52 protein-coding genes and 3 tRNA genes (2 of these 55 only partly in view) are annotated in these 55,920 nt (G+C 68.3%); 49 read left to right on the forward strand and 6 right to left on the reverse strand.

Annotated elements, in window-relative coordinates:
• From ACTWJ5_RS08655 to ACTWJ5_RS08705, 11 genes are all read left to right on the forward strand, one after another.
• A protein-coding gene (locus ACTWJ5_RS08655) for a phosphoribosylanthranilate isomerase (protein ID WP_116425752.1) crosses the window boundary here: on the forward strand, positions 1–240 show its final stretch. 390 nt of this gene lie to the left of the window's left edge; only the last 240 of its 630 coding nucleotides appear in the window; its start codon lies off the left edge, out of view; its stop codon occupies positions 238–240.
• Positions 241–465: 225 nt separating this feature from the next.
• Positions 466–1,341: an acetyl-CoA carboxylase, carboxyltransferase subunit beta gene (gene accD / locus ACTWJ5_RS08660; protein WP_009621059.1), complete on the forward strand. Its 876-nt coding sequence runs from the start codon at positions 466–468 to the stop codon at positions 1,339–1,341.
• Positions 1,338–2,618 carry a bifunctional tetrahydrofolate synthase/dihydrofolate synthase gene (gene folC / locus ACTWJ5_RS08665; protein WP_249919189.1) on the forward strand — a complete coding sequence of 427 codons (1,281 nt, stop codon included), beginning with the start codon at positions 1,338–1,340 and terminating at the stop codon, positions 2,616–2,618. The genes accD and folC overlap by 4 nt, the downstream gene beginning before the upstream one ends.
• A 28-nt stretch (positions 2,619–2,646) precedes the next feature.
• Positions 2,647–3,312, forward strand: a complete 666-nt coding sequence (locus tag ACTWJ5_RS08670) for an SPOR domain-containing protein (RefSeq protein ID WP_009621064.1) — start codon at positions 2,647–2,649, stop codon at positions 3,310–3,312.
• Positions 3,313–3,403: 91 nt separating this feature from the next.
• Entirely contained in the window at positions 3,404–3,946 is a 543-nt protein-coding gene (locus ACTWJ5_RS08675) for a CvpA family protein (protein ID WP_099049040.1), read from the forward strand.
• A gap of 101 nt (positions 3,947–4,047) precedes the next feature.
• Positions 4,048–5,553 (forward strand): amidophosphoribosyltransferase, encoded by a 1,506-nt coding sequence (gene purF, locus ACTWJ5_RS08680; RefSeq protein ID WP_074984778.1) that lies wholly within the window; start codon positions 4,048–4,050, stop codon positions 5,551–5,553.
• A 13-nt stretch (positions 5,554–5,566) separates the two neighbouring features.
• The gene (locus ACTWJ5_RS08685; protein ID WP_074984775.1) at positions 5,567–6,778 is read left to right on the forward strand and encodes an O-succinylhomoserine sulfhydrylase; all 1,212 of its coding nucleotides are present in this window, start codon (positions 5,567–5,569) and stop codon (positions 6,776–6,778) included.
• Between the two features lie 5 nt (positions 6,779–6,783).
• Entirely contained in the window at positions 6,784–7,545 is a 762-nt protein-coding gene (locus ACTWJ5_RS08690) for an SDR family oxidoreductase (protein ID WP_134163509.1), read from the forward strand.
• A gap of 390 nt (positions 7,546–7,935) precedes the next feature.
• A tRNA-Val gene (locus tag ACTWJ5_RS08695) sits at positions 7,936–8,011 on the forward strand.
• 15 nt (positions 8,012–8,026) lie between these two features.
• Positions 8,027–8,103 (forward strand) — tRNA-Asp (locus tag ACTWJ5_RS08700).
• A gap of 115 nt (positions 8,104–8,218) precedes the next feature.
• A tRNA-Asp gene (locus tag ACTWJ5_RS08705) sits at positions 8,219–8,295 on the forward strand.
• A 218-nt stretch (positions 8,296–8,513) separates the two neighbouring features.
• Here the strand turns inward: ACTWJ5_RS08705 and ACTWJ5_RS08710 are convergent.
• Positions 8,514–9,551 carry an AraC family transcriptional regulator gene (locus tag ACTWJ5_RS08710; RefSeq protein WP_444438183.1) on the reverse strand — a complete coding sequence of 346 codons (1,038 nt, stop codon included), beginning with the start codon at positions 9,549–9,551 and terminating at the stop codon, positions 8,514–8,516.
• A gap of 2 nt (positions 9,552–9,553) precedes the next feature.
• Positions 9,554–10,672 carry a carbon-nitrogen hydrolase family protein gene (locus ACTWJ5_RS08715; protein WP_256514694.1) on the reverse strand — a complete coding sequence of 373 codons (1,119 nt, stop codon included), beginning with the start codon at positions 10,670–10,672 and terminating at the stop codon, positions 9,554–9,556.
• Between the two features lie 185 nt (positions 10,673–10,857).
• Between ACTWJ5_RS08715 and ACTWJ5_RS08720 the strand changes: the two genes are divergently transcribed.
• The 3 genes from ACTWJ5_RS08720 to ACTWJ5_RS08730 all read left to right on the forward strand — a co-directional run bounded on the left by ACTWJ5_RS08720 (position 10,858) and on the right by ACTWJ5_RS08730 (position 15,449).
• Positions 10,858–12,894 carry an oxidoreductase gene (locus tag ACTWJ5_RS08720; RefSeq protein WP_444438186.1) on the forward strand — a complete coding sequence of 679 codons (2,037 nt, stop codon included), beginning with the start codon at positions 10,858–10,860 and terminating at the stop codon, positions 12,892–12,894.
• A 233-nt stretch (positions 12,895–13,127) separates the two neighbouring features.
• Positions 13,128–14,507 carry a chromosome partitioning protein ParA gene (locus ACTWJ5_RS08725; protein WP_074984763.1) on the forward strand — a complete coding sequence of 460 codons (1,380 nt, stop codon included), beginning with the start codon at positions 13,128–13,130 and terminating at the stop codon, positions 14,505–14,507.
• 42 nt (positions 14,508–14,549) lie between these two features.
• Positions 14,550–15,449, forward strand: coding sequence for a 1-aminocyclopropane-1-carboxylate deaminase/D-cysteine desulfhydrase (locus tag ACTWJ5_RS08730; RefSeq protein ID WP_083426850.1), 900 nt, complete (start codon positions 14,550–14,552; stop codon positions 15,447–15,449).
• Between the two features lie 287 nt (positions 15,450–15,736).
• Here the strand turns inward: ACTWJ5_RS08730 and ACTWJ5_RS08735 are convergent, their stop codons facing one another.
• Positions 15,737–16,681: a DUF1853 family protein gene (locus ACTWJ5_RS08735; RefSeq protein ID WP_074984761.1), complete on the reverse strand. Its 945-nt coding sequence runs from the start codon at positions 16,679–16,681 to the stop codon at positions 15,737–15,739.
• A 108-nt stretch (positions 16,682–16,789) separates the two neighbouring features.
• Here ACTWJ5_RS08735 and ACTWJ5_RS08740 point away from each other — a divergent pair, with 108 nt between their 5' ends.
• The 23 genes from ACTWJ5_RS08740 to ACTWJ5_RS08850 all read left to right on the forward strand — a co-directional run bounded on the left by ACTWJ5_RS08740 (position 16,790) and on the right by ACTWJ5_RS08850 (position 43,396).
• Positions 16,790–17,677 (forward strand): NAD(+) kinase, encoded by an 888-nt coding sequence (locus tag ACTWJ5_RS08740; protein ID WP_074984758.1) that lies wholly within the window; start codon positions 16,790–16,792, stop codon positions 17,675–17,677.
• Entirely contained in the window at positions 17,674–18,657 is a 984-nt protein-coding gene (locus ACTWJ5_RS08745) for a metallophosphoesterase (RefSeq protein WP_009621082.1), read from the forward strand. Before ACTWJ5_RS08740 ends, ACTWJ5_RS08745 begins: the two co-directional genes overlap by 4 nt.
• Before the next feature lie 14 nt (positions 18,658–18,671).
• A complete protein-coding gene (locus tag ACTWJ5_RS08750) occupies positions 18,672–19,520 on the forward strand; it encodes a rhomboid family intramembrane serine protease (protein ID WP_444439562.1) in 849 nt (282 codons plus the stop codon).
• Positions 19,521–19,772: 252 nt separating this feature from the next.
• Positions 19,773–20,033, forward strand: a complete 261-nt coding sequence (locus ACTWJ5_RS08755) for a YeaC family protein (protein ID WP_116425720.1) — start codon at positions 19,773–19,775, stop codon at positions 20,031–20,033.
• A 13-nt stretch (positions 20,034–20,046) separates the two neighbouring features.
• Positions 20,047–20,892, forward strand: a complete 846-nt coding sequence (locus tag ACTWJ5_RS08760) for a DUF2797 domain-containing protein (RefSeq protein ID WP_249919198.1) — start codon at positions 20,047–20,049, stop codon at positions 20,890–20,892.
• Between the two features lie 60 nt (positions 20,893–20,952).
• Positions 20,953–23,610: an aminopeptidase N gene (pepN, locus tag ACTWJ5_RS08765; protein WP_444438190.1), complete on the forward strand. Its 2,658-nt coding sequence runs from the start codon at positions 20,953–20,955 to the stop codon at positions 23,608–23,610.
• Between the two features lie 778 nt (positions 23,611–24,388).
• Entirely contained in the window at positions 24,389–25,489 is a 1,101-nt protein-coding gene (locus ACTWJ5_RS08770) for a WD40/YVTN/BNR-like repeat-containing protein (RefSeq protein WP_116425723.1), read from the forward strand.
• 14 nt (positions 25,490–25,503) lie between these two features.
• Positions 25,504–27,885, forward strand: a complete 2,382-nt coding sequence (locus ACTWJ5_RS08775) for an efflux RND transporter permease subunit (protein ID WP_249919201.1) — start codon at positions 25,504–25,506, stop codon at positions 27,883–27,885.
• 513 nt (positions 27,886–28,398) lie between these two features.
• Entirely contained in the window at positions 28,399–30,522 is a 2,124-nt protein-coding gene (flhA, locus tag ACTWJ5_RS08780; protein WP_009621090.1) for a flagellar biosynthesis protein FlhA, read from the forward strand.
• An 11-nt stretch (positions 30,523–30,533) separates the two neighbouring features.
• Complete coding sequence (gene flhF, locus ACTWJ5_RS08785; protein WP_253391233.1) at positions 30,534–31,838, forward strand: flagellar biosynthesis protein FlhF; 1,305 nt, start codon at positions 30,534–30,536, stop codon at positions 31,836–31,838.
• 127 nt (positions 31,839–31,965) lie between these two features.
• Positions 31,966–32,817, forward strand: coding sequence for a flagellar synthesis regulator FleN (gene fleN / locus ACTWJ5_RS08790; protein WP_370311049.1), 852 nt, complete (start codon positions 31,966–31,968; stop codon positions 32,815–32,817).
• Positions 32,814–33,557, forward strand: coding sequence for an RNA polymerase sigma factor FliA (fliA, locus tag ACTWJ5_RS08795; RefSeq protein ID WP_116425725.1), 744 nt, complete (start codon positions 32,814–32,816; stop codon positions 33,555–33,557). Before fleN ends, fliA begins: the two co-directional genes overlap by 4 nt.
• 225 nt (positions 33,558–33,782) lie before the next feature.
• Positions 33,783–34,157: a chemotaxis response regulator CheY gene (locus ACTWJ5_RS08800; RefSeq protein ID WP_009621098.1), complete on the forward strand. Its 375-nt coding sequence runs from the start codon at positions 33,783–33,785 to the stop codon at positions 34,155–34,157.
• Between the two features lie 19 nt (positions 34,158–34,176).
• Entirely contained in the window at positions 34,177–34,965 is a 789-nt protein-coding gene (locus ACTWJ5_RS08805; RefSeq protein WP_009621100.1) for a protein phosphatase CheZ, read from the forward strand.
• Positions 34,966–34,995: 30 nt separating this feature from the next.
• Positions 34,996–37,245 carry a chemotaxis protein CheA gene (locus ACTWJ5_RS08810; protein ID WP_444438194.1) on the forward strand — a complete coding sequence of 750 codons (2,250 nt, stop codon included), beginning with the start codon at positions 34,996–34,998 and terminating at the stop codon, positions 37,243–37,245.
• A 50-nt stretch (positions 37,246–37,295) separates the two neighbouring features.
• Entirely contained in the window at positions 37,296–38,390 is a 1,095-nt protein-coding gene (locus tag ACTWJ5_RS08815; RefSeq protein WP_116425727.1) for a protein-glutamate methylesterase/protein-glutamine glutaminase, read from the forward strand.
• Complete coding sequence (locus ACTWJ5_RS08820; protein ID WP_074984733.1) at positions 38,390–39,130, forward strand: flagellar motor protein; 741 nt, start codon at positions 38,390–38,392, stop codon at positions 39,128–39,130. The genes ACTWJ5_RS08815 and ACTWJ5_RS08820 overlap by 1 nt, the downstream gene beginning before the upstream one ends.
• Positions 39,131–39,143: 13 nt before the next feature.
• Positions 39,144–40,028: a flagellar motor protein MotD gene (gene motD, locus ACTWJ5_RS08825; protein ID WP_069863804.1), complete on the forward strand. Its 885-nt coding sequence runs from the start codon at positions 39,144–39,146 to the stop codon at positions 40,026–40,028.
• 46 nt (positions 40,029–40,074) lie between these two features.
• Positions 40,075–40,863, forward strand: coding sequence for a ParA family protein (locus ACTWJ5_RS08830; protein WP_074984731.1), 789 nt, complete (start codon positions 40,075–40,077; stop codon positions 40,861–40,863).
• Positions 40,864–40,946: 83 nt separating this feature from the next.
• A complete protein-coding gene (locus tag ACTWJ5_RS08835) occupies positions 40,947–41,822 on the forward strand; it encodes a CheW domain-containing protein (RefSeq protein ID WP_074984729.1) in 876 nt (291 codons plus the stop codon).
• 74 nt (positions 41,823–41,896) lie between these two features.
• Entirely contained in the window at positions 41,897–42,376 is a 480-nt protein-coding gene (locus ACTWJ5_RS08840; RefSeq protein WP_009621111.1) for a chemotaxis protein CheW, read from the forward strand.
• A 1-nt stretch (position 42,377) separates the two neighbouring features.
• Positions 42,378–42,788, forward strand: coding sequence for a DUF2802 domain-containing protein (locus ACTWJ5_RS08845; protein ID WP_444438197.1), 411 nt, complete (start codon positions 42,378–42,380; stop codon positions 42,786–42,788).
• Between the two features lie 77 nt (positions 42,789–42,865).
• Positions 42,866–43,396: a hypothetical protein gene (locus ACTWJ5_RS08850; RefSeq protein WP_145923864.1), complete on the forward strand. Its 531-nt coding sequence runs from the start codon at positions 42,866–42,868 to the stop codon at positions 43,394–43,396.
• Between the two features lie 69 nt (positions 43,397–43,465).
• Here the strand turns inward: ACTWJ5_RS08850 and ACTWJ5_RS08855 are convergent, their stop codons facing one another.
• A complete protein-coding gene (locus ACTWJ5_RS08855) occupies positions 43,466–43,780 on the reverse strand; it encodes an EscU/YscU/HrcU family type III secretion system export apparatus switch protein (protein ID WP_249919204.1) in 315 nt (104 codons plus the stop codon).
• Positions 43,777–45,357, reverse strand: coding sequence for a flagellar hook-length control protein FliK (gene fliK, locus ACTWJ5_RS08860; RefSeq protein WP_444438199.1), 1,581 nt, complete (start codon positions 45,355–45,357; stop codon positions 43,777–43,779). Before fliK ends, ACTWJ5_RS08855 begins: the two co-directional genes overlap by 4 nt.
• Positions 45,358–45,533: 176 nt before the next feature.
• On the opposite strand from fliK, the gene ccmA reads away from it, so the two are divergent.
• From ccmA to ACTWJ5_RS08910, 10 genes are all read left to right on the forward strand, one after another.
• Complete coding sequence (gene ccmA, locus ACTWJ5_RS08865) at positions 45,534–46,205, forward strand: cytochrome c biogenesis heme-transporting ATPase CcmA (RefSeq protein WP_116425730.1); 672 nt, start codon at positions 45,534–45,536, stop codon at positions 46,203–46,205.
• Positions 46,202–46,873, forward strand: coding sequence for a heme exporter protein CcmB (ccmB, locus tag ACTWJ5_RS08870; RefSeq protein WP_116425731.1), 672 nt, complete (start codon positions 46,202–46,204; stop codon positions 46,871–46,873). The genes ccmA and ccmB overlap by 4 nt, the downstream gene beginning before the upstream one ends.
• A gap of 64 nt (positions 46,874–46,937) precedes the next feature.
• Positions 46,938–47,684, forward strand: a complete 747-nt coding sequence (locus ACTWJ5_RS08875) for a heme ABC transporter permease (protein WP_099049042.1) — start codon at positions 46,938–46,940, stop codon at positions 47,682–47,684.
• On the forward strand, positions 47,681–47,857 hold the full coding sequence (gene ccmD, locus ACTWJ5_RS08880) for a heme exporter protein CcmD (RefSeq protein WP_009621127.1): 177 nt from the start codon (positions 47,681–47,683) through the stop codon (positions 47,855–47,857). The genes ACTWJ5_RS08875 and ccmD overlap by 4 nt, the downstream gene beginning before the upstream one ends.
• A complete protein-coding gene (ccmE, locus tag ACTWJ5_RS08885; protein ID WP_043313581.1) occupies positions 47,854–48,336 on the forward strand; it encodes a cytochrome c maturation protein CcmE in 483 nt (160 codons plus the stop codon). The genes ccmD and ccmE overlap by 4 nt, the downstream gene beginning before the upstream one ends.
• A 2-nt stretch (positions 48,337–48,338) precedes the next feature.
• Positions 48,339–50,315, forward strand: coding sequence for a heme lyase CcmF/NrfE family subunit (locus ACTWJ5_RS08890; RefSeq protein WP_444438202.1), 1,977 nt, complete (start codon positions 48,339–48,341; stop codon positions 50,313–50,315).
• Between the two features lie 2 nt (positions 50,316–50,317).
• On the forward strand, positions 50,318–50,860 hold the full coding sequence (gene dsbE, locus ACTWJ5_RS08895) for a thiol:disulfide interchange protein DsbE (protein WP_009621133.1): 543 nt from the start codon (positions 50,318–50,320) through the stop codon (positions 50,858–50,860).
• The gene (locus tag ACTWJ5_RS08900; protein WP_058490761.1) at positions 50,857–51,327 is read left to right on the forward strand and encodes a cytochrome c-type biogenesis protein; all 471 of its coding nucleotides are present in this window, start codon (positions 50,857–50,859) and stop codon (positions 51,325–51,327) included. The genes dsbE and ACTWJ5_RS08900 overlap by 4 nt, the downstream gene beginning before the upstream one ends.
• Positions 51,324–52,532, forward strand: a complete 1,209-nt coding sequence (gene ccmI / locus ACTWJ5_RS08905; protein ID WP_043313583.1) for a c-type cytochrome biogenesis protein CcmI — start codon at positions 51,324–51,326, stop codon at positions 52,530–52,532. The genes ACTWJ5_RS08900 and ccmI overlap by 4 nt, the downstream gene beginning before the upstream one ends.
• Positions 52,533–52,557: 25 nt before the next feature.
• Positions 52,558–52,980 carry a hypothetical protein gene (locus tag ACTWJ5_RS08910; RefSeq protein WP_116425734.1) on the forward strand — a complete coding sequence of 141 codons (423 nt, stop codon included), beginning with the start codon at positions 52,558–52,560 and terminating at the stop codon, positions 52,978–52,980.
• 567 nt (positions 52,981–53,547) lie between these two features.
• On the opposite strand, the gene ACTWJ5_RS08915 is transcribed toward ACTWJ5_RS08910, so the two are convergent.
• A complete protein-coding gene (locus tag ACTWJ5_RS08915; protein WP_116425735.1) occupies positions 53,548–54,747 on the reverse strand; it encodes a GGDEF domain-containing protein in 1,200 nt (399 codons plus the stop codon).
• Between the two features lie 163 nt (positions 54,748–54,910).
• Between ACTWJ5_RS08915 and ACTWJ5_RS08920 the strand changes: the two genes are divergently transcribed.
• Positions 54,911–55,624, forward strand: coding sequence for a lipoate--protein ligase family protein (locus ACTWJ5_RS08920; protein ID WP_116425736.1), 714 nt, complete (start codon positions 54,911–54,913; stop codon positions 55,622–55,624).
• Positions 55,625–55,692: 68 nt separating this feature from the next.
• On the forward strand, positions 55,693–55,920 hold the 5' portion of the coding sequence (locus tag ACTWJ5_RS08925) for a monovalent cation:proton antiporter-2 (CPA2) family protein (RefSeq protein ID WP_074984706.1). 1,587 nt of this gene lie beyond the right edge of the window; only the first 228 of its 1,815 coding nucleotides appear in the window; its start codon is at positions 55,693–55,695; its stop codon lies beyond the right edge, outside the window.

Genomic DNA, 55,920 nt, shown 5'->3' on the forward strand with positions numbered 1-55,920 from the left:
GTCGAGGGCGTTCCCGGTGGAACCGGCGCGGCCTTCGACTGGTCCCTGATTCCCGAAACCCTGCCGCGCCCGCTGGTGCTGGCCGGCGGCCTCAACGCCGACAACGTCGCCGCGGCGATCCGCCAGGTGCGCCCCTATGCCGTGGACGTCAGCGGCGGGGTGGAGGCGAGCAAGGGGATCAAGGACGCCGAGAAGATCCGCGCCTTCATCCGCCGCTGCCGCGAGGCGGATTCCCGGTGAGATGCATGTGACGGCAGGCGGTCTGCCACCGTCATTAGGAGCTGTTGACGTTTTGTCATGCGAGCGCCGACCCCGTGTCGGCCTGGCGAAGGCGCCGCCCAGGGCGCGCCGCGATTTCGAGGGGCCGTGGCCGAGCCACGGCGCCGATGGTGATTTTTTCTGCTCACGGGCAGGCGCAAGGCTTCGGGCCGCTGAGCGCACTGTCCCCGCATTGGAGAACAGAGCATGAGCAACTGGCTGGTAGACAAGCTGATCCCTTCCATCATGCGTTCCGAGGCGAAGAAGAGCTCGGTACCGGAAGGCCTGTGGCACAAGTGCCCGTCCTGCGACGCCGTGCTGTATCGGCCGGAGCTGGAAAAGACCCTGGACGTCTGCCCCAAGTGCGACCACCACATGCGCATTGGCGCGCGCACCCGTCTGGACATCTTCCTCGACGAGGAAGGCCGCGAGGAGCTGGGCGCCGAGCTGGAGCCGGTGGATCGCCTGAAGTTCCGCGACACCAAGAAGTACAAGGACCGCCTGGCCGCCGCGCAGAAGGACACCGGCGAGAAGGACGCGCTGATCGCCATGAGCGGCAAGCTGCAGGGCCTGCCCGTCGTGGCCGCGGCCTTCGAGTTCTCGTTCATGGGCGGCTCCATGGGCTCCATCGTCGGTGAGCGCTTCGTGCGTGCCGCCAACTACGCCCTGGAGCACCGCTGCCCGATGATCTGCTTCTCCGCCTCCGGCGGCGCGCGCATGCAGGAAGCGCTGATCTCGCTGATGCAGATGGCCAAGACTTCCGCCGCCCTGGCGCGCCTGCGCGAGGAAGGCATCCCGTTCATCTCCGTGCTGACCGACCCGGTCTACGGCGGCGTTTCCGCCAGCCTGGCCATGCTCGGCGACGTGATCGTCGGCGAGCCCAAGGCCCTGGTCGGCTTCGCCGGCCCGCGGGTGATCGAGCAGACCGTGCGCGAGAAGCTGCCCGAAGGCTTCCAGCGCAGCGAGTTCCTCCTCGAACACGGCGCCATCGACATGATCGTGCACCGCGCGGAAATGCGCGACCGCCTGGCCAAGCTGCTGGCCAAGTTCACCAATACCCCCAGCACCGCCCTCGCAGGATGAGCCAGCGTTCCCTGGCCGACTGGCTCGGCTACCTCGAACAGCTGCATCCCTCGGCCATCGACATGGGCCTGGAGCGCTCCCGCGAGGTGGCCGTCCGCCTCGGCCTGGGGCGCCCCGCGCCGCGCGTGGTGACCGTCACCGGCACCAACGGCAAGGGCTCCACCTGCGCCTTCCTCGCCGAGCTGCTCGGCGAGCAGGGCCTGAAGGTCGGCGTGTACGCCTCGCCGCACCTGCTGCGCTACAACGAGCGCGTGCTCATTCAGGGCCGCGAGGCCAGCGATGAAGCGCTCTGCGAGGCCTTCGCCGCGGTCGAGGCGGCGCGCGGCGAAATCTCCCTGACCTATTTCGAGATGGGCACCCTGGCGGCCTTCTGGCTGTTCGAGCGCGCCGGTCTCGATGCGGTTGTGCTGGAAGTCGGCCTCGGTGGCCGGCTCGACGCGGTCAATCTGGTGGACGCCGACGTCGCCGTGGTCACCAGCATCGGTCTCGACCATGCCGAATGGCTGGGCGACAACCGCGACAGCGTGGCCTTCGAGAAGGCCGGCATCTTCCGCGCCGGCAAGCCGGCCGTGTGCGGCGACCTGGAACCGCCGCAGCCGCTGCTGGACCAGGCCCGCGCCCTGGGCGCGCCGCTGCTGCTGCGCGGCCGCGACTTCGACCTGGCCATCGGCGAGCACGACTGGCACTGGCACGGCCGTGGCGCCGACGGCACCCCGCTGCGCCTGCACCACCTGAGCCTGCTCGACCTGCCCATGGAGAATGCCGCCCTGGCGCTGCAGGTCTATGCGCTGCTGGGCCTGCCTTGGCAGCCCGAGCGCCTGCTCGCGGCCCTGCTGCGGACCCGCGTGAGCGGCCGCCTGGACCGCCGCGTGGCGACCTGGCAGGGGCAGCCGCGCCACCTGCTGCTGGACGTCGGGCACAACCCCCATGCCGCCGACTACCTGGCCCGCCGCCTCGCCGCGCGGCCGCCGAAGGGCCGGCGCCTGGCGGTTTTCGGCCTGCTTTCGGACAAGGATCTGGACGGGGTGCTGGAACCCTTGCTCGGCTTGGTGCAGGATTGGGCGGTCGCCCCCTTGCCCACGCCGCGCTCGCGCCCGGCCGGCGAGCTGGCGGCAGCCTTGCTTGCGCGTGGCGCGCAGGCCAGCGTGCATGACGACATCGCCGCGGCGCTCGAAGCACAGTGCGCGCAGGCGACGGCGGACGACGAGATCCTGGTGTTTGGCTCCTTCTACAGCGTGGCGGATGCCCTGAGCTGGCTGGACGGCAACCAGGACTGACAAGCGGTCAAGAAACGGGGGAGTGGCAATGGCTTTGCTGGATAAGGGGCTCAAGCAGCGGATCGTCGGTGCGCTGGTGTTGCTGGCGCTGGCGGTGATCTTCCTGCCGATGCTGTTCAGCCGCCAGGACGAGGTGCGCCAGGTGACGGTCGACGCCCCGGCGATGCCGAAGACGCCGGCCATGCCTGCGGTGGAAGTGCAGCCGACGCCGGTGCCCGAACCCCAGGCCCCGGTGGCCGAAGCGCCACAGGCCCCCGACGCTCAGCCCCAGGTCCAGGCGCCGGTGCCCAGTCCCGCGCCGACCACTGCGCCTTCGACGCCCATCGCCAGCCTGCCGCAAACGCCGGCCCAGCAGCCCGCCGCCCCGGCGCCGCGCCCTGCCCAGCAACCGGCCACGCCGCCGGCCCAGGCCAGCGCGCCCGCCGCTCCGGCCCAGCGCCTGGATGCCGACAAGCTGGCGGTGAGCTGGTCGGTGCAACTGGCCAGCCTGTCCAACCGCGCCCGCGCCGAGGAACTGCAGAAGAGCCTCCGCAGCCAGGGCTACAACGCCTACGTGCGCAGCTTCGACGGCATGAACCGGGTGTTCGTCGGGCCGGTGATCGAGCGCGCCGAGGCCGACCGCCTGAAGGAGCAGCTGAGCAAGCAGCAGAAGCTCAACGGCTTCGTGGTGCGCTTCCAGCCCGAACGCGGCTGACACCGATGAGCGGCTCCCGATGCATCGGGGGCTCCGCTAAACCCCGGGGCTCTGCTAAAATGCGGGGCCTTTTTCGTTTCTGGGCCGCAACGTGGCATTTACCTGGGTCGATTGGACGATGATCGGCATCATCGTCATTTCCAGCCTGATCAGTCTGAGCCGCGGCTTCGTCAAGGAAGCCCTGTCCCTGCTCACCTGGATTGTCGCGGGTGCGGTCGCCTGGATGTTCGGCGGCGCGCTGGCCGAACGTCTCGCGCCATACATCCAACTGCCGTCCGGCCGCGTCATCGCCGCCTGCGCGCTGCTTTTCGTGGTCACCCTGCTGCTGGGGGCGCTGGTCAATTTCCTCATCAGCGAACTGGTCCGGGTGACCGGCATGTCCGGCACCGACCGCGTGCTCGGCATGGCCTTCGGCGGCGCCCGCGGCGTGCTGCTGGTGGTTTTGCTGGTCGGCTTGCTGAGCCTGGCGCCGGTGCAACAGGACCCGTGGTGGCAGCAGTCGGTGCTGCTGCCGCACTTCCTGCTGGTCGCCGACTGGTCTAAGAACATCGTCCTCAACCTGGCCGGGCACTGGTTCGCCAGTGGCCAACTGGCACCGCCGGTCGGGATGGGGAGTATGCTGCCCAGCCAGTGACGGCTGGGCCAGGGTGGCGCAGTGCGCCGCCCGATGCCGGCCCGGGTGGGGCGGCGGGAACGGAATTTTTTAGCCTGTAAACCAACTAGGGGTTGCGTCGCATGTGTGGCATCGTCGGTATCGTGGGCAAGTCGAACGTCAATCAGGCGTTGTATGACGCGCTCACCGTTCTCCAGCATCGCGGCCAGGACGCTGCCGGCATCGTCACCTGTCAGGACGACAGGCTCTACCTGCGCAAGGACAACGGCCTGGTCCGTGACGTCTTCCAGCAGCGCCACATGCAGCGCCTGGTGGGCAAGGCCGGCATCGGCCACGTGCGCTATCCGACCGCCGGCAGCTCCAGCTCCGCCGAGGCCCAGCCGTTCTACGTCAACTCGCCCTACGGCATCACCCTGGCGCACAACGGCAACCTGACCAACGTCGAGCAGTTGGCCAAGGAGATCTACGAATCCGACCTGCGCCACGTCAACACCAACTCCGACTCGGAAGTGCTGCTCAACGTCTTCGCCCATGAGCTGGCGGTGCGCAACAAGCTGCAGCCCACCGAGGAAGACGTCTTCGCCGCGGTGGCCGGCGTGCACGCCCGCTGCGTCGGCGGCTACGCCGTGGTGGCGATGATCACCGGCTACGGCATCGTCGGCTTCCGCGACCCCAACGCGATCCGCCCGATCGTCTTCGGCCAGCGCCACACCGAGAACGGCGTGGAATACATGATCGCCTCGGAAAGCGTGGCCCTGGACGTCCTCGGCTTCACCCTGATCCGCGACCTGGCGCCGGGCGAAGCGGTGTACATCACCGAGGAAGGCAAGCTGTTCACCCGCCAGTGCGCGGCCAACCCGAAATACTCGCCGTGCATCTTCGAGCACGTCTACCTGGCCCGTCCGGACTCGCTGATGGACGGCATCTCGGTGTACAAGGCGCGCCTGCGCATGGGCGAGAAGCTGGCCGAGAAGATCCTCCGCGAGCGCCCGGAACACGACATCGACGTGGTCATCCCGATCCCCGACACCAGCCGCACCTCCGCCCTGGAGCTGGCCAACCGCCTGGGCGTGAAGTTCCGCGAAGGCTTCGTGAAGAACCGCTACATCGGCCGCACCTTCATCATGCCCGGCCAGGCCGCGCGCAAGAAGTCGGTGCGCCAGAAGCTCAATGCCATCGAGCTGGAATTCCGCGGCAAGAACGTGATGCTGGTGGACGACTCCATCGTCCGCGGCACCACCAGCAAGCAGATCATCCAGATGGCCCGCGAGGCCGGGGCGAAGAAGGTCTACTTCTGCTCCGCGGCGCCGGCCGTGCGCTACCCCAACGTCTACGGCATCGACATGCCGAGCGCCCACGAACTGATCGCCCATGACCGCAGCACCGAGCAAGTGGGCGAGCTGCTCGGCGCCGACTGGCTGGTCTACCAGGACCTGCCGGACCTGATCGACGCGGTCGGCGGCGGCAAGATCAAGATCGAGCACTTCGACTGCGCGGTCTTCGACGGCCAGTACGTGACCGGCGACGTCAACGAAGCCTATCTGAACCGGATCGAGCAGGCGCGCAACGACGCGACCAAGGCCAAGGCCAACGCGGTCAGCGCCATCATCGATCTGTACAACGACTGAAGGAGAGCAGGGGATGGCACAGGAATGGGAAGCCGGTCGCCTGGACAGTGACCTGGAAGGCGCCGCCTTCGACACCCTGGCGGTACGCGCCGGGCAGCAACGCACCCCGGAGGCGGAGCACGGCGAAGCGCTGTTCCCCACCTCCAGCTACGTGTTCCGCAGCGCCGCCGACGCCGCCGCGCGCTTCGCCGGCGAGGTGCCGGGCAACGTCTACTCGCGCTACACCAACCCGACGGTGCGCACCTTCGAGGAGCGCATCGCCGCCCTGGAAGGCGCCGAGCAGGCGGTGGCCACCTCCACCGGCATGTCGGCCATCCTCTCGCTGGTGATGACCCACTGCAGCGCCGGCGACCACGTGCTGGTCTCGCGCAGCGTGTTCGGCTCGACCATCAGCCTGTTCGAGAAGTACTTCAAGCGCTTCGGCGTGCAGGTGGACTACCCGCCGCTGAGCGACCTCAAGGCCTGGGAAGCGGCGATCAAGCCGAACACCAGGCTGCTGTTCGTCGAGTCGCCGTCCAACCCCCTGGCCGAGCTGGTGGACATCGCGGCCCTGGCCGAGATCGCCCACGCCCATGGCGCGCTGCTGGCGGTGGACAACTGCTTCTGCACCCCGGCGCTGCAGCAGCCGCTGAAGCTCGGCGCCGACGTGGTGATCCACTCGGCGACCAAGTACATCGACGGCCAGGGCCGCAGCATGGGCGGCGTGGTCGCCGGCAGCCGCAAGCTGATGGAAGGCGTGGTCGGTTTCCTGCGCACCGCCGGCCCGACCCTCAGCCCGTTCAACGCCTGGATCTTCCTCAAGGGCCTGGAAACCCTGCGCGTGCGCATGCAGGCGCATTGCGCCGCGGCCCAGGACGTGGCCGAGTGGCTGGAACAGCAGCCGGGCATCGAGCGCGTCTACTACGCCGGCCTGGCCAGCCACCCGCAGCACGAGCTGGCCAAGCAGCAGCAGAAGGGCTTCGGCGCGGTGGTCAGCTTCGAGGTGAGGGGCGACAAGGCCGCGGCCTGGCGCTTCATCGACGCCACCCGGATGATCTCCATCACCACCAATCTGGGTGACACCAAGACCACCATCGCCCACCCGGCGACCACCTCCCACGGCCGCCTGTCGCCGCAGGAACGCGAGAACGCCGGCATCCGCGACAACCTGATCCGCGTCGCGGTGGGCCTGGAAGACGTCGACGACATCAAGAAGGACCTGGCACGAGGCCTGGCGGCACTGTGAGCGACCTGGCAGCGATCATCGGCAACGGCAAGGTCGCGCTGGTCACCGGCGCGGCGCGGGGCATCGGTCTGGGGATCAGCGCCTGGCTGATCGCCGAGGGCTGGCAGGTGGTGCTGGTCGACCAGGACCGCGAGCGCGGCGCCAAGGTCGCCGAGGCGCTGGGCGACAAGGCCTGGTTCATCGCCCTGGACGTGTCCCAGGAGAGCCAGGTGGCGCAGACCGTGGCCGAGGTGCTCGGGCAGTTCGGCCGCCTCGACGCCCTGGTGTGCAACGCGGCCATCGCCCGCCCGGGCGTCACGTCGCTGGAGAGCCTGACGCTCAACGAGTGGAACCGCACCCTGGCGGTGAACCTCAGCGGCCCGATGCTGCTGGCCAAGCACTGCGCGCCCTACCTGCGGGCGCACCAGGGCAGCATCGTCAACATCGCCTCGACCCGCGCGCACCAGTCCGAGCGCAGCTCCGAAGCCTACGCGGCGAGCAAGGGCGGCATCCTCGCCCTGACCCACGCGCTGGCCATGAGCCTGGGCCCGGAAATCCGCGTCAACGCGGTCAGCCCCGGCTGGATCGACGCCCGTGACCTCCACGAGCGCCAGGCGGCGCCGCTCACCGAGCTGGACCACGACCAGCACCCGGTCGGCCGCGTCGGCACGGTGGAAGATGTCGCTGCGCTGGTGGCCTGGCTGCTGGGCGACAACGCTGGCTTCGTCACTGGCCAGGAGTTCGTCGTCGACGGCGGCATGACGCGCAAGATGATCTATCTCGACTGAGGTCGGGAGGGTGATGGAGGAGGGCGGCCCAGGGGCCGCCCTTTTTCGTATTTCTCAGGAGCCCCCTGGGCGTCCGGCGTGGCCGGTGAATCCAATCGCGGACAAAGTCCGCTCCTACGCCCGTGCTTCCCTGAACCGTAGGAGCTACACCGAGGTGCTTTCGTAGGATGGGTATCGCTTCGCTCAACACAATCCTACGGGGTTTGAACCCACCTGTAGGAGCGGACTCTGTCCGCGATTCGGCGGATGCTCGGAGCGGCGCGCTACACCCAACCCCAAAGGCAGCTGGCTTCCCGCGTTCCCCCCAAAACGCGAAATTTCAAAAAAAATCCAACCAGGGCATTGACTTAGGAAATGCCGCCGGTAGAATGCGCCCCACTTCGAGACGAAGGGTGATTAGCTCAGCTGGGAGAGCATCTGCCTTACAAGCAGAGGGTCGGCGGTTCGATCCCGTCATCACCCACCATCTCGCAAGTTACGCGCAGCGGTAGTTCAGTCGGTTAGAATACCGGCCTGTCACGCCGGGGGTCGCGGGTTCGAGTCCCGTCCGCTGCGCCATCTTCCCCCTCCTGGAGTTCACCACCCCGAACTCACCGCCACGTAGAGTCAAGGCTCCGTAGCGACAGGCAGGATGGAAGGCCGTAACACCCTTGGATGCAAGTCCAGCCGACGCGCAGCGGTAGTTCAGTCGGTTAGAATACCGGCCTGTCACGCCGGGGGTCGCGGGTTCGAGTCCCGTCCGCTGCGCCATCTTCCAAGCCCTCAGGCAGCCATGCCTGGGGGCTTTTTCATTGCGCCGGGAAAAGTCCTCGGTCATGTGCGCTTCATCCGCGCCGGCTAGGCTGCATCCATGACCTTGTCGAACGCGATGGGAGGCAGCCATGGACGACTACCAGGAAGAACTGCTCGAAGAACACCGTACCGAATGCGATCCGCCGGAGCCGGCGGACGACGCCACCGAGATGTGATCAGCCGGCCTGCCGCTGCGCGCGGCGGTATTCCCCCGGCGGCTGGCCGCTCCAGCGCTTGAAGGCGCGCTGGAAGGCCTCGGCCGAGGCGAAGCCGAGCAGGTAGGCGATCTCGCCGAAGGCCAGGTCGGTGTCGCGGATGTAGATCATCGCCAGGTCGCGGCGCGTCTCGTTGAGGATGCTGCGGAACTGGGTGCCTTCCTCGGCCAGCTTGCGGCGCAGCGTCCAGGTCGGCAGCTTGAGGCGCGCGGCGACCTCTTCCAGGTCCGGCTCGCGGCCGTTGAGCAGTGGCCCCAGTAGTTGCACCACGCGCTCGCGCAGGGTGCGCGTGCGGGTGCGCTGCTCCAGTTCCTTCTCGCAGATTTCCTGCATCTGCCGCCAGGTGCTGGGGCAGTGCTCGCGGTTGCCCAGGGCCAGGCTGGCCTGGTCCAGGCGCAGGCGGTTGGCGCCGGCGGCGAATTCCACCGGGCAGCCGAAGAATTCCTCGTAGCGGGCCGCATAGTCCGGCGCCGGGTACTCGATCTCCACCCGGAGCGGGCGCACCGGCTGCCCGGCGATGCGCGTGAGGTAGCTGAGCCAGCCGGCCAGCACCGAATCCACCACGAAGCGGTTGTAGGCGTTGTACGGGCTGATGGAATAGAAGCTCAGCCAGGCGCCGCCGGCGTCCTCGGTCAGGCTGGAGCGGCCGCGGTAGTTCTGCGCGTAGAGCGGTTCGAAGCGGATCAGCGCGCGGCTGGCGGCGCGCAGGTCGGGGGCCAGGGCGGCGCTGACGCCGGGCAGGCCAAGTTGCTGGATGCGGCTGAACTGGCCCATGCGCAGGCCCAGGGCGGGGTCGCCGCTGAGCTGGATGGCCGCGTGGCCCAGGCGCATGTAGCGCGGGATCGACAGGCGCCCGCCGGGCTCGGCGAGGCGCGCCGCGTCCAGGCCGTACTGCAGCAGCAGCGGCTGCGCCGGCACGCCGCGGTCTTCCAGGGCGTCGGCCAGGCCGTGGACGAAGCCTATGGAGAGGTCGCCCAGCCGCATGCCCGGTTGCTTCATGGTCACAGCCAGAGGTTGATCAGGCGCGCGCCGGGGCCGTCCTCGGCGAGCTGCTGGCCGCCACGGTCGACCACCAGGCCGGGGCCGGAGCTGCCCAGGTCCCACAGCTGCCCGCGGAGGAACACCGCGATGCCGGCCTGGGCGCCGCTGGCGGCCAGGCGCCCGCCGAGGGCCAACTGCTGCCAGGCCTGGCCTTCGCTCAGCTCGCCGGGTTTGAGCTGCACGTCGGAAGGCGTGCGCGCGCCGTTGTAGCCGCGCCAGGGCTGCTGCCACTGGTCGTTGCCGCTGAGGAAGGCGGGCACCGCCAGCAGCTCGACCTTTTCCGAGGCCAGCACCGCGTAGTTGATCGGGTACCAGCTGTCGGCGCAGATCAGCACGCCCAGGCGCCCGGCCGGCGTGTCCAGCACCTGCAGGTTGTCGCTGTGGCCGGCGCGGATGAAGGGCTTCTCGTCGTCGATGGGGAAGACCTTGCGCTGCGGCTGGCCCAGCGGCCTGCCGTCGCTGCCGAACACCAGGCTGGCGTTGTACAGGCTGCCGTTGCCGGTGACCAGTACGCCGTCCTCCACCTTGGGGTTGGGCAGGACGATGGAGCCGGCCACCAGGGTGACGCCGAACTGCCGGGCCAGGCCGCCGAACAGCGTCTGGTAGTCGTGGGCCATGTCCACCGCCTTCATGCGGAACAGGGCGTCGGTGAAACGGTCGCGGCCCTTGGCGATGAGCCAGCCGCGGGCCAGCTTCACCGGGTTGCTGACGGCCATCCACTGCATGGCCTCGGCCAGGTGCTGGGCCTGGTAGACCTCGGGCTTCTCGCCGGCGGCCACCAGCCAGGTGCCGATGTGCTCGGGGAACACCACCACCGTGCGCGGGCCGAGCAGGCCCTCGCTGCGGGCCTTCTCCAGGTAGGCCGCAAGCTTCAGGCGCAGGCGCTCGACGTTCTGGTAGTCGGCGGCATAGAGCTCGGGCTGCACGCCCAGCAGGTTGCCGCGTTCGGAAGGCGCGCCCTGGTTGAGCACCACCTGGCTGCGCAGGTCGGACAGGTAGTGGCCCACCGGGCGGCGCTCGGCCCAGCCGGCGTAGGCGGCGAAGAGGGTGACCAGGATGAGGAATGTCAGCTTGCGCATGCGGGGCTCCGGGACTGGCCGTCAGGGTAGGGGAGCGGCGCCGGCTTGCCAAGCGGTGCTGTCATCTTCGATCAGTAAGTTGTCATTTCCGGTCATTGAGCGCGCCCGGGGCGCTGCTTAGAGTCTGCCCCATACCGACCGTGGCCCGTCCGAGGCCCCGGCACCATGCCCGATGTGGAGGAATCATGACCGCCGCCCGCTACCCGCACCTGCTCGCGCCCCTGGACCTGGGCTTCACCACCCTGCGCAACCGCACCCTGATGGGCTCGATGCACACCGGCCTGGAAGAGAAGCCCAACGGCTTCGAACGCATGGCCGCCTATTTCGCCGAGCGCGCCCGCGGCGGCGTCGGCCTGATGGTCACCGGCGGCATCGGCCCGAACGAGGAAGGCGGCGTGTACGCCGGCGCGGCCAAGCTGACCACCGCCGAGGAAGCCGAGAAACACAAGGTCGTCACCCAGGCGGTGCACGAGGCCGGCGGCAAGATCTGCATGCAGATCCTCCACGCCGGGCGCTACGCCTACAGCCCGAAATCCGTGGCGCCCAGCGCCATCCAGGCGCCGATCAACCCGTTCAAGCCGCGCGAGCTGGACGAGGAGGGCATCGAGAAGCAGATCACCGACTTCGTCAACTGCTCCAGCCTGGCCCAGCAGGCCGGCTACGACGGCGTCGAGATCATGGGATCGGAAGGCTACTTCATCAACCAGTTCCTGGTCGCCCACACCAACCAGCGCACCGACCGCTGGGGCGGCAGCTACGAGAACCGCATGCGCCTGCCGGTGGAGATCGTCCGCCGCGTGCGCGAGGCGGTGGGGCCGAACTTCATCATCATCTACCGCCTGTCGATGCTCGACCTGGTGGAAGGCGGCAGCACCTGGGACGAGATCGTCCTGCTGGCCAAGGCCATCGAGCAGGCCGGCGCCACCCTGATCAACACCGGCATCGGCTGGCACGAGGCGCGCATCCCGACCATCGCCACCAAGGTGCCGCGCGCGGCCTTCACCAAGGTCACCGCCAAGCTGCGCGGCGAGGTGGGCATCCCGCTGGTCACCACCAACCGCATCAACACCCCGGAAGTGGCCGAGCAGGTGCTGGCCGAGGGCGACGCCGACATGGTCTCCATGGCCCGGCCGTTCCTCGCCGACCCGGACTTCGTCAACAAGGCCGCCGAAGGCCGCGCGGACGAGATCAACACCTGCATCGGCTGCAACCAGGCCTGCCTGGACCACACCTTCGGCGGCAAGCTGACCAGTTGCCTGGTCAACCCGCGCGCCTGCCACGAGACCGAGCTGAACTACATCCCCACCACCCACGTGAAGAAGGTCGCCGTGGTGGGCGCCGGCCCGGCCGGCCTGGCCGCCGCCACCGTGGCCGCCGAGCGTGGCCACCAGGTGACTCTGTTCGACGCCGGCGGCGAGATCGGCGGGCAGTTCAACGTGGCCAAGCGCGTGCCGGGCAAGGAAGAGTTCTACGAGACCCTGCGCTACTTCAAGCGCAAGCTGGAGACCACCGGCGTCGACCTGCGCCTGAACACCCGCGTGTCGGTCGGCGACCTAGCCAAGGGCGGCTTCGACGAGATCCTCCTGGCCACCGGCATCGTCCCGCGCACCCCGGCCATCCCCGGCATCGACAGCCCGAAGGTGATCAGCTACCTGGACGCCATCCTCGAGCGCAAGCCGGTGGGGCAGAAAGTGGCGGTGATCGGCGCCGGCGGCATCGGCTTCGACGTCTCCGAGTACGTCACCCACGACGGCGAATCCACCAGCCTCGATCGCCACGCCTTCTGGAAGGAGTGGGGCATCGACGAGAACCTGGAGGCCCGCGGCGGCGTCGCCGGCATCCAGCCGCACCCGCATGCCGCGGCGCGCCAGGTGTTCCTGCTGCAGCGCAAGAAGTCCAAGGTCGGCGACGGCCTGGGCAAGACCACCGGCTGGATCCACCGTACCGGGCTGAAGAACAAGCGGGTGCAGATGCTCAACAGCGTGGAGTACCTCAAGGTCGACGACGCCGGCCTGCATATCCGCATCGCCGAGGGCGAGCCGCAGGTGCTGCCGGTGGACACCGTGATCGTCTGCGCCGGCCAGGAGCCGCTGCGCGAGCTGCACGACGGCCTGGTCGCCGCCGGGCAGAATGTGCACCTGATCGGCGGCGCCGACGTGGCCGCCGAGCTGGACGCCAAGCGCGCCATCAACCAGGGCTCGCGCCTGGCCGCCGAACTCTGATCCCTTGCCTTTGCCGCCCGGATGCGCTGTCCGGGCGGCAAAGGGCGGAGCCCGTCACAGTTTTCCGTCTGTCGTACGTCGTTTTCTTACGAACGGCCGAGCGACTGCCAACCCAGTCACATTGCCTGCGACATCATTTCCCCTAGACTTGCCCCGGCACCGGTGCGCTCGAGGCCCGGCCGCCGGCCCCTGTGCGGGCCCAACCCTGTTCGCGACAGTCCAGAGGTCCCGTCATGAGCCTGCAGAAGAAGCCTCAGATGGTCGAGGCCGTGGCCTTCTTCGATGAGCGAGGCATCTGCAAGCAGATGCTCTATCCCGAATTCGAGGCCCTGCTCGACAACGTCGTGCAGATGCACGAGTTCGCCGACCGGCAGATGTGCCTGGCCTATGTGCTGATCAACGCGCGCCTGCAGGTCAAGGCCGCGGTGTTCTTCTACCTGGATTTCGACGAGAACGGCGAGGCCGACCGCGGCTGGAACCTGCCGCTGCGCCAGCTCGCCGACCGCGCCGGGCGCGGCCCGGACATGGGCGCCGGGCCCATCCGCCTGGCCTGCCGCAGCCAGTGCCCGGTGTCCTGGCACCAGATGCACCTGTGGGACCCGAGCCTGGTGACGGGCAACAACCACCTGGTGATGCTGCGCGACGCGATCCGGCGCAACCACCTCGGCCTGCTGGTCGAGGAGGAGCCCGTCGCCGTCGAGCCGCAGCGCCTGAAGGTCGCCGCCGAGCACCAGTGGTACGCGACGCCGGCGCAGGACCCGCAGGAGCAGGCCGAGAAGCTGGCCCAGGCGATGCTGGAAGAACACCGGCAGAAGACCGCCGAGCTGCTCGGCCAGCAGGCCTCGCGCCTGTCCACCCTGAGCCAGCAGCACGAGCAGGAGCTGCAGCGCCTGCGCCTGGGCGCCGAGGAACAGGTCAAGGTGCTGCAGGCCGAGCTGGCCGCGCTGCGCGAAGGGCTCAAGCGCGAGGAAGAGATCAATGCCGGCCTGCGCCGCGAGCTGGATGAGCGGGTGGACGGCTTCCAGCGCGGCCGTGAGGAACTGACCGCGCAACTGCGCAGCATCGAGCAGCAGGGGCGCGCGGAGCTGGAGGAACTGCGCACGCAGTTCGAGGGCGAGGCCGATGCGAAGGTCGCGGTGGTGATCGCCCAGTACAAGGAACAGCTGGCGCTGCGCGATGCCGAACTGAGCTACCGCAACGAACTGGACCGCCAGCTGCAGCAGGACAACGAGGCCCTGCGCCGCGAACTGGCCGCCCAGGCGGCGCGGGCGGAGAGCGATGCGCTGCTGGAGAAGTTGACCTCGCTCGGGGTGATCTTCGTGGTCTATCATCCCGGCGCCGGGCACCTGACCATTCCGCTGCAGGACATCCCGCGCTACCAGGAAAACCCCATGGCCTACGCCGCCGCCAAATGCTTCGTCTCCGAAGCCCAGTACTGCCAGTGGCTGGCCCATTACCAGCAGCCAACCTGCGACGGCCGCCTGTCCAACGGCGAACGCTGCGCGCTGCCGGTCGACCGCGTGGACACCCCGGGCCGCTTCGTCGACGGCGACAGCAACTGCTGTGCCCGGCACAAGACCAGCGGCGGCCTGCGTGGCGTGACCGCGGGCTAGGTGGCTGCCCTGCGATTCCCCGACTGGTGCCCGCTACCCCCTTTGCAACAGCTGCGCCTCGATTGGCTGGAACAAGCTGGCGTCGAGCTGGCGCTGTTGCGCCTGGACCTGGTCGATGAGCGGGTGTCCGGCAACAAGTGGTTCAAGCTGGCGCCCTACCTGCGCCAGGCCGCCGAACAGGGCCTGGAAGGCCTGATCAGCCTGGGCGGCGCCCATTCCAACCACCTGCACGCCCTGGCCGCCGCCGGCCAGCGCTTCGGCTTCGCCACCGTTGGCCTGCTGCGCGGAAACGAGCAGGACACGCCCACGGTGCGCGACCTGCGCGCCTGGGGCATGCAACTACACTGGCTCGGCTACGCCGGCTACCGCGAGCGCCATGCCGAAGGTTTCTGGGCTCCCTGGCGCGAACGCTACCCGCGCCTGCTGGCGGTGGACGAGGGCGGCGGCGGTTTGCACGGCGCGCTGGGTTGCGCGCCGTTGGTGGAACAGTTGGGTGTGCAATTGCTGGGCATTGGCTGGAACGGTTACGACCAGCTCTGGGCTGCCTGTGGCACTGGCACCACCCTGGCCGGGCTGGTGCTGGGCGAGCAGGGCGCGCACCCGCTGATCGGCGCCCTGGCGGTACCTCCCGGCCATGGCGTGGAAGCCATGCTGCCGCGGCTGCTGGCCGAGGCGGGGCGTGAAGACGCCGGTTATCGCCTACTGGACGCCAGCCGCGGCGGTTTCGGCAAGGTGGATGCCGAGCTGGTGCGGTTCATGGCCGATTTCGAGGCGGCGACCGGTGTACCGCTGGAGCCGCTGTACACCGGCAAGCTGCTGCTGGTCCTGCATGATGAGGTAAGCGCCAGGCGGGTGCCCCGCGGCAGCCGCCTGGTTGCCGTGCACAGCGGCGGCCTGCAGGGTAGGCGGGCGATGGAAGAGCGCTTGGGGCGATTGCCGTAGGGCATTCGTTCGTGCCGGACGGATATATCGGCGCGGATCGCGGATGAGATCCGCTCCTACGACCCACCCACGTCATTCGCGCGCCCTGCGCGCGGAATCGCGGGCAGGGCCCGCTCCTACAGGTGTAGGCCGTACTCCACGGCGAACACGTAGGGCACGGATATAGGCGCGACTGTCTTGCCGACCGCGCCGCGGTGCTCTTCGTAGGAGCGAGCTTGCTCGCGAACAGATTCCCCAGCGGGGCTCATTCGCGAGCAAGCTCGCTCCTACGAGAAGCCATGCTCCTCTCAATGGGAATACCCGTTATGCACCCTTGGCCACTGGTCACCGACCAGGAACAGCCGTTCGGCCTCGTACCATTCCCCCTGCTGTTCCTCCAGACGCACCAGCAACTGCGGGAAAGCATCCGCCGGCAGTTGCGCCAACCAGGCATCGAAGCGTTCCGGCGTCCAGCTCTGCTCCGCGGCCTTGCGCGCCGGAGCCAGCCATTCGCTGCGCGGCAGCGGCTGCCAGCGCCCCGTGCCCTGGGCGCGGTACAGGGGCCAGTGGCGGCGGTGCAGCCAGGAGCCGCTCAGGTGCTCGGGGTTGGCGCCCTCCGGCGCCGCGCACTCGCCGGGCCAGGGGTAGAACAGGTAGCCGCCCAGCCAGAGCGCGGCTTGCACCGGGGCGCTGCTGAAACCGGCGATCAGGGCGCGGCCGCGTGGGGTGGAGGAGAGCGGCAACTGGTGCTCGCGCAGGTGGCGCAGCTTGTTCGCCAGGCGGTCCTCGGCGCCGGGGCCGAGCCAGTCGTCCGGGCCTTCGCGGCTGGGGCCCAGGTAGAGCTTGATGGCCAGTTCCAGGTGATGCAGGCCGTCGTCGTCCTCCAGCAGCAGGTCCAGCTCGCCCAGGGTGTGGCCGTTGTCGCGCACCGCCAGGTTGGCGCCGAGCAGGCGCAGGTCGGGGGCCTGCTGCAGGGCGAACTGCCAGAGGCGTTCGTAGTAGCGGCCCAGGCGTTGTTGCGGCGAACTCTGCAACCAGGCCTGCAACGCTTCGCTGTGCCTTTCCTGTTCGCGCAGCCAGTCGCCCAGAAGCCGCGGTTCGGCCAGCCAGCGGCTCGCCGCCAGCGGATGGCGCAGGGGCAGGGCGCCGGCATCCAGCAGGGGTTCGCCGAGCAGGGTCCAGGCGAGGTCGCGTACCGCGGGTTGGCGCAGTTCGGCTAGCAGCTCATCGAGCAGGTAGGCGGTCGACTTCATCCGTGCAGCCTAGCCGAACGCCCGCGCTGGTGCGCGGGTTTGCCGCTGTTCGGGGGTTTCCCCCATAATTCCGGGCACTACCCGCTCGCACCCGCCGCCTGGAGTCTCATGGAATCCTTTCGCAATATCGGCATCATCGGCCGCCTCGGCAGCACCCAGGTGCTGGAAACCATCCGCCGGCTGAAGCGCTTCCTGACCGAGCGGCACCTGCATGTGATCCTCGAGGACACCATCGCCGAAGTCCTGCCCGGCCACGGCCTGCAGACCTGCTCGCGGAAGATCATGGGCGAGATCTGCGACCTGGTCATCGTCGTCGGCGGCGACGGCAGCATGCTCGGCGCGGCGCGCGCGCTGGCCCGCCACAAGGTGCCGGTGCTGGGCATCAACCGCGGCAGCCTGGGCTTCCTCACCGACATCCGCCCGGACGAGCTGGAAACCAAGGTGGACGAGGTGCTCGGCGGCCAGTACATCGTCGAAAGCCGCTTCCTGCTCGACGCCCAGGTGCGCCGCCACGGCGAATCCATCGGCCAGGGCGACGCGCTCAACGACGTGGTGCTGCACCCCGGCAAGTCGACGCGGATGATCGAGTTCGAGCTGCACATCGACGGCCAGTTCGTCTGCAGCCAGAAGGCCGACGGCCTGATCGTCGCCACGCCCACCGGCTCCACCGCCTACTCGCTGTCCGCCGGCGGGCCGATCATGCATCCGAAGCTGGACGCCATCGTCATAGTGCCGATGTACCCGCACACCTTGTCCAGCCGGCCGATCGTGGTCGATGGCAACAGCGAGCTGAAGATCGTGGTGTCGCCGAACATGCAGATCTACCCGCAGGTCTCCTGCGACGGGCAGAACCACTTCACCTGCGCGCCGGGCGACATGGTCACGGTGAGCAAGAAGCCGCAGAAGCTGCGCCTGATCCACCCGATCGACCACAACTACTACGAGGTCTGCCGGACCAAGCTCGGCTGGGGCAGCCGGCTGGGGAGCAGCGAGTGAGCGAACTCGACCCGGGCCGTGGCTACGACCTGATCGGCGACGTCCACGGCTGCGCACACACCCTCGACCGCCTGCTGGAGCGGCTGGGCTACCAGCTGCACGGCGGCGTCTGGCGCCACCCGCGGCGCCAGGCGCTGTTCCTCGGCGACATCGTCGACCGCGGCCCGCGCATCCGCGAGGCCCTGCACCGGGTGCACGACATGGTCGCCGCCGGCGAGGCCCTGTGCATCATGGGCAACCACGAGTACAACCTGCTCGGCTGGTCCACCCCGGCGGCGCCGGGCAGCGGCCGCCAGTACCTGCGCGAGCACACCCCGCGGCACGCGCGGCTGATCCAGGAAACCCTGGATCAGTTCGAGGGCCACCCCGGCGACTGGCGCGACTTCCTCGGCTGGTTCCGGCGTCTGCCGCTGTTCCTCGACGCCGGGCGCTTCCGCATGGTCCACGCCTGCTGGGACAACGAGCTGATCGACTCGCTGCGCCGGCAGTTCCCCGATGGGCGCATCGACGAGGCCTTCCTACAATCCTCCGCCGAGCACGGCAGCTTCGCCTACCAGGTGTGCAACCGCCTGCTGCGCGGCACCGACATGCGCCTGCCCAACGGCATGACGCTGACCGGCAGCGACGGCTTCACCCGCGCGTTCTTCCGCACCAAGTTCTGGGAAGAGGACCGCGAGCCGGAGACCTACGGCGATATTGTCTTCCAGCCCGACGCGCTGCCCGACGAGGTGGCCGCCGAGCGCCTGAGCGCCGAGCAGAAGTCCAGCCTGCTGAGCTACGGCGCCGACGAGCCTTTGCTGTTCGTCGGCCACTACTGGCGCCGCGGCACGCCGGCGCCGATCCGCCCGAACCTGGCCTGCCTGGACTACAGCGCGGTCATGTACGGCAAGCTGGTGGCCTACCGGCTGGACCAGGAAACGCGCCTGCAGCGCGACAAGTTCGTCTGGGTGGACGTGAAGCGTCCGGGAGAGGATGAGTGAGTGCAGTAGTGGCCATGCGCCTGCCCCTGGCGGCGGATCTCGCCGGTTTCGTCGGTCTGCTGCAACGCCTGAACGTGCCCTTCCGGGTCAGCGAGGAGGCCGGCGAACAGGTGCTCTGGGTGCCGGACGAAAGCCTGGCCGAGCAGGTGCGCGACCTCTACCGGCGCTACCCGCAGGGCGACCCCGAGCTGGCTTCCGCGGCCCAACCGCAGCGCCGCGGCCCGGGCTTCCTGGCCCAGGTGCGGGCCAGCAAGGTGACCGCCGCGGTGCTGCTGGTGACCTTCGCGGTCGCTGCCCTGACCCTGCTCGGCGGCAACCCGGACACCCTGCGCTGGTTCACCTTCCAGGACTTCCAGCTGGTCGGCACCGACCGGGTGCTGTTCCAGCCGCTGGCCGAGGGCCTGGCGGCGGGGCAGTGGTGGCGCCTGTTCACGCCCATGCTGATCCACTTCGGCTGGCTGCACCTGGCGATGAACGCCATGTGGTACTGGGAGCTGGGCCGGCGCATCGAATACCGCCAGGGTGGCGTCATGCTGCTGGGCCTGAGCCTGGGCTTCGGCCTGGTGTCCAACGTCGTGCAGTACCTGGCTTCCGGGCCGAGCCTGTTCGGCGGCCTGTCCGGCGTGCTCTACGGCCTGCTCGGGCACTGCTGGATCTTCCAGCTGCTGGCGCCGACCCCGGCCTACCGCCTGCCGAAGGGCGTGGTGGCGATGATGCTGATCTGGCTGCTGGTGTGCCTGTCCGGCGTCATCGACCTGCTGGGCTTCGGCTCCATCGCCAACGGCGCCCACGTCGGCGGGCTGGTGATCGGCTGCCTGACCGGCGCGCTGGGCGGCATGCTGGCGCGCGGGCGCCAGGCCTGATCCCACGCGCGCCGTAGGGCGTACAACCGTTCGCGGTTGTACGCCGTTACACCCGATTCGTCGCCGGCGCCAGGGACGAACCGGGCCGACGATTTCCCGCATGACCGCGAGCAGGCCGGCGGCCACGGCCAACCGACGTATAACGCGGAACGTTATACGCCCTACGTCGATGCCACCGTTTGACCTCTGTTCGTGCGCCAGGCCGCCCGGCCCGGTAGAATGCCGGTTTTGCCCCCAGCAGGAGCCGGCCCCATGTCGTCCTTCGCCGAAACCATCGAGAACATCACCCCGGAAATCTACGAGAGCCTCAAGCTCGCCGTGGAGATCGGCAAGTGGCCGGACGGCCGCAAGCTCACCCAGGAGCAGAAGGAGCTGTGCCTGCAGGCGATGATCGCCTGGGAGCTGCAGAACCTGCCCGAGGACCAGCGCACCGGCTACATGGGTCCGCAGGAGTGCGAGTCCCACGCCGAGGCGATCCCCAACATCCTCTTCTCGTCCAATTCGCTGCACTGATGACCGGGCTTTGATGAAAGAGCTAGGACGCGGCGCCCTGAGCAAGATGTCGGCGCGCCTTGAAAGCCCCGTACAGTACGCCTTCCGCCTCGGCGAGGCGGAAGTGGCGGTCAACCCGCTGATCGGCAAGACCCTGCGCCTGGAGTACCTGGGCGCCATCCACTGCTGCCATTGCGGGCGCAAGACGAAGAAGAGCTTCAGCCAGGGCTACTGCTACCCCTGCTTCACCAAGCTGGCGCAGTGCGACAGCTGCATCGTCAGCCCGGAAAAGTGCCACTACGACGAGGGCACCTGCCGCGAGCCGGCGTGGGGCGAGCGCTTCTGCATGACCGACCACGTGGTCTACCTGGCCAACTCCTCGGGCGTGAAGGTGGGCATCACCCGCGCCACCCAGGTGCCGACGCGCTGGATCGACCAGGGCGCGCGCCAGGCGCTGCCGATCCTGCGGGTGGCCACGCGCCAGCAGTCCGGGCTGGTGGAAGACCTGCTGCGCAGCCAGGTGGCCGACCGCACCAACTGGCGCGCCCTGCTCAAGGGCGAGGCCGAGCCGCTGGACCTGGCGGCCATCCGCGAGCAGCTGTTCGACCACTGCGCCGAGGGCCTGCGCGAGCTGCAGCAGCGCTTCGGCCTGCAGGCCATCCAGCCGGTGAGCGACATCGAGCCGATCGAGATCCGCTACCCGGTGCAGGCCTACCTGGCCAAGATCACCAGCTTCGATCTGGACAAGACGCCGGTGGTGGAGGGTACCCTGCAAGGCATCAAGGGCCAGTACCTGATCTTCGACACCGGCGTCATCAATATCCGTAAGTACACAGCTTATCAGCTAGCCATCAGCTATAAGCCTCAAGCGGCAAGCTGAGCCGGCGAACCATGAACTTGCGGCTTGAAGCTCGAAGCTTGAAGCTGCCCGGAGGGCCACATGCGCACTGATCAACCGAAAGTCATCTACCTCAAGGACTACCAGGCGCCCGAGTACCTGATCGACGAGACCAACCTGACCTTCGAGCTGTACGAGGACCACACCCTGGTCCACGCGCAACTGGTCATGCGCCGCAACCCCGAGCGCGGCGAGGGCCTGCCGCCGCTGGTGCTCGACGGCCAGCAGCTGGAGCTGCAATGGGTGGCCCTGGACGACCGCGTGCTGGAAGAGGGCGACTACCAGTTGGACGAGAACCACCTGACCCTGCAGCCGACCGCCAGGCAGTTCACCGTCGACAGCACCGTGCGCATCCACCCGGAGAAGAACACCGCCCTGGAAGGCCTGTACAAGTCCGGCAAGATGTTCTGCACCCAGTGCGAGGCCGAGGGCTTCCGCAAGATCACCTACTACCTCGACCGCCCGGACGTGATGAGCAGCTTCACCACCACCGTCTCGGCCGAGCAGCACAAGTACCCGGTGCTGCTGTCCAACGGCAACCCGGTGGCCAGCGGTTCGGAAGAGGACGGCCGCCACTGGGCCACCTGGCAGGACCCGTTCAAGAAACCGGCCTACCTGTTCGCCCTGGTCGCCGGCGACCTCTGGGCGGTGGAAGACACCTACACCACCCTGAGCGAGCGCGAAGTCGCCCTGCGCATCTACGTCGAGCCGGAGAACATCGACAAGTGCCAGCACGCCATGGACAGCCTGAAGAAGGCCATGCGCTGGGACGAGAAGGTCTACGGCCGCGAGTACGACCTGGACATCTTCATGATCGTCGCGGTCAACGACTTCAACATGGGCGCCATGGAGAACAAGGGGCTCAACATCTTCAACTCCAGCTGCGTGCTGGCCAAGGCCGAGACCGCCACCGACGCCGCGCACCAGCGCGTCGAGGGCGTGGTGGCCCACGAATACTTCCACAACTGGTCGGGCAACCGCGTGACCTGCCGCGACTGGTTCCAGCTGTCGCTCAAGGAAGGCTTCACCGTGTTCCGCGACAGCGAGTTCTCCGCCGACATGAACTCGCGCACCGTCAAGCGCGTCGAGGACGTGGCCTTCCTGCGCACCAACCAGTTCGCCGAGGACGCCGGCCCCATGGCCCACCCGGTGCGCCCGGACTCGTTCATCGAAATCTCCAACTTCTACACCCTGACCGTCTACGAGAAGGGTTCGGAAGTGGTGCGCATGATCCACACCCTGCTCGGCGCCGAGGGCTTCCGCAAGGGCACCGACCTGTACTTCGAACGGCATGACGGCCAGGCGGTGACCTGCGACGACTTCGTCAAGGCCATGGAAGACGCCAATGGCGTCGACCTGACGCAGTTCAAGCGCTGGTACAGCCAGTCCGGCACCCCGCGCCTGGCGGTGGAGGAAAGCTACGATGCCGCGGCGCAGAGCTACACCCTGACCTTCCGCCAGAGCTGCCCGCCGACCCCGGGCCAGAAGGACAAGCAGCCCTTCGTCATCCCGGTGGAAATGGGCCTGCTGGACCACCTGGGCAACCCGCTGCCGCTGCGCCTGGCCGGCGAGGAACACGCCCACGGCAGCAACCGCGTGCTGCAGGTGACCGAGGCCGAGCAATCCTTCACCTTCGTCGGCCTGGCCGAGAAGCCGCTGCCGTCGCTGCTGCGCGGCTTCTCCGCGCCGGTGAAGCTGAGCTTCCCCTACGACCGCGACCAGCTGATGTTCCTCATGCAGTACGACGAGGACGGCTTCAACCGCTGGGAAGCCGGCCAGCAGTTGTCGGTGCAGGTGCTCCAGGAACTGATCGGCCAGCACCAGCGCGGCGAGCAACTGGTGCTCGACGAGCGACTGATCACTGCCTTCCACACCCTGCTGCAGGACAACGCCCTGGACCAGGCGATGGTCGCCGAGATGCTCTCGCTGCCCAGCGAGGCCTACCTCACGGAGTTGAGCGAGGAAGCCGACGTCGAGGCCATCCACGCCGCCCGCGAGTTCGCCCGCAAGCGCATCGCCGAGGCCCTGCGCGAGCCGCTGTGGCAGCGTTACCAGGCCAACCGCGAAGCCTCGCGCAAGACGCCGTACGTGGCCGAGGCCGAGCACATCGCCCGGCGCAGCCTGCAGAACATCGCGCTGTCCTACCTGATGCTGGTGGGCGGCGATGAAGTGCTGGCGGCCTGCCTCGAGCAGTACGAGGGCTGCGACAACATGACCGAACGCCTGACCGCCCTGGCGGTGCTGGTCAACTCGCCGTACGACGACGAGAAGGCCAAGGGCCTGGAAATGTTCGCCGACTACTTCAAGGACAACCCGCTGGTGATGGACCAGTGGTTCAGCGTGCAGGCCGGCTGCACCCTGCCCGGCGGCCTGGAGCGCGTGCAGGCGCTGATGGGCCACCCGGCCTTCACCCTGAAGAACCCGAACAAGATCCGCGCCCTGATCGGCGCCTTCGCCAACCAGAACCTGGTCAACTTCCACCGCGCCGACGGCGCGGGCTACCGCTTCCTGGCCGACCAGGTGATCATCCTCAACGCGCTCAACCCGCAGATCGCCTCGCGCCTGCTGGCGCCGCTGACCCGCTGGCGCAAGTACGCCCCGGCGCGCCAGGCCCTGATGCGCGCCGAGCTGGAGCGCATCCTGGCCTCCGGCGAGCTGTCCAGCGACGTCTACGAGGTGGTCAGCAAGAGCCTCGCCTGACGCTGCTCCCGGCTGACGAAAAAAGGTGTTATCGGCCCTGCCGGTAACACCTTTTTTTCGCCTGTGGACTTGCTGTCTCGCCAATCGCGCCGAGGCGTTCTTCGTAGGATGGGTTGAGCCTGCGAAACCCATGCGGTGGTGGTGATGGGTATCGCTGCGCTCAACACCATCCTACGGCGGTGCTCCTCCTGCCATGCAGGCCGACAGCGCCGAGGCGCTTTTCGTAGGAGCGAGCTTGCTCGCGAACCCGCCAGTCACTGGGTTATTCCCCTTCGGGCCAGCGCAAGCGCTGTTCGCGATGAAGCCGCGTCCCGCGTTCGCGGGAATGACGGGATATAGATAGGCGTTTCAGGATGACTCTGGACTCGCCGCTAGCTCCGAACGGCCCCCTCTCCCTTCAGGGCGGGGCGCGCAGCCGAGGGTTGGGGAGAGGGTGCTCTAAAGCCCAGCACCTAAAGTCCCCGGCAAACCCCGTTCGCGAGCAAGCTCGCTCCTACAGGAAAGCACCCTCGCGGCGAAAGCCACGCAGCCAGTTCCCAAGTGTTCCCGCGGGAGCTTCCAGGTACCCGGAAATACCCGGAGTGTTACCGTCGGTATCTTTTTTCCTGTCCGCTGGAGGCCGCGTGGCGACTGGGCTGCAGCTTTACCTAGTCCTTTTGGATGACTCCCGCTGCGCTTAACAAAAGATAACGTGCCTTTAATTGTCAGGCTGCAGAAAGGCTGGCATATAACGACCACTCCCTATCCGCCTGCAATAAAAACAAAGAGGTAAGGCTATATGCGTGAGCATCTGCGGCACGCCACCGGCGAGCTGTCCGTGCGTTCGTCCGGGCTCTCGGTTTCCGCCACCCCGTCCCCCCTGCGCAAATCGCTTTCGCTGCTCGGCGCGTTCTCGCTGCTGTGGCTGGCGGCCGCCCCGTTGCATGCCGGTGCGAGCGAAGCGCCGGCCAGCGACACCGATGGCTACGCCATCGCCTCGGCCAAGGCCCCGAGCAGTCTGCTGCTGAGCGTCAGCCACGCCGGCAAGCGCCTGGTGGCGGTCGGCGACCGGGGGCACATCCTCTATTCCGACGACAACGGCAAGACCTGGGCCCAGGCCAAGGTGCCCACCCGCCAGCTGCTGACCGCGGTGTTCTTCGTCAACGACAAGAAGGGCTGGGCGGTCGGCCACGACGCGCAGATCCTCGCCAGCGAGGACGGCGGCGCCACCTGGACGCGCCAGTTCGAAGACCTCAAGCGCGAAGCGCCGCTGCTGGACGTGTGGTTCCAGGACGAGAGCCACGGCCTGGCCGTGGGCGCCTACGGCGCCATGCTGGAAACCCACGACGGCGGCAAGAACTGGGAAGACGTCAGCGAACGCCTGGACAACGAAGACCAGTTCCACCTCAACGGCATCGCCGCGGTGAAGGATTCCGGCCTGCTGGTGGTGGGCGAATCCGGCAGCCTGTTCCGCTCGAAGGACTGGGGCGCCACCTGGGAGAAACTGCAGGGCCCCTACGAGGGTTCGCTGTTCGGCGCCGTCGGCACCGCCCAGCCCGGCACCGTGCTGATCTACGGCCTGCGCGGGCACCTGTTCCGCTCCACCGATTTCGGCGACACCTGGCAACAGGTGGCGCTGCCCATCGCCGGTGACGGCACCCTGGAGTTCGGCCTGGCCGAAGGCTCGCTGCTGCCCGATGGCAGCATCGCCGTGGTCGGCAACAGCGGCAGCGTGCTGGTGAGCAAGGACGACGGCCGCACCTTCAACATCTTCAACCGGCCCGACCGCCTGGCGCTGGCCGGGGTCGGCGCGGCCGGCGACGGCAACCTGGTCCTGGTCGGCCAGGGCGGCATCCACCTGGCTTCGGCGACCGGCGCCGAGCTGACAGAACAACAATGAGCCGGGGAAGCCCTATGAACGCAGTCAACTCGCATCACCAGGACAAGGCGACCCTGCTCGAACGCCTGATCTTCAACAACCGCCCGGTCGTGATCGTCATCTGCCTGCTGGTGACCCTGTTCCTCGCCTTCCAGGCGACCCAGGTACGGCCGTCCACCAGCTTCGAGAAGATGATCCCGCTCAAGCACCCGTTCATCCAGAACATGCTGAGCCACATCAACGACCTCTCCAACCTCGGCAACACCGTGCGCATCTCGGTGGAAGCGGTGAACGGCGACATCTTCACCAAGGAATACATGGACACCCTGCGGCAGATCCATGACGAGGTGTTCTACATCCCCGGCGTCGACCGTTCCGGCCTGAAGTCGCTGTGGAGCCCCAGCGTGCGCTGGACCGAGGTGACGGAAGAGGGCTTCGCCGGCGGCGAGGTCATCCCGCAGACCTACGACGGCTCGGCCAAGGCCCTGGACAAGCTGCGCGACAACGTCCTCAAATCCGGCCAGATCGGCCGCCTGGTGGCGAACAACTTCAAGTCCAGCATCGTCGACGTGCCGCTGCTGGAGGTCTACCCCGACGCCCAGGACCAGAGCAAGCTGCTGAAGCTGGACTACCGCCAGTTCTCCCATGAGCTGGAAGAGAAGATCCGCGACAAGTACCAGGCGCAGAATCCGAACGTGAAGATCCACATCGTCGGCTTCGCCAAGAAGGTCGGCGACCTGATCGACGGCCTGGTCATGGTGGTGGGCTTCTTCGGCATCTGCTTCGTCATCACCCTGGTGCTGCTGCTGTGGTTCACCAAGTGCGTGCGCTCCACCATCGCCGTGCTCTCCACCACCCTGGTGGCGGTGATCTGGCAACTCGGCCTGCTGCACACCATCGGCTTCGGGCTGGACCCGTACTCGATGCTGGTGCCCTTCCTGATCTTCGCCATCGGTATTTCCCACGGGGTGCAGAAGATCAACGGCATCGCCCTGCAGTCCAGTGACGCGGAAACCCCGCTGCTGGCCGCTCGGCGCACCTTCCGCCAGCTGTTCCTGCCGGGCATGATCGCCATCCTCGCCGACGCCGTGGGCTTCATCACCCTGCTGGTGATCGATATCGGGGTGATCCGCGAACTGGCCATCGGCGCTTCCATCGGCGTGGCGGTGATCGTCTTCACCAACCTGATCCTGCTGCCGGTGGCGATCTCCTACATCGGCATCAGCAAGCGCGCCGTGGAGCGCAGCAAGAAGGACGCGGTGCGCGAGCATCCGTTCTGGCGCCTGCTGTCCAACTTCGCCAGCGCCAAGGTGGCGCCCATCTCCATCCTGATCGCCCTGGTGATGTTCGCCGGCGGCCTCTGGCAGGGCCACCACCTGAAGATCGGCGACCTCGACCAGGGCGCCCCGGAACTGCGTCCGGACTCGCGCTACAACCTCGACAACGACTTCATCATCCGCAACTACTCCACCAGCTCCGACGTGCTGGTGGTGATGGTCGAGTCGGCGGCCGAGGGCTGCTCCGCGCACCAGACGCTGCAGGCCATCGACGAGCTGTCGTGGAAGCTGGAGAACACCGAGGGCGTGCAGTCGGCCATCTCCCTGGTCACCGTGTCCAAGCAGGTGATCAAGGGCATGAACGAGGGCAACCTGAAGTGGGAGACCCTGTCGCGCAACAAGGACGTGCTGAACAACTCCATCAGCCGCGCCGACGGCCTGTACAACAGCGCCTGCTCGCTGGCGCCGCTGCTGGTGTTCCTCAACGACCACAAGGCCGAGACCCTCGACCGCGCCGTGCTCGCCGTGCAGGAGTTCGCCAAGGACCACGAGAAGGATGACCTGAAGTTCAAGCTCGCCGCGGGCAACGCCGGCATCGAGGCGGCCACCAACGAGGTGATCAAGCAGTCCGAGCTGATCATCCTGGTGCTGGTGTATATCTGCGTGGCGGTCATGTGCATGATCACCTTCCGCTCCTTCACCGCGACCCTCTGCATCGTCCTGCCGCTGATCCTCACCTCGGTGCTGGGCAACGCGCTGATGGCCACCCTCGGCATCGGCGTGAAGGTGGCGACGCTGCCGGTGATCGCCCTCGGCGTGGGCATCGGCGTGGACTACGGGATCTACATCTACACCCGCCTGGAGTCCTTCCTGCGCCAGGGCCTGTCGCTGCAGGAGGCCTACTACGAGACGCTGAAGTCCACCGGCAAGGCCGTGCTGTTCACCGGCCTGTGCCTGGCCATCGGCGTGGCCACCTGGATCTTCTCGGCGATCAAGTTCCAGGCCGACATGGGCCTGATGCTGACCTTCATGCTGCTGTGGAACATGTTCGGCGCGCTCTGGCTGCTGCCGGCCCTGGCCCGCTTCCTGATCAACCCGGAGAAGGTCCGGGCGAAGAAGGCGTCGATCCTGGTCCACTGATCCTGGCGTGACCCAGAAAACCGCGGCTTCGGCCGCGGTTTTTTTTGCTCGCCGGGGCGACGGCGGGCGGATCCGCGGACGGGAAATATCCGGACGTGTAGGAGCGGGCCCTGCCCGCGAATCGCGCGCAGGGCGCGCTCCTACAAGGAAGCGCTGCCGAGGTGCTTTTCGTAGGAGCGAGCTTGCTCGCGAACGGGGTTTGCCGGTGGCGTAGGTGTTGGGCTCAAGAGCGCCCTCTCCCCAACCCTCTCCCGCAAGCGGGAGAGGGGGCTGTCCTGAGCGGCCGGAAAATCCGCAGCCATCCTGATACTCCTCCTGGCTACGTCGCCACTCCCAGCGTAGGGTGAATAACCGTTCGCGGTTATCCGCTGTTGGCCTCGGCCGCCCTCCGGGATTTCGTCGGAAATCCGCGCCACACCTGGCGCCGGCAAAGTTGGAACACTTCCTGCAGATACCCTGTCGACGCCACTCTCGGCGTCAAAAGTTTGTTGTAGCAGGGTAGGGGAGTTCGGGGTGGATCGTACGCAATTGATCGGAACAGTGCGCAGCAACCTGGCCGGCCTGGGCCGTGGCAACCTGGGTGTGCCGCTGCTGCTGCTGGCGATGCTGGGCATGATGACCCTGCCGATCCCGCCGTTCCTGCTGGACGTGCTGTTCACCTTCAACATCGCCCTGTCCATCGTCGTCCTGCTGGTCTGCGTGTACGCCCTGCGCCCGCTGGACTTCGCCGTGTTCCCGACCATCCTGCTGGTCGCCACCCTGCTGCGCCTGGCGCTGAACGTCGCTTCCACCCGCGTGGTGCTGCTCCACGGCCACGACGGCCACGCCGCCGCCGGCAAGGTGATCCAGGCCTTCGGCGAAGTGGTGATCGGCGGCAACTACGTGGTCGGCATCGTGGTCTTCGCCATCCTCATGATCATCAACTTCGTGGTGGTCACCAAGGGCGCCGGGCGCATCTCCGAGGTGAGCGCGCGCTTCACCCTCGACGCCATGCCCGGCAAGCAGATGGCCATCGACGCCGACCTCAACGCCGGCCTGATCGAGCAGGCCGAGGCCAAGAAGCGCCGCGCCGAGGTGGCCCAGGAAGCCGACTTCTACGGTTCCATGGACGGTGCCTCGAAATTCGTCCGCGGCGACGCCGTCGCCGGCCTGCTGATCCTCTTCATCAACCTGATCGGCGGCGTCGCCATCGGCGTGATCCAGCACTCCATGTCGTTCGGCGACGCCGGCAAGGTCTACGCCCTGCTGACCATCGGCGACGGCCTGGTGGCGCAGCTGCCGTCGCTGCTGCTGTCCACCGCCGCGGCGATCATGGTGACCCGCGTGTCTTCCTCCGAGGACATGGGCCAGCAGGTCAACCGGCAGATGTTCGCCTCGCCCAAGGCGCTGGCCATCTCCGCCGCCATCCTCATCGCCATGGGCCTGGTCCCGGGCATGCCGCACGTGTCCTTCATCGGCCTCGGCGCCGTGGCCGCCGGCGGCGCCTGGATGATCGTCCAGCGCCAGCGCAAGGCGGCCCAGGCCGAGGTCCAGGAAGCCCAGCGCCAGCAGGAACTGCTGCCGGCCCAGCGCAGCCAGGAAACCAAGGAGCTGGGCTGGGACGATGTGACCCCGGTGGACATGGTCGGCCTGGAGGTCGGCTACCGGCTGATCCCGCTGGTGGACCGCAACCAGGGCGGCCAGCTGCTGGCGCGGATCAAGGGCGTGCGCAAGAAGCTGTCCCAGGACATGGGCTTCCTGATGCCCTCGGTGCACATCCGCGACAACCTCGACCTGCTACCCAACGCCTATCGTTTGACGCTCATGGGCGTCAGCGTGGCGGAAGCGGAGATCTACCCGGACCGGGAGCTGGCGATCAACCCCGGCCAGGTGTTCGGCACCCTCAACGGCATCGCCGGCAAGGACCCGGCCTTCGGCCTGGAAGCGGTGTGGATCGAGCCCGGCCAGCGCGACCAGGCGCAGTCCCTGGGCTACACCGTGGTGGACGCCAGCACCGTGGTCGCCACCCACCTCAACCAGGTGCTGCACAAGCATGCCCACGAGTTGCTCGGCCACGAGGAAGTCCAGCAACTGCTGCAACTGCTGGCCAAGACCTCGCCGAAGCTGGCGGAAGAACTGGTTCCGGGGCTGATTTCCCTGTCCACCCTGCTCAAGGTCCTGCAGAACCTGCTGCAGGAACAGGTGCCGGTGCGCGACATCCGCACCATTGCCGAGGCCATCGCCAACGTTGCCGCCAAGAGTCAAGATCCCGCCGCCATGGTGGCAGCGGTACGCGTGGCGCTGAGCCGCGCAATCGTCCAAGGCATTGTGGGACTAGAGCCGGAGCTGCCTGTGATCACCCTGGAACCCAGGTTGGAACAGATCTTGCTCAACAGTATGCAGAAGGCCGGGCAAGGTTCGGAAGACGGCATTCTGCTGGAGCCGGGCATGGCGGAAAAACTGCAACGCTCGCTGGTCGAGACCGCGCAGCGCCAGGAAATGCTCGGCAAGCCGGCGATCCTGCTGGTGGCCGGGCCGATCCGCGCGATGATGTCGCGTTTCGCGCGGATGGCGGTGCCGAGCATGAGCGTGCTGGCCTACCAGGAAATTCCGGATAACAAGCAAGTCACCATCGTCGCCACCGTTGGACAGAACTGAAGGACAGCGCCATGCAGGTTAAACGCTTCTTCGCCGCCGATATGCGTCAGGCCATGAAACTGGTCCGTGACGAGCTGGGCGCGGATGCCGCCATCATCGGCAACCGCCGGGTCGCCGGCGGTGTCGAGCTGACCGCGGCGCTGGACTATCAACCGCCGGCAGCGGCCAGCAAGCCGAACCCGGCGCTGGAGGCCGAGCTGCGCCAGACCCAGGCGCGCATCGCCCAGGCCCGCGCCGAGCTGGACAGCCCGGTGCGCGCCGCCGCCACCGCGCGCAAGGACCGTCAATTGTACGGCGCCGAGCCGGCCAAGCGCCCGAGCCTGGCCGAGGCCATGGCCGCCCCGGCGCCCGCCGCCGCGCCGGCCGCCGTCAGCCAGCAGGCGCTGGATGCCATGCGCTTCGAACTCAACGGCCTGCGCGAGCTGCTCGAAGTGCAGCTGGGCTCCATCGCCTGGGGCCAGCTGCAGCACCAGCGTCCGAAGCAGGCCGGCCTGTGGCGCCGCCTGCAGCGCATGGGCCTGCCGGCGGACCTGAGCCGCCAACTGCTCGAACGCGTGGCCTCCATCGCCGATCCCAAGCAGGCCTGGCGCATGCTCCTGGCCCACCTGGCGCGCTCGATCCGCACCCCCGAAGAAGACCTGCTGGAGCAGGGCGGGGTGATCGCCCTGGTCGGCCCGGCCGGCATGGGCAAGACCACCACCCTGGCCAAGCTGGCGGCGCGCTACGTCCTCAAGTACGGTGCGCACAACCTGGCGCTGGTCAGCATGGACAGCTTCCGCCTGGGCGCCCAGGAGCAGATCAAGTCCCTGGGCCGCATCCTCAACGTACCGGTGAGCCTGGTCGACCCTGGCCAGTCGCTGCTGCAGGCCATGGCGCCGCTGGCGGGCAAGCGCCTGGTGCTGATCGACACCGCCGGCCTGCCGGCCAGCGACCCGGCGCTGCGCATGCAGCTGGAAGCCCTGGCGGCGCAGAGCCTGAACGTGAAGAATTACCTGGTGCTGGCCGCGACCAGCCAGAGCCAGGTGCTCAAGGCTGCCTTGCACGCCTATCGCAGCTGCGGCCTGGCCGGTTGCATACTGACCAAGCTGGACGAGGCGGGCAGCCTGGGCGAAGCCCTGGCGCTGGCGATAGCACAACGCTTGCCGGTTGCCTATCTGGCGGACGGGCCGCGAATTCCGGATGATCTGCAGGTGGCGCGCGCGCACCAGCTGGTCAGCCGCGCGGTCAGCCTGCAGGCTCCTGAGGAGCCGTGCGAAGACACCATGGCCGGCATGTTCGCCGGCCTCTATCAGCAGCCGGCGCGACACGTCGGCTGACGGATTCCAGGGGCGCTCCCGCACGCGGGGGCGCCAGGCGGATACGGATGCTCGAGCAGATCCGTAAGCGCTGGTGGCGGGAGAGCACCGCGACCGGCAGACCCAGGCGCCAGCCGCGCCGGGGACGATGAAGAGACAAGGTAAGACTATGGGTATGCATCCCGTTCAGGTAATCGCGGTCACCGGTGGCAAGGGTGGCGTCGGCAAGACCAACGTCTCGGTGAACCTGGCGATGGCGCTGGCCGACCTCGGCCGCCGCGTCATGCTGCTGGACGCCGACCTCGGCCTGGCCAACGTCGACGTGCTGCTGGGGCTTTCGCCCAAGCGCACCCTGGCCGACGTCATCGAAGGCGAATGCGACCTGCGTGACGTGATCCTCCAGGGCCCCGGCGGCATCCGCATCGTCCCGGCGGCCTCGGGCACGCAGAGCATGGTGCAGCTCTCGCCCATGCAGCACGCCGGGCTGATCCAGGCCTTCAGCGACATCAGCGAGAACATCGACGTGCTGCTGGTGGACACTGCCGCCGGCATCGGCGATTCGGTGGTCAGCTTCGTCCGCGCGGCCCAGGAAGTGCTGCTGGTCGTCTGCGACGAACCGACCTCGATCACCGATGCCTATGCGCTGATCAAGCTGCTCAACCGCGACTACGGCATGACGCGCTTCCGCGTGCTGGCGAACATGGCGCACAGCCCGCAGGAAGGGCGCAACCTGTTCGCCAAGCTGACCAAGGTCACCGACCGCTTCCTCGACGTGGCGCTGCAATACGTCGGCGCCATCCCCTACGACGAGTCGGTGCGCAAGGCCGTGCAGAAGCAGCGCTCGGTCTATGAAGCCTTCCCGCGCAGCAAGGCCTCGCTGGCCTTCCGCGCCATCGCCCAGAAAGTCGACAGCTGGCCGCTACCGGCCAACCCGCGCGGGCACCTGGAGTTCTTCGTCGAGCGCCTGGTGCAGCATCCGACCACGGGTTCGACCGTATGATGAGCGGCTCCGGAGCGCTTATGTACAGCAAGACGCAGGCGCGCAATTCCCAGGAAGAGCTGATCCAGCGCTATGCGCCGCTGGTCAAGCGGATCGCCTATCACCTGCTGGGTCGGCTGCCGGCCAGCGTGCAGGTGGAAGACCTGATGCAGGCCGGGATGATCGGCCTGCTCGAGGCGGCGAAGAAGTACGACCAGGGCAAGGGCGCCAGCTTCGAGACGTACGCCGGCATCCGCATCCGCGGGGCCATGCTCGACGAGGTGCGCAAGGGCGACTGGGCGCCGCGTTCGGTGCACCGAAACACCCGCATGGTGAGTGACGCCATCCGCACCATCGAGGCGCGGACCGGACGCGATGCTAAAGATCAGGAGGTCGCTGCCGAACTCAATATGAGTCTCGACGATTACTACGCGATCCTGAGCGACACCCAGGGCAGCCGCCTGTACAGCTTCGACGACCTGCTGCAGGAAGGCGCCCAGGGCCCGGCGGAAGACACCACGCACCTGGACAACGAGCCCTCCCACGGCCTGGAGGACGAGCGTTTCCAGCAGGCGCTGGCCGACGCCATCACCAAGCTGCCGGAGCGCGAGCGCCTGGTGCTGGCGCTGTACTACGACGAGGAGCTCAACCTCAAGGAGATCGGCGAGGTGCTGGGGGTCAGCGAGTCGCGCGTCAGCCAGCTGCACAGCCAGTGCGCCGCGCGCCTGCGGGCCCGGCTCTCGGAGTGGCGGGCGCACTGAGCGACCGGTGGACGCAAGGAAGTAACGGAATTTTCCGGCGGGGCGTATAGAATCCCGTCGGTTCGACACTGCTGGCCCTTTGCTATGAGGGCGGCGAAAAGGGCGGGGCACCCCGCCACCGACAAGCAACACGGCAGGCGCCGCCAAGGGCGCCCGCCCAAGGGTATTCAAGGCGCGCCCGCCACGGCGCGCCGGGACTGGACGGAGGCAGGTTTGGACAAGAACATGAAAATTCTCATCGTGGACGACTTCTCCACGATGAGGCGCATCATCAAGAACCTCCTGCGTGACCTGGGGTTCACCAACACCGCGGAAGCCGATGACGGCACCACCGCGCTGCCCATGCTGCACAGCGGCAACTTCGACTTCCTCGTCACCGACTGGAACATGCCCGGCATGACCGGCATCGACCTGTTGCGCGCGGTGCGCGCCGACGAGCGCCTGAAGCACCTGCCGGTGCTGATGGTCACCGCCGAGGCCAAGCGCGACCAGATCATCGAAGCGGCCCAGGCCGGGGTCAACGGCTACGTGGTCAAGCCTTTCACCGCCCAGGTGCTGAAAGAGAAGATCGAGAAGATATTCGAGCGGGTCGGCGGCTGAAGCCGACCAAGAGGGCGTCATGGATCTCGTCAACGAATCCAAGGGGGGCGACTTCGAGTCGACCCTGAAGAAACACGCGCGCGAATTGGTCGAGAGCCTGGAGCGCGGCGAAGTGCAGCAGGCCGTGCAGCTCATCCAGGAGCTCAACGAGGCCCGCGACCGCGGCCTCTACCAGGAGGTCGGCAAGCTCACCCGCGAACTGCACAACGCCATCGTCAATTTCCAGATCGACCCGCGCTCGCGCCACGCCGAGGAAATGTCGCAGATCGCCGACGCCACCGACCGCCTGTCGTACGTGGTGCAGATGACCGAGAAAGCGGCCAACCGCACCATGGACCTGGTGGAAGAGTGCACGCCGCTGGTCGGCCACATCGAGGGCGAGGCCAAGGAGCTGCAGGAACAGTGGTCGCGCTTCATGCGCCGCGAGCTGGGCCCGGAGGCCTTCCGCGAGCTGGCCAAGCGCGTCGAGGCCTTCCTCTACAGCAGCGCCCAGGACAGCCGCAAGCTCTCCGCGCACCTGAACGACATCCTGCTGGCGCAGGACTTCCAGGACCTCACCGGGCAGGTGATCAAGCGCGTCACCAGGCTGGTCACCGAGGTGGAGAGCAACCTGGTCAAGCTGGTCTGGATGGCCGGGCAGGTGGATCGCTACGCCGGCATCGAGCACGACCACGAGGGCCTGCGCACGGCGGTGGAAAAAGAAAGATCGTCCAAGGGTGAAGGTCCGCAGGTTGCTGCCGATAAGAGAGTGGACGTCGTATCCGGTCAGGACGATGTCGATGACCTGTTGTCCAGCCTTGGTTTTTGAGGTGTGTGAACACACCGTGGGGAGCACCGAATGAGCTTCGACGCCGATGATGAGATCCTCCAGGACTTTCTGGTGGAGGCCGGCGAGATTCTCGAGCAACTGTCCGAGCAACTCGTCGAGCTGGAAAGCCGGCCCGACGACATGGACCTGCTCAATGCCATCTTCCGTGGTTTCCACACCGTCAAGGGCGGCGCCGGCTTCCTCCAGCTGAACGCCCTGGTGGAGTGCTGCCACATCGCGGAGAACGTCTTCGACATCCTGCGCAAGGGCGAACGCCGCGTCACCTCCGAGCTGATGGACGTGGTCCTGCAGGCGCTGGACACGGTCAACGTCATGTTCGCCCAGGTCCGCGACCAGGAAGAGCCGACCCCGGCCACCCCGGAGCTGCTCGCCGCGCTGGCGCGCCTGGCCGAGCCGGGCGACGACGACGCCGTCGAAGCCGCGCCCCGGGAGGAAGCCGCCGCGCCGGAGCCCGCCGCCGAGCCGGCCGCCTATGGCGACATCACCGACGCCGAGTTCGAGCAACTGCTCGACGCCCTGCAGCCGGGCAGCCAGGCCGCGCCGGCCGAACAGCCGCCGCAGGCTGAAGCGCCACAGGCCGAGGCCGCCGGCACCGGCGACGAGATCACCGACGACGAATTCGAGGCCCTGCTCGACCAGTTGCATGGCAAGGGCCAGTTCAGCGGCGCCAGCAACCAGCCGGAAGAGCCGGCCGCCGCTGCGCCCGCTCCGGCCGAAGCGCCGGCCGCCGGCGACGAGATCACCGACGACGAGTTCGAAGCCCTGCTCGATCAGCTGCACGGCAAGGGCAAGTTCGGCGCTGCGGCGGAAGAACCCGCTGCGCCGGCCGAAGCCGAGGCGCCCGCCGCCACCGGCGACAACATCACCGACGACGAATTCGAAGCGCTGCTGGACCAACTGCACGGCAAGGGCAAGTTCAGTGCCGACGCTGCCGCCACTCCGACCCCGCAAGCCGTCCCCGCGCCGGCCAAGGCTGTCGAGCCGGCCGCCGTGGCCAAGCCCAAGCCCGCGCCCAAGCCGGCCGCCAAGCCCGCGGACAGCCCGCGCCCGGCCGCGGCTCCCGCGCCGGCCCACGAAAAGAGCGCCAGCGAGGCGGAAACCACGGTGCGCGTGGACACCGCGCGCCTGGACGAGATCATGAACATGGTCGGCGAGCTGGTGCTGGTGCGTAACCGCCTGGTGCGCCTGGGCAGCAACAGCGGCGACGAAGCCATGGCCAAGGCCGTGGCCAACCTCGACGTGGTCACCGCCGACCTGCAGATGTCGGTGATGAAGACGCGCATGCAGCCGATCAAGAAGGTCTTCGGACGCTTCCCGCGGCTGGTGCGCGACCTGGCGCGCAACCTGAAGAAAGAGATCAACCTGGAGCTTGTGGGCGAGGAGACCGACCTGGACAAGAACCTGGTCGAGGCCCTGGCCGACCCGCTGGTGCACCTGGTGCGCAACGCCGTGGACCACGGCATCGAGTCGCCCGAGGAGCGCGAGGCCGCCGGCAAGGCGCGTGGCGGCCGGGTGGTGCTGTCCGCCGAGCAGGAGGGCGACCACATCCTGCTGTCGATCTCCGACGACGGCAAGGGCATGGACCCGGACATCCTCCGCGCCAAGGCGGTGGAGAAGGGCCTGCTGGACAAGGACGCCGCCGAGCGCCTGAGCGAGTCGGACTGCTACAACCTGATCTTCGCCCCGGGCTTCTCGACCAAGACCGAGATTTCCGACGTGTCCGGCCGCGGCGTCGGCATGGACGTGGTGAAGACCAAGATTTCCCAGCTCAACGGCATCATCAACATCTACTCGGCCAAGGGCCAGGGCTCGAAGATCGTCATCAAGGTGCCGCTGACCCTGGCGATCATGCCGACGCTGATGGTGATGCTGGGCGACCAGGCCTTCGCCTTCCCGCTGGTCAACGTCAACGAGATCTTCCACCTCGACCTGTCGCGCACCAACGTGGTCGACGGGCAGGAGGTGGTGATCGTCCGCGACAAGGCCCTGCCGCTGTTCTACCTCAAGCGCTGGCTGGTGCCGGGCGCCGAGTGCGACGAATCCAGCGAGGGCCACGTGGTGATCATCTCGGTGGGCACCCAGCGCATCGGCTTCGTGGTCGACCAGTTGGTGGGCCAGGAAGAAGTGGTGATCAAGCCCCTGGGCAAGATGCTCCAGGGCACCCCCGGCATGGCCGGGGCGACCATCACCGGCGACGGGCGCATCGCGTTGATCCTCGATGTGCCGAGCATGCTCAAGCGCTACGCGCGGCGTATCTGATCCGGCGCGCGGGGACGCCCGCGCCCGCAAGGCTTTAATCAGGAGTGTTTATGGCTGTCAAAGTCCTGGTAGTGGACGATTCGGGATTCTTCCGCCGCCGCGTCTCGGAGATTCTTTCCGCCGACCCGCAGATCCAGGTGGTCGGCACGGCCACCAACGGCCGCGAGGCGATCGAGCAGGCGCTGGCGCTCAAGCCCGACGTCATCACCATGGACTACGAGATGCCGCTGATGGACGGCATCACCGCGGTGCGCAACATCATGCAGCGCTGCCCGACGCCGGTCCTGATGTTCTCCTCGCTGACCCACGAAGGCGCCCGCGTCACCCTCGACGCCCTGGACGCCGGCGCGGTGGACTACCTGCCGAAGAACTTCGAGGACATCTCGCGCACCCCCGAGAAGGTGCGCCAGCTGCTCTGCGAGAAGGTCCACAGCATCGCCCGCGCCAACCGCCGCTATGCCTCGGTCCTCAGCGCGCCGAGCAGCAGCGCCAGCGCCCCGGCGCCGGCCAGCAGCGCGCCGCGCGCTTCCGCGCAGCCGGCGCCTGCCTCGGCCCCGGCGGCCTCCGCCGCGCCAAAGCGTAAGCCCTACCGGCTGGTCGCCATCGGTACTTCCACCGGTGGGCCGGTAGCCTTGCAGCGGGTGCTGACCCAGCTGCCGGCCAACTTCCCTGCACCCCTGGTGCTCATCCAGCACATGCCGGCGGCCTTCACCAAGGCCTTCGCCGAGCGCCTGGACAAGCTCTGCAAGATCAGCGTCAAGGAAGCCGAGGACGGCGACCACCTGCGCCCCGGCCTGGCCCTGCTGGCGCCCGGCGGCAAGCAGATGATGATCGACTCGCGCGGGGTGGTGCGCATCCTCCCCGGCGACGAGCGACTGAACTACAAGCCCTGCGTCGACGTCACCTTCGGCTCGGCGTCCAAGGCCTACGGCGACAAGGTCCTGGCGGTGGTCCTCACCGGCATGGGCGCCGACGGCCGCGAGGGCGCGCGGATGCTCAAGCAGAGCGGCAGCCAGGTGTGGGCCCAGGACGAGGCCAGCTGCGTGATCTACGGCATGCCCATGGCCATCGCCAAGGCCGGCCTGGCCGACGCCGTGTACAGCCTCGACGACATCGGCCGGCACCTCTCCGAGGCCTGTGGCTGATGGATGTGCTGAGCCTCGTTGGCCTGATCCTCGCGCTGGTCGCCATCATCGGCGGCAACTTCCTCGAGGGTGGGCACATCAGCGCCCTGGCCAACGGTCCGGCGGCGCTCATCGTGGTCGGTGGCACCCTGGCCGCGGCCCTGGTGCAAACCCCGGTGCTGGTGCTCAAGCGCGCCCTGAGCCTGCTGCGCTGGATAGTGCTGCCGCCGAAGGTCGACCTGCCCGGCGGCATCAACCGCGTGGTGGGCTGGAGCATGACCGCGCGCAAGGAAGGCCTGCTGGGCCTGGAGACCATCGCTGACGCCGAGCCCGACCCCTACGCCCGCAAGGGCCTGCAGCTGCTGGTGGACGGCGTGGAGCCGGAGGCCATCCGCAGCATCCTCGAAGTCGACCTGTTCAACCAGGAAGGCCGCGACCTGCAGGCCGCCAAGGTGTTCGAAGCCATGGGCGGCTATGCGCCGACCATCGGCATCATCGGCGCGGTCATGGGCCTGATCCACGTGATGGGCAACCTGGCCGACCCCAGCCAGCTGGGCAACGGCATCGCCGTGGCCTTCGTCGCCACCATCTACGGCGTGGGCATGGCCAACCTGCTGCTGCTGCCGGTGGGCAACAAGCTCAAGAGCCTGGTGATGCGCCAGTCCAGCTACCGCGAGATGCTGATGGAAGGCCTGCTGTCCATCGCCGAGGGCGAGAACCCGCGCTCCATCGAACTGAAGCTGCAAGGCTTCGTCGGCTGAGGGGCGCTGCGCCATGGCCCGTCGACCGCCCCGCGAGGAGCACGAGAATCACGAGCGCTGGCTGGTGTCCTACGCGGACTTCATCACCCTGCTGTTCGCCTTCTTCGTGGTCATGTACTCCATCTCCTCGATCAACGAGGGCAAGTACAAGATCCTCTCCGAGACGCTGACCGGCGTGTTCAACCAGCCGGACCGTTCGATCAAGCCGATCCCGGTGGGCGACGACCGCCCGCGCACCACCCAGCAGCCCAACGACGCCATGCAGCAGGGCGGCGACGACAACGTCGACGGCGACCCGCTGACGCAGATCGCCGATGCCGTGCGTGAGCAGTTCGGCGACCTGATCGGCAGCGACCAGTTGAGCGTGCGCGGCAACGAGCTGTGGATCGAGATCACCCTCAACTCCAGCCTGCTGTTCCCCAGCGGCGACGCCATGCCGGCGGACGCCGCCTTCGGCATCGTCGAGAAGGTCGCCAGGATTCTGGCGCCCTACCAGAACCCCATCCACGTCGAGGGCTTCACCGACAACGTGCCCATCCACAACGCCCAGTACCCCACCAACTGGGAGTTGTCCACGGCGCGGGCAGCGAGCATAGTCCGCCTGCTGGCCCAGGACGGCGTCGCCCCCTCGCGCCTGGCCGCGGTGGGCTACGGCGAGTTCCAGCCGGTGGCGGACAACGCCAGCGCCGAGGGCCGCGCGCGCAACCGCCGGGTGGTGCTGGTGATCTCCCGCAACCTGGAAGTGCGCCGCAGCGTGAGCGGCGTGGGCAGCGCCAAGGCGCAGCCCGATGGCGCCCTGCGGCAGGCTGGCACGCAACCTGCACCGGTGGCTGCCAGTGGTGCGCCCGCGGCCGGAGGCGTCAATTCCCCGCCGCCGGCGCCGGCCCCTGGAAGCTGAGAAAGATGAAGTACATGAACCGAGCATACGGACCGGGGAGAGCAGCATGAAAGTCTGGGCGGTAGCCAACCAGAAGGGCGGCGTCGGCAAGACCACCTCGTCCATCGCCCTGGCCGGCCTGCTGGCCGACGCCGGCAAGCGCGTGGTGGTGGTCGACCTCGACCCCCACGGCTCCATGACCAGCTACTTCGGGCACGATCCGGACACCCTGGAGCACAGCGTCTTCGACCTGTTCCAGCACCAGGGCGCGGTGCCCGAGGGCCTGCCGCGGCAACTGCTGCTGCCCACCAGCCACGAGAAGATCGCCCTGCTGCCGTCGAGCACCGCCCTGGCCACCCTGGAGCGCCAGTCTCCCGGGCAGAACGGCCTGGGCCTGGTGATCTCCAAGGCCCTGGCGCAGCTGTGGCAGGACTTCGACCACGCCATCATCGACAGCCCGCCGCTGCTGGGCGTGCTGATGGTCAACGCCATGGCTGCCAGCCAGCACCTGGTGATCCCGGTGCAGACCGAATTCCTCGCCCTGAAGGGCCTGGAACGCATGGTCAACACCCTCAACATGGTCAACCGCTCGCGGCGCCAGGCGCTGCCCTTCACCATAGTGCCGACGCTGTTCGACCGCCGCACCCAGGCCTCCATCGGCGCCCTGCGCATGCTGCGCGACACCTACCCGGAGACCCTCTGGCCGGCGTTCATCCCGATCGACACCCGCCTGCGCGACGCCAGCCGCCACGGCGTGGTGCCGTCGCGCCACGATGCCAACAGCCGCGGGGTGATCGCCTACCGCGCGCTGCTCAAGCACCTGCTCGGCCAGGTGCCGGCGAGCCAGGTGGCCTGAGCGATGTTTTTCCGACGGCTGCCTTCAAGTCCGGGCCCGGTCCAGCCGATAGACTGGGTGAACCCTTTGCGCGGATTTTCTGCATGAGCCGTTCCGCTACCGCCACACGCCCCCAGCTCGCGCTGCAGTCCTACCTGGACGCGCTGCTGCAGGAGGCCACATTCGACGATTTCGAGGTCGAGGCGCCGGCCCCCGCGCCGGCCGCCCCGGTCCTGGCCGCCGTGCCGGCTCCCGCGCCGGCGCCGGTCGCCGAGCCCGTCAGCAGCGTCAGCCTCGACGAGTTCGAGGCCGCGGTGCTCGAGGAACAGGTGCGCGATGCCCACCGCGTCACCCGCGCCGCTGTCCCGCTGCCGGTGGCCGAGGCGCCGTTGCCCGTCGCGCCGGTGGTCGAAGCCGCTCAGCCGGTGGAGGCTGCCGACGAGGTGATCGACCTGCACCGCCCGGGCAGCGCGCAGATGCCCCCGGCGCCGCTGGCGCTGCTCGACGACGGCCGCCCGGAGTGGGCCGCCGAGCCCTTCGAGTGCCTGCTGTTCGACGTCGCCGGGCTGACCCTGGCGGTGCCGCTGGTGTGCCTGGGCTCCATCTACCCGCTGGCCGGCAAGGAACTGACGCCGCTGTTCGGCCAGCCGGACTGGTTCCTCGGCATCCTGCCCAGCCAGTCGGGCAACCTGAAGGTGCTGGACACCGCGCGCTGGGTGATGCCCGAGCGCTACCGCGACGACTACCGCGAGGGCCTGCAGTACGTGATTTCCGTGCAGGGCTACGAATGGGGCCTGGCGGTGCACCAGGTCAGCCGCTCGGTGCGCCTGGACCCGTCCGAGGTGAAATGGCGCAGCCAGCGCCAGCAACGCCCGTGGCTGGCCGGCACGGTGATCGAACAGATGTGCGCGCTGCTCGACGTCTCGGCCCTGGCCGGGCTGATCGACAGCGGCGCGCTCCGCAGCCAGGCCCGTCACTGACGGGCCGGCAACGCAATTGAACGACAACCGCCGCGCTACCCTTGAAGCGTGGCCGAACACGAGAGGCTAGGGATATGAACAAGACGTCTGCGCAAGGTGCCGAGGATCCGATCCTGCAGTGGGTCACCTTCCGTCTGGACAACGAGACCTACGGCATCAACGTGATGCAGGTCCAGGAAGTGCTGCGCTACACCGAGATCGCCCCGGTGCCGGGCGCGCCCAGCTACGTGCTGGGGATCATCAACCTGCGCGGCAACGTGGTCACCGTCATCGACACCCGTCAGCGCTTCGGCCTGGCTCCGGCGCCGGTCTCGGACAACACCCGCATCGTCATCATCGAGGCGGACAAGCAGGTGGTGGGCATCCTGGTCGACAGCGTCGCCGAGGTGGTCTACCTGCGCCAGTCGGAGATCGAGACCGCGCCCAACGTCGGCAACGACGAGTCGGCCAAGTTCATCCAGGGCGTGTGCAACAAGAACGGCGAGCTGCTGATCCTGGTCGAGCTGGACAAGATGATGACCGAGGAAGAGTGGTCGGAGCTGGAGAGCATCTGAGGTGCTCGAGCTCGTCATCCTGCTCGCCGTCGCCTGCCTCGGCCTGGGCGGCTTCTGCGCCTGGCTGCTGCAGGGGCAGCGCCGCCAGGCCGCGCAACTGGCCGAGCAGGCCGCGCGCCAGGCCGCCCTGGAACAGCGCCTGAAGGAGCTGGCCAAGCGCAGCGAGGCCTACCAGCGCGTCAACGTGCGCATGGGCGAGGAACTGGGCGAGCTGCGCAAGCAACTGGCCAACCTGCCCGAGCGCCTGGCGCGCCTGGAGCAGCGCGACCCCACCAGCCTGTCCTTCACCCAGGCCGCGCGCCTGGCCGGGATGGGCGCCTCGGCCGCCGACCTGGCCCAGGCCTGCGGGCTGTCCCAGGCCGAGGCGGAGCTGATCACCCGCCTGCACAGCGGCCACAAGCCCGAGGAATGATGCCGGGCGACCGCTCGGTATACCCTTAGGTGCTTTTCGGATTTGTCCGATCTCTTTCCTCGGAAGCTGTCTTTACAGTGGCTGCTGTCGCCATCTTCGAGGAAACCGCCATGTTGCCGCTGTCGCGCCGCACCCTGGTGTTCTGCCCGCATCCCGGCTGCCTGCAGCAGTACGGCATCCTGCTGAACCGCCTGGAAGTCTTCCACCTGAGCCTGTGCGTGAGCCTGGCCGAGGTGGACCAGGCGCTGTCCGGCGGGCAGCACTACAACCTGTTCATCTACGACAAGTTCAGCCTCTGCGAGGACGACCTCGCGACCCTGCTGCACCTGAGCCGCAACCCGCAGATCCAGCAGTTCCTGCTGGTCGGCAGCTTCAGCGACACGCAGCGCCGCGAACTGCTGGACTGGGCCTGGAACCAGCACGTGCCGTTGCTGCAGGTGCTGGAACGGCCCTTCAGCCTCGGCCAGCTGCGCGCAGTTGTCGCCAGCCTTGTCGACTATTCCGAAGCCGACCAGGGAAGCTTCCCGGGTGCCCACCCGCTGGTTCCCAGCGAGGCCCCGTCGTTGAAGCCGGTCCGCGGCATGCCGGAGTGGCCGGCGCGCGGGTAGGGCTGGCGTCCGCAAAGCCACGCCATCGATAGCGAAGGCACTTCACCCTGAAGTGCCTTCGCTGTTTCACTAGGGCCGCAACATCAACGCCTTCGCGGCATTCTCTGGCGCTCGCGGCGCCGGGCTCTTGCCCTTGAGGTACCAGGCGAAGGCGATGATTTCCGCCAGGGTGCGGTACAACGGCTCGGGGATGGCGTCGCCCAGTTCCAGGCGGGCCAGCAGGCGCACCAGTTCGCCGTTCTCGTAGATCGGCACTTCGTGTTCGCGGGCGATGGCCAGGATGGCTTCGGCCAGTTCGGCGTCGCCCTTGGCGCTCAGCGTCGGGGTGTTCTGCCCGTCGTAGTTGAGGGCGATGGCCTGGCGCGGCGCGGTCTGTCTGTTCATGCCTTTTCGTCCACCCAGCGTTGTTCCAGTGCGGTGCGTGCGCCTTGTGGCGCGCGGCCTTTGTTGCAGCACAGTTCGCGCACGGTGAAGCCGGCGTCCTGCAGGCGCTGGCGCAGGTAGCCGAGTTCGCTTTCCATCAGGCTCGCGGTGCTTTCGCGCTCGGCCCAGAACTGGCTGCTCAGGCCCAGCGGCGCCAGGGTGGCCTGGACCTGCAGCGGCCCCAGCGGGTCGAGGTCGAAGGCCAGGTCGATGCGCCACAGGCTTTCCCGCGGCTGCTCAGGGTCCTGGGATTCGCGCCTGTCCTCGTGCTGGATGCGCACCTGCAGCGGCACCAGCGAATCCTCGGCGCGCATGGGCACTTCCATCTGCCAGGTGTGCAGTTGGCCGCCGCCGCGCAGCGGCTCGCTCTGCACCAGGCTGCTCAGCTGGTGCGTCTGCAGCCGCGCCACGGCGGCCGCGGCCAGTTTCAGCAGGGACTCCAGGTCGTCTTCGTCTTCCAGCTTCTGCAGCATGCGCGAGGGCAGCGGGAAGTCCGCCTGCTGCAGGCGCGGGCTGCCGTTCTGGTTGAGCGCGCCCAGGGCGTTGCGGACGAAGGCCGGCAGGCTGCTGGCCAGGTTGGCGGCGGCGTTGTTGGCGAGGTTCGCCAGCAAGCCCGGCGCGGCGCTGCCCTGCCCGGTGGGCAGGAGCTGGCCGAGCAGGCGCAGCAGGTTGGCCTTGAAGTCGCCCGGCAGCGGCGCCAGTCCCTGGAGCAGGCGCGCCTCGAGGAAGCCGCCGCTCTGTTGCAGGGCCTGGGCCAGGCCCTTGGCGTCGCTCAGCTGGCGCACGTCGGGCAGGCCGGCGAGCAGGCGCTCGACGGCACCGCGCAGGGCCTCGGGCAACTGGTTGCCGGCCTTCAGCGCCAGCAGGTTGTCGAGCAGGCCCTCGGTCGAGGCCTGGCGGGCCTGCTGGGTGCCCAGCTGGCTGGTCAGTTCGAGGCGGTCGAGGCGCCCGGCCAGGGGCAGGAAGAGCAGGGCGCGGCTGTCCTGGACCTGGGCGCTGAGCAGGCTGCCGGCCTTCAGCGGGCGCGCCGAGTCGATGTCCAGCAGGCGGCCGGCCAGGGGGCCGCCGAGCAGGCTGAGCAGCACCCGGTAGCTGGCCGGCTGCGCCGGGGTGCCGCCTTGGGGCGTGCTGGACACTACCTTGCCCTGCAGCAGGCTGCCCACCGGCAGTTGTTCCAGGTCGAGGCTGTCCAGCGGCGGCAGGTCGCCCAGCGCCTGCTGGGCGCTGGAGAGCAGGGTGGCGGCCAGGCTGGTGGCGCTCAGGGCGGAAATGTTCAGGGTGCTGCCCTGGGGCAGGGCCTGCGGGCTCTCGGCGGTGACCAGCGTCTGCTGGCCGCCGGCCAGGGTCAGGCGCAGCAGCAGCTGGAAGTTGTAGGCCGCCTGCTTCACGCCCAGCACCTCGGCCTGGGCGCTCTGCCCGGGCGGCAGCAGGTCGCCCAGGCTGCGGGCGAGCGTGAGCGACAGCTGCGCGGCGTTCTGCACGGAGCGGCTGGCCGTGGCCATGGGGAGCGGGCGGGAAGCGCCAATCTCGCTCGGCATCTGCGTCCTTCAGGGCTTGCGGCGCATCGTCGCGGGGGCGGCGAATGCCTGAAAAGCCTTAACAAGCTGTCGAAATTGCCGGCGCCGGGGCCGGAAACAGGCGTGTATAATGCGCCGCCCGTGGCCACTATAGCGGCCTGCGCTGCACCGACTTTAGCCTGAATTCGATTTTCCCGATGGGTGCCGATGCCTTGACCAGCCCGCTTCTCGAAACCGTGGCGCTCGCCTGCGAGCGGGACTGGCGCATGCTCTTCGAGCGCCTGGACCTGCGCCTGGCCGCTGGCGAGATGCTGCAGGTGGTCGGCCCCAACGGCAGCGGCAAGACCAGCCTGCTGCGCCTGCTCTGCGGGCTGATGCAGCCCACCGCCGGGCAGGTGCGCCTGAACGGCCGGCCGCTGGAGGAACAGCGCGGCGAACTGGCGCGCAACCTGCTGTGGATCGGCCACGCCGCCGGCATCAAGGGCCTGCTCACCGCCGAGGAGAACCTCGCCTGGCTCTGCGCCCTGCACCAGCCGGCGGACAAGACGGCGATCTGGCGCGCCCTGGAGGCGGTCGGCCTGCGCGGCTTCGAGGACGTTCCCTGCCACACCCTGTCCGCCGGCCAGCAGCGCCGCGTCGCCCTGGCGCGCCTGTACCTGGAGGCGCCGCCGCTGTGGATCCTCGACGAACCCTTCACCGCCCTCGACAAGCAGGGCGTCGCCCAGCTCGAGGAGCACCTGGCGCGGCACTGCGAGGACGGCGGCCTGGTGGTGCTCACCACCCACCACACGCTGAGCCGCATGCCCAGCGGCTATCGCGACCTGGACCTCGGCCAGCACGCCCGCGAAACGGCCGGGGAGGGCGCATGAGCAACGTCTTCGGCCTGCTCCTGGCGCGCGAGGCGCGCCTGCAGTTCCGCCGCCCAGCGGAGCTGGCCAACCCGCTGGTGTTCTTCGCCATCGTCATCGCCCTGTTCCCCCTGGCCGTCGGCCCGGAAACCCAGATGCTGCAGAACCTCTCGCCCGGCCTGGTGTGGGTGGCGGCGCTGCTGGCGGTGCTGCTGTCGCTGGACGGCCTGTTCCGCAGCGATTTCGAGGACGGCTCCCTGGAACAGTGGGTCCTTTCGCCGCACCCCCTGCCTCTTCTGGTCCTGGCCAAGGTGCTGGCACACTGGCTGGTTTCGGGGCTGGCCTTGGTCCTGCTGTCGCCGCTGCTGGCCCTGATGCTGGGTTTGCCGGTACGCTGCCTGCCGGTGCTGCTGCTGTCGCTGTTGCTCGGCACCCCGGTGCTGAGCCTGCTCGGCGCGGTCGGCGCGGCGCTGACCGTGGGGCTCAAGCGCGGAGGGCTGCTGCTGGCGCTGCTGATCCTGCCGCTGTACATCCCCGTACTGATTCTCGGCAGCGGTGCCCTCCAGGCCTCGCTGCAGGGGCTGCCGACCGCCGGGCACCTGCTCTGGTTGGCCAGCCTGACGGCGTTAGCATTGACGCTGACGCCCTTCGCCATCGCTGCCGGCCTGAAGATCAGCGTGGGCGAATGACGCCTGCCGGTGCCGCTGGAGCGGCGCCGGCACTAGAAAAAAGTGCCCTGACACACAGAGCCTGATGATGAACTGGACTTGGTTTCACAAGCTTGGGTCGCCCAAGTGGTTCTACGAGATCAGCGGACGCTGGCTGCCCTGGTTCGCCGTCGCCGCGGCGTTGCTGATGGCCGTCGGCCTCGTCTGGGGCCTGGCCTTCGCGCCGCCGGACTACCAGCAGGGCGACAGCTTCCGCATCATCTACATCCACGTGCCGGCGGCCTTCCTGGCGCAGTCCTGCTACGTGATGCTGGCGGTGGCCGGCGCCATCGGCCTGATCTGGAAGATGAAGATCGCCGACGTCGCCGTGCAGTGCGCCGCGCCCATCGGCGCCTGGATGACCTTCGTCGCCCTGGTCACCGGGGCCATCTGGGGCAAGCCGACCTGGGGCGCCTGGTGGGTGTGGGACGCGCGCCTGACCTCGATGCTGATCCTGCTGTTCCTCTATTTCGGCGTGATCGCCCTCGGCCAGGCCATCGGCAACCGCGACAGCGCGGCCAAGGCCAGCGCGGTGCTGGCCATCGTCGGGGTGGTCAACATCCCGATCATCAAGTTCTCCGTGGAGTGGTGGAACACCCTGCACCAGCCGGCCACCTTCACCCTCACCGAGAAGCCGCCGATGCCGCCGGAGATGTGGATCCCGCTGCTGCTGATGGTGCTCGGCTTCTACTGCTTCTTCGCCGCCGTGCTGCTGATGCGCATGCGCCTGGAAGTGCTCAAGCGCGAAGCCCGCGCGTCCTGGGTCAAGGCTGAGGTGGAGCGCGCGCTATGAGTTTCCATTCCTTCGGCGAATTCCTCGCCATGGGCCACCACGGCCCCTACGTGTGGTCGGCCTACGCCATCAGCCTGGTGGTGCTGGCGATCAACGTGGCCGCGCCCATCCTGGCGCGCAAGCGTTACCTGCAAGAAGAGGCGCGCCGTCTGCGCCGGGAGGCCAGCAAGTGAATCCGGTCCGCAAGAAGCGTCTGTACATCGTCCTCGCCATCGTCGCCGGCGTCGGTGTCGCCGTGGCCCTGGCGCTGTCGGCGCTGCAGCAGAACATCAACCTGTTCTACACGCCGACGCAGATCGCCAACGGCGAAGCGCCGCACGATACGCGCATCCGCGCCGGCGGCATGGTGGAGAAGGGCTCGCTGAAACGCTCGGCCGACTCCCTGGACGTGGAATTCGTGGTCACCGACTTCGCCAAGGAAGTCACGGTGAAATACCGCGGCATCCTCCCGGACCTGTTCCGCGAAGGGCAGGGCATCGTCGCCCTCGGCAAGCTCGACCAGAACGGCGTGCTGACCGCCGACGAGGTGCTGGCCAAGCACGACGAGAAATACATGCCGCCGGAAGTCACCAAGGCGCTGAAGGACAGCGGCAAGCTCGGTGAATACCAGCAGGGCGGCCAGCCCGGCGCCGCGGCCCAGGGGAGCAACTGACGATGATCCCGGAACTCGGCCACCTGTCGCTGATCCTGGCGCTGTGCATGGCGCTGGTGATGTCCTTCTTCCCGCTGGTCGGCGCCTGGCGCGGCGACCGCCAGTGGATGAGCCTGGCGCGTCCGGCGGCCTGGGGGCAGTTCGCCTTCCTGGTGTTCGCCTTCGCCTGCCTGGCCTGGTCCTTCCTGCATGACGACTTCTCCGTGGCCTACGTGGCCAGCAACTCCAACAGCGCGCTGCCCTGGTACTACAAGTTCAGCGCCGTGTGGGGCGCCCACGAGGGCTCGCTGCTGCTCTGGGCGCTGATCCTCGGCGGCTGGACCTTCGCCGTGTCGATCTTCTCCCGCGAGCTGCCCGAGCCGATGCTGGCGCGGGTGCTGGCGGTGATGGGGATGATCAGCACCGGCTTCCTGCTGTTCCTGATCATCACCTCCAACCCCTTCAGCCGCCTGCTGCCGCAGGTGCCGGCCGACGGCAACGACCTCAACCCGCTGCTGCAGGACCCGGGCCTGATCATCCACCCGCCGATGCTCTACATGGGCTACGTCGGCTTCTCGGTGGCCTTCGCCTTCGCCATCGCCGCGCTGCTCGGCGGCCGCCTCGACGCGGCCTGGGCGCGCTGGTCGCGGCCCTGGACCCTGGTGGCCTGGACCTTCCTCGGCATCGGCATCGTGCTCGGCTCCTGGTGGGCCTACTACGAGCTGGGCTGGGGCGGCTGGTGGTTCTGGGACCCGGTGGAGAACGCCTCCTTCATGCCCTGGCTGGTGGGCACCGCGCTGATCCACTCGCTGGCGGTGACCGAGAAGCGCGGGGTGTTCAAGAGCTGGACGGTGCTGCTGGCCATCGCCGCCTTCTCCCTCAGCCTGCTGGGCACCTTCCTGGTCCGTTCCGGGGTGCTGACCTCGGTGCACGCCTTCGCCTCCGACCCGGAGCGCGGGGTGTTCATCCTGGCCTTCCTGCTGGTGGTGGTCGGCGGCTCGCTGACGCTGTTCGCTCTGCGCGCGCCGGTGGTCAAGAGCCAGGTCGGCTTCGCCCTGTGGTCGCGCGAGACCCTGCTGCTGCTGAACAACGTGGTGCTGGTGGTGACCGCCGCGATGATCCTGCTCGGCACCCTCTACCCGCTGGTGCTCGACGCCATCAGCGGCGCCAAGCTGTCGGTCGGCCCGCCGTACTTCAACGCGCTGTTCGTGCCGCTGATGACGGGGATGATGCTGGCCCTGACCGTGGGCGTGCTGGTGCGCTGGAAGGACACCCCGACGCAGTGGCTGCTGCGCATGCTGACGCCGGTGCTGATCGGCGCCGTGGTGCTCGGCGGCGTCGCCACCTTCCTCTACGGCGACCTGCACTGGCCGGTGCTGGCGGTGTTCCTGCTGGCCTTCTGGGTGATCCTCGGCGGGGTGCGCGACTTCCTCGACAAGGTCCGCCACAAGGGCCTGGTGGCCGGCGCCGCGAGCCTCAACCGCAGCTACTGGGGCATGCAGGTGGCGCACCTGGGCATCGCCGTGTGCGCCATCGGCATCGTCCTCACCAGCCAGTTCAGCGCCCAGCGCGACCTGCGCATGGCCCCGGGCGAGAGCGTGGAGCTGGGCGGCTACCAGTTCGCCTTCGAAGGCACCAAGCACTTCGAAGGCCCCAACTTCACCTCCGACAAGGGCACCATCCGCGTCACCCGCAACGGTAGCGAAGTGGCCGTGCTGCACCCGGAGAAGCGCCTGTACAGCGTGCAGCGCTCGATGATGACCGAGGCCGGCATCCACGGCAGCCTGACCCGCGACCTCTACGTCGCCCTGGGCGAGCCGCTGGACGACGGCGCCTGGGCCGTGCGCCTGCACATCAAGCCGTTCGTCCGCTTCATCTGGCTGGGCGGCCTGCTCACCGCCCTGGGCGGCGTGCTGGCGGCGTGCGACCGGCGCTACCGGCTGAAAGTGAAAACCAAGGTGCGCGAGGCGCTGGGCCTCGCCGCCGGACAGGGAGCCTGAGTGTGAAGCGTGCGATCCTGCTGTTGCCGCTGGCGATCTTCCTGGTCGTCGCGGTATTCCTGTTCCGCGGCCTGTGGCTCGACCCCAGCGAGCTGCCCTCGGCGTTGATCGACAAGCCGTTCCCGGCCTTCGCCCTGCCCGGCGTGCTGGAGCCGGGCAAGACCTATACCCAGGCCGACCTCAAGGGCCGCCCGGCGCTGGTCAACGTCTGGGGCACCTGGTGCCCGACCTGCCGCTTCGAGCACCCGGTGCTGGCCAAGCTGGCCGAGCAGGGCGTGGTGATCGTCGGCATCAACTACAAGGACGACAACGCCGCCGCGCAGAAGTGGCTGCAGGACCTGCACGACCCCTACGTGCTGAACATCGCCGATGCCCAGGGCACCCTGGGCCTGGACCTGGGCGTGTACGGCGCGCCGGAGACCTACGTGATCGACAAGGACGGCATCATCCGCCACAAGCTGGTCGGCGCCGTCGACGAGAAGGTCTGGCGCGAGCAACTGGCGCCGATCTACCAGCGCCTGGTGGACGAGGCGGGGGGCAAATGAAGCGACTCCTCGCCGCGGCCCTGCTGGGCCTGAGTCTCGCCGGCGTGGCCCACGCCGCCATCGACACCTACGAATTCCCCAACGAGGCCGAGCGCCAGCGCTTCCGCAGCCTGACCACCGAGCTGCGCTGCCCGAAGTGCCAGAACCAGGACATCGCCGACTCCAACGCGCCCATCGCCGCCGACCTGCGCAAGCAGATCTACGAGCAGCTGCAGCAGGGCAAGAGCGACGAGCAGATCGTCGACTACATGGTCGACCGTTACGGCGACTTCGTGCGCTACAAGCCGCCGGTCAACGCCCGCACCTGGCTGCTCTGGTTCGGCCCCGCGGCCCTGCTGGGCCTGGGCGTGCTGGTGGTGGGCGTGCTGGTGGCGCGCCGCCGCCGCAGCGCCGCCGGTCCGTCCGCCAGCCTGTCCGCCGAGGAACAGGCCCGCCTGAATCAATTGCTGGATAACCAAGACAAATGATCGACTTCTGGCTCGCCGCCGGCCTGCTCGCGCTGGTGGCCATGGCTTTCCTGCTGATTCCGCTGCTGCGTGGCCGCCGCGCCCAGGCCGAGGAAGACCGCACCGCCCTCAACGTCGCCCTGTACCAGGAACGCCTCGCCGAGCTGGACGCCCAGCACGCCGCCGGCACCCTGGACGACGCCCAGCTGCAGGCCGGGCGCGCCGAGGCCGCCCGCGAACTGCTGGCCGACACCGAAGGCGAGGGCGAGCGCCGCTCGCGCCTGGGCCGCGCCGCGCCGCTGCTGGCGGCCGTGCTGCTGCCGCTGCTGGGCCTGGGCCTGTACCTGCACTGGGGCGCCAGCGAGAAGCTGGCGCTGTCCCGCGAGTTAGCCGAGCCGCCGCACTCCATGGCGGAGATGACCGAGCGCCTGGAGAAGGCCGTGCAGGCCCAGCCGGATTCCGCCGAGGGCTGGTACTTCCTCGGTCGCACCTACATGACCCAGGAGCGCTTCGAGGATGCCGCCAAGGCCTTCGAGCGCGCCGCCAACCTGTCTGGGCGCCAGTCCGAGGTGCTCGGCCAGTGGGCCCAGGCGCTGTACTTCGCCAACGGCAAGAAGATGGCCGGCGCCGCCCAGGCCCTGGCCGACGAGGCGCTCAAGCAGAACCCGGAAGAGGTCACCACCCTCGGCCTGATGGGCATCGCCGCCTTCGAAGACCAGCGCTACGCCGATGCCGTGGACTACTGGCAACGCCTGGTCGCCGCGCTGCCGGCCGACGACCCGTCGCGCGCGGCCATCCAGAGCGGTATCGAGCGCGCCCGCCAGCACCTGGTCGAGCGCGGCGAGAAGCTGCCGGAAGCGCCGGCCGCGGCAGCCACTGCCGGCGTGACGCTGAAGGTGCGGGTGGACCTCAGCGACGCGGTGAAGGGCCAGGTCAAGCCGGACGACAGCGTGTTCGTCTTCGCCCGCGCGGTGAACGGCCCGCCGATGCCGCTGGCGGTCAAGCGCCTGAAGGTGGCCGACCTGCCGGACGAGGTGTCGCTCAGCGATGCCGACGCCATGATGCCGCAACTGAAGCTGTCGGCCTTCCCGCAGGTGGAGCTGGTGGCGCGGGTGTCGCGCGCCGGCAATGCCATCAGCGGCGAATGGATCGGACGCAGCCAGCCGTTGTCTACTGCCGGCGCGGGCGATCAGGCGGTGACCATCGACAGCCCGGACCAGCATTGACCGAACCCTTCCTGGAGGTGCGCCCGTGAAAGGCCGAATCCTCGCCCTCGCGGCCCTGCTCGCCCTGGCCGGTTGCGCCGGCCAGCAGCCCCACTCGCAAGCACCGGCGCCGGCCCCGCAACCCGGCGCCGGCGGCCAGGTGCCAGCGGCCACGCCGTCGAACAAGCCGGCGCCGCGCACGGCCATCACGCCGAACCCGCAGAACCCCTCGAACAAGCCACGCAGCACCCACACCCAGTTCGCCCCGCCGCCGGGCGGCAAGGGCCGCTGGGACCCGAACCTGGGCGTCTACGTGATCCAGGGGCAGAAGGACCTGTACTACCGCCAGCGCACCTACTACCACTGGGACGGCGCCTGGTACTGGGGCGTGAGCCCGCAGGGCCCCTGGACCGCCACCGACGCCAACGGCGTGCCGCCGGGGTTGAGCCGCCGCTACGCGCAGCCCTGAGGTTAGGGGATTTTCGTAGGAGCGAGCTTGCTCGCGAACAGCGTTTCCCGGTGGCATGGATGTTGGGTTCAAGAGCGCCCTCTCCCCAACCCTCTCCCTGAAGGGAGAGGGGGCTGTCCTGAGCGGCCTGGAAGTCAGGCGCGATCCTTCTCCCTCGTCATTCCCGTGAACGCGGGAATGGAGGAAATAGATGGGAGCCTCAGGATGACTCTGGATTCACCACCCGCTCCAAACGGCCCCCTCTCCCTCTGGGAGAGGGCTGGGGTGAGGGTACGGAGTCAACCCAAACACTGCAGTCACCGGGAAACGCTGTTCGCGAGCAAGCTCGCTCCTACGAAGAGCCGGGCCAGTTCTTGCTTTGGGACTGCCAGCCCGTAGGGCGCATAACCGCGAACGCGGGAATGGAAATATAGATAGGAGTGTCAGGATGACTCCGAATTTGCCGCTCGCTCCAAACGGCCCCCTCTCCCTCTGGGAGAGGGCTGGGGTGAGGGTACGGCGTCAACCCCAAACGTCGCAGCAGCCGGGAAACCCCATTCGCGAGCAAGCTCGCTCCTACACAAAAGCTCACTCCAACGTCCCATGGGGCGCCGCATCCATCACTTCCACGCGATTGCGCCCGCTCGCCTTGGCCCGGTACAGGGCCTGGTCCGCCGTGCTGTACAGCCTCTCGTAGGTGCTCGACACGCCGCTGGCCAGGCCGGCGATGCCGAAGCTGGCGGTGAGGTAGAGCAGGCCGTCCTTCATCGGCAGCGGGGTGTCTTCCAGCAGCTTGCGCAGCTTCTCGGCTATCACCCGGGCCTGGGGCGCGGCGGTGTCCGGTAGCAGCAGGAGGAACTCCTCGCCGCCCAGGCGCGCCACGCTGTCGCTGCTGCGGGTGTGCTTGCGCAGCAGGGTGGCGGTGTGGCGGATCACCTCGTCGCCCAGTGGGTGGCCGTAGCGGTCGTTGATGAACTTGAAGTGGTCCAGGTCGATCATCAGCAGACTCACCGGCATCGGCTGGCGGTCGCAGCGCGCCAGTTCCTGCTTCACCAGCTGGTCGAACTGGCGGCGGTTGAACAGCCCGGTCAGCGGGTCGTGGCCTGCCAGGTATTCCAGCTGCAGGTTCTTCTCCTCCAGCTCCTTGCGCTGCCGGCGCAGGTGCTGGCGCTGGCGCAGGTTGCGCAGGTGGCCGAACCAGAGGATCTGCGACAGCAGCAGGCCGATGCCGCAGATGGTCAGGCCGCCCATCTGGTTGGACAGGCGCAATTGCGGGTCCGGCTGGGCCACTTCCATGGCCAGTTCGAAGGCGATGAACAGCACGACGTAGAGCAGCGTGGCGAACACCGGGCGCAGCAGCAGGATCAGCGCCGTGGCCACCGCGCCCATGAGGAAGGGCGTGATGCTGCTGGTCACCTCCTGGTCGAAGCAAGTGATGACCAGGCCGAAGCCCAGCAGCACGCCGGCGCCCAGCAGCGCCAGCAGCTCGCAGTACCACGGCGGCGGCGCCTGCGGGCGCTGGCGGGCCTGCCAGGCGAGCAGGCCGAGGCCGAGCAGCAGCGCGGCCACCACCGCGTGGGTGAGGATGATGTGCTGGCGCCAGCCGTCGAATTCCGGAAGGCTGCCCTGCAGGTTGAGCCAGAACACCAGGATGTGCACCAGGCCGAAGGGCACGGCCAGCAGCGCCAGCCAGGCCAGGCGCCTGAGGTTCTCCGTGGCCACCGGTCGCGCCAGGGAGCGGGCGAGCCGGAATTGCTGGCGAAGGCGTTGCGGGAACGGCTGGGACACGGGGACTCGTCCTGTGCGCGATGGCATCCGGCTATGAGCATAGCCATATGCCGCCAGGCTGTCCCGCCGCCTGCCGGGGGAGCGCGGCTTTTCGCTTGCAGCCTGGCGTGGCGGCTGGGCATAGTCCGCTACCTGTCAGGCAGCACGGCGAGAGGAGTAGGACATGGGCGAACGGGTACTGCGGTTTTCCGCACAGGATGGCCTGGATGCCGAACGCGCCGCCCTGGACCAAGTGTTCAGCGGCCAGGCCGACAGCCGCCTGCTGTTCTGGCGCCCGCTGCAGCAGGCGCTGGTGATGCCGCGCCGGCTCAGCCGCCTGGCCGGTTTCGCCGAGGCCGAGGCGCGCTGCGCCGAACTCGGCTGGCCGATCGCCCTGCGCGACACCGGCGGCGAACCGGTGCCGCAGTCACCGGCGGTGCTCAACGTCGCCCTGTGCTACGCGGTGCCCGACGGCGACAACGAGCAGACGCGCATCGACACCGCCTACCTGCGCCTGTGCCAGCCGCTCTGCGACTGGCTCGTGGCCATGGGCCTGGACGCCGGCGTGGGCGAGGTCGACGGCGCCTTCTGCGACGGCCGCTACAACGTCAACATCGGCGGCCGCAAGTTGGTCGGCACCGCCCAGCGCTGGCGCCGCCGGCAGAGCGACGGGCGCTACGTGGTGCTGGCCCACGGCGCCATCCTCATGGAGAACCAGCGCGAGGCCATGGCCGAGGTGGTCAACGCCTTCTACCGCGCCGTCGAATTGCCGGCCGACATCCGTGGCACCAGCCACGTCGCGCTGGACGAACGGCACTCGCAGCCCTGGCAGCAGGTCGAAGCACTCGCCGGGCAGTTCCAGCGCCACCTGATCAGCCAGGGCCTGCCGCCGGTCTGATCGACACCCTTTCCGTTCCACCCGCCCGGCCGTGCGCCGGGCCTCATCCTGCCAAGGAGCGTTCCGGCATGGAGCATGGTTCCAACTATCTGCAATCGGCGGTGGTCTTCCTCATCGCCACCGTCTTCATGGTGCCGCTGGCCAAGCGCCTGCAACTGGGCGCGGTGCTCGGCTACCTGTTGGCCGGGGTGCTGATCGGGCCTTCGGTGCTGCGCCTGATCGATGATCCGGAAAGCGTCTCCAGCCTGTCCGAGCTGGGCGTGGTGCTGCTGCTGTTCATCATTGGCCTGGAGCTG

Source organism: Pseudomonas sp. A6, from assembly GCF_052367875.1.
Classification (GTDB): Bacteria; Pseudomonadota; Gammaproteobacteria; order Pseudomonadales; family Pseudomonadaceae; genus Pseudomonas; species Pseudomonas citronellolis.

Bases quoted from the DNA above. Each gene is read 5' to 3' on its own strand.
- fliK (WP_444438199.1), bottom strand. From the start codon at position 45,357: ATGCCGAGCGAGATTGGCGCTTCCCGCCCGCTCCCCATGGCCACGGCC.
- ccmB (WP_116425731.1), top strand. From the start codon at position 46,202: ATGAGCAACGTCTTCGGCCTGCTCCTGGCGCGCGAGGCGCGCCTGCAG.
- ACTWJ5_RS08735 (WP_074984761.1), bottom strand. From the start codon at position 16,681: ATGAAGTCGACCGCCTACCTGCTCGATGAGCTGCTAGCCGAACTGCGC.
- ACTWJ5_RS08740 (WP_074984758.1), top strand. From the start codon at position 16,790: ATGGAATCCTTTCGCAATATCGGCATCATCGGCCGCCTCGGCAGCACC.
- ACTWJ5_RS08890 (WP_444438202.1), top strand. From the start codon at position 48,339: ATGATCCCGGAACTCGGCCACCTGTCGCTGATCCTGGCGCTGTGCATG.
- ACTWJ5_RS08820 (WP_074984733.1), top strand. From the start codon at position 38,390: ATGGATGTGCTGAGCCTCGTTGGCCTGATCCTCGCGCTGGTCGCCATC.
- ACTWJ5_RS08815 (WP_116425727.1), top strand. From the start codon at position 37,296: ATGGCTGTCAAAGTCCTGGTAGTGGACGATTCGGGATTCTTCCGCCGC.
- ACTWJ5_RS08830 (WP_074984731.1), top strand. From the start codon at position 40,075: ATGAAAGTCTGGGCGGTAGCCAACCAGAAGGGCGGCGTCGGCAAGACC.
- ACTWJ5_RS08715 (WP_256514694.1), bottom strand. From the start codon at position 10,672: ATGCGCAAGCTGACATTCCTCATCCTGGTCACCCTCTTCGCCGCCTAC.
- ccmI (WP_043313583.1), top strand. From the start codon at position 51,324: ATGATCGACTTCTGGCTCGCCGCCGGCCTGCTCGCGCTGGTGGCCATG.
- ACTWJ5_RS08670 (WP_009621064.1), top strand. From the start codon at position 2,647: ATGGCTTTGCTGGATAAGGGGCTCAAGCAGCGGATCGTCGGTGCGCTG.
- ccmD (WP_009621127.1), top strand. From the start codon at position 47,681: ATGAGTTTCCATTCCTTCGGCGAATTCCTCGCCATGGGCCACCACGGC.
- ACTWJ5_RS08755 (WP_116425720.1), top strand. From the start codon at position 19,773: ATGTCGTCCTTCGCCGAAACCATCGAGAACATCACCCCGGAAATCTAC.
- ACTWJ5_RS08805 (WP_009621100.1), top strand. From the start codon at position 34,177: ATGGATCTCGTCAACGAATCCAAGGGGGGCGACTTCGAGTCGACCCTG.
- ACTWJ5_RS08760 (WP_249919198.1), top strand. From the start codon at position 20,047: ATGAAAGAGCTAGGACGCGGCGCCCTGAGCAAGATGTCGGCGCGCCTT.
- ACTWJ5_RS08750 (WP_444439562.1), top strand. From the start codon at position 18,672: ATGCGCCTGCCCCTGGCGGCGGATCTCGCCGGTTTCGTCGGTCTGCTG.
- ACTWJ5_RS08725 (WP_074984763.1), top strand. From the start codon at position 13,128: ATGAGCCTGCAGAAGAAGCCTCAGATGGTCGAGGCCGTGGCCTTCTTC.
- ACTWJ5_RS08875 (WP_099049042.1), top strand. From the start codon at position 46,938: ATGATGAACTGGACTTGGTTTCACAAGCTTGGGTCGCCCAAGTGGTTC.
- ACTWJ5_RS08720 (WP_444438186.1), top strand. From the start codon at position 10,858: ATGACCGCCGCCCGCTACCCGCACCTGCTCGCGCCCCTGGACCTGGGC.
- ACTWJ5_RS08685 (WP_074984775.1), top strand. From the start codon at position 5,567: ATGGCACAGGAATGGGAAGCCGGTCGCCTGGACAGTGACCTGGAAGGC.
- flhF (WP_253391233.1), top strand. From the start codon at position 30,534: ATGCAGGTTAAACGCTTCTTCGCCGCCGATATGCGTCAGGCCATGAAA.
- ACTWJ5_RS08810 (WP_444438194.1), top strand. From the start codon at position 34,996: ATGAGCTTCGACGCCGATGATGAGATCCTCCAGGACTTTCTGGTGGAG.
- ACTWJ5_RS08835 (WP_074984729.1), top strand. From the start codon at position 40,947: ATGAGCCGTTCCGCTACCGCCACACGCCCCCAGCTCGCGCTGCAGTCC.
- pepN (WP_444438190.1), top strand. From the start codon at position 20,953: ATGCGCACTGATCAACCGAAAGTCATCTACCTCAAGGACTACCAGGCG.
- fleN (WP_370311049.1), top strand. From the start codon at position 31,966: ATGAAGAGACAAGGTAAGACTATGGGTATGCATCCCGTTCAGGTAATC.
- folC (WP_249919189.1), top strand. From the start codon at position 1,338: ATGAGCCAGCGTTCCCTGGCCGACTGGCTCGGCTACCTCGAACAGCTG.
- ACTWJ5_RS08840 (WP_009621111.1), top strand. From the start codon at position 41,897: ATGAACAAGACGTCTGCGCAAGGTGCCGAGGATCCGATCCTGCAGTGG.
- ACTWJ5_RS08800 (WP_009621098.1), top strand. From the start codon at position 33,783: ATGAAAATTCTCATCGTGGACGACTTCTCCACGATGAGGCGCATCATC.
- accD (WP_009621059.1), top strand. From the start codon at position 466: ATGAGCAACTGGCTGGTAGACAAGCTGATCCCTTCCATCATGCGTTCC.
- ACTWJ5_RS08900 (WP_058490761.1), top strand. From the start codon at position 50,857: ATGAAGCGACTCCTCGCCGCGGCCCTGCTGGGCCTGAGTCTCGCCGGC.
- ACTWJ5_RS08770 (WP_116425723.1), top strand. From the start codon at position 24,389: ATGCGTGAGCATCTGCGGCACGCCACCGGCGAGCTGTCCGTGCGTTCG.
- purF (WP_074984778.1), top strand. From the start codon at position 4,048: ATGTGTGGCATCGTCGGTATCGTGGGCAAGTCGAACGTCAATCAGGCG.
- ACTWJ5_RS08710 (WP_444438183.1), bottom strand. From the start codon at position 9,551: ATGAAGCAACCGGGCATGCGGCTGGGCGACCTCTCCATAGGCTTCGTC.
- motD (WP_069863804.1), top strand. From the start codon at position 39,144: ATGGCCCGTCGACCGCCCCGCGAGGAGCACGAGAATCACGAGCGCTGG.
- ACTWJ5_RS08775 (WP_249919201.1), top strand. From the start codon at position 25,504: ATGAACGCAGTCAACTCGCATCACCAGGACAAGGCGACCCTGCTCGAA.
- ccmA (WP_116425730.1), top strand. From the start codon at position 45,534: ATGGGTGCCGATGCCTTGACCAGCCCGCTTCTCGAAACCGTGGCGCTC.
- ACTWJ5_RS08855 (WP_249919204.1), bottom strand. From the start codon at position 43,780: ATGAACAGACAGACCGCGCCGCGCCAGGCCATCGCCCTCAACTACGAC.
- fliA (WP_116425725.1), top strand. From the start codon at position 32,814: ATGATGAGCGGCTCCGGAGCGCTTATGTACAGCAAGACGCAGGCGCGC.
- ACTWJ5_RS08920 (WP_116425736.1), top strand. From the start codon at position 54,911: ATGGGCGAACGGGTACTGCGGTTTTCCGCACAGGATGGCCTGGATGCC.